Origin of the sequence: Thalassolituus maritimus, assembly GCF_900156675.1 — a bacterium.
In the GTDB taxonomy this organism is placed as follows: domain Bacteria; phylum Pseudomonadota; class Gammaproteobacteria; order Pseudomonadales; family Oceanobacteraceae; genus Thalassolituus; species Thalassolituus maritimus.
Map to the genome: position 1 here is coordinate 1 of NZ_FTOH01000011.1, position 57671 is coordinate 57671.

At 54.5% G+C, this 57671-nt stretch carries 53 protein-coding genes and 2 pseudogenes; 41 read left to right on the forward strand and 14 right to left on the reverse strand.

Annotated elements, in window-relative coordinates; genetic code table 11:
- Positions 1-146 precede the first annotated feature (146 nt).
- Positions 147-583: pseudogene (locus BW941_RS17765) on the forward strand (transposase); the annotation flags it as partial.
- Between the two features lie 63 nt (positions 584-646).
- On the opposite strand, the gene BW941_RS15155 reads toward BW941_RS17765, so the two are convergent.
- From BW941_RS15155 to trmA, 3 genes are all read right to left on the reverse strand, one after another.
- A complete protein-coding gene (locus tag BW941_RS15155) occupies positions 647-1981 on the reverse strand; it encodes an SLC13 family permease (RefSeq protein WP_076517481.1) in 1335 nt (444 codons plus the stop codon).
- Between the two features lie 63 nt (positions 1982-2044).
- The gene (dbpA, locus tag BW941_RS15160) at positions 2045-3421 is read right to left on the reverse strand and encodes an ATP-dependent RNA helicase DbpA (RefSeq protein ID WP_076517483.1); all 1377 of its coding nucleotides are present in this window, start codon (positions 3419-3421) and stop codon (positions 2045-2047) included.
- A complete protein-coding gene (gene trmA, locus BW941_RS15165; protein WP_076517485.1) occupies positions 3418-4524 on the reverse strand; it encodes a tRNA (uridine(54)-C5)-methyltransferase TrmA in 1107 nt (368 codons plus the stop codon). Before trmA ends, dbpA begins: the two co-directional genes overlap by 4 nt.
- 186 nt (positions 4525-4710) lie before the next feature.
- Between trmA and BW941_RS15170 the strand changes: the two genes are divergently transcribed.
- Together BW941_RS15170 and BW941_RS15175 are read left to right on the forward strand one after the other, a co-directional pair.
- Entirely contained in the window at positions 4711-5589 is an 879-nt protein-coding gene (locus BW941_RS15170; protein ID WP_076517487.1) for an acyl-CoA thioesterase, read from the forward strand.
- Complete coding sequence (locus BW941_RS15175; protein WP_076517489.1) at positions 5586-6185, forward strand: acyl-CoA thioesterase; 600 nt, start codon at positions 5586-5588, stop codon at positions 6183-6185. Before BW941_RS15170 ends, BW941_RS15175 begins: the two co-directional genes overlap by 4 nt.
- Here the strand turns inward: BW941_RS15175 and BW941_RS15180 are convergent.
- From BW941_RS15180 to xseA, 3 genes are read right to left on the reverse strand one after another with little or no spacing between them, the layout of a single operon-like run.
- Positions 6175-6405, reverse strand: a complete 231-nt coding sequence (locus BW941_RS15180; RefSeq protein ID WP_076517491.1) for a hypothetical protein — start codon at positions 6403-6405, stop codon at positions 6175-6177. The genes BW941_RS15175 and BW941_RS15180 overlap by 11 nt on opposite strands.
- Positions 6406-6418: 13 nt before the next feature.
- Positions 6419-7270: a peptidoglycan DD-metalloendopeptidase family protein gene (locus BW941_RS15185; protein WP_139325868.1), complete on the reverse strand. Its 852-nt coding sequence runs from the start codon at positions 7268-7270 to the stop codon at positions 6419-6421.
- Positions 7260-8663 carry an exodeoxyribonuclease VII large subunit gene (gene xseA, locus BW941_RS15190; RefSeq protein WP_076517494.1) on the reverse strand — a complete coding sequence of 468 codons (1404 nt, stop codon included), beginning with the start codon at positions 8661-8663 and terminating at the stop codon, positions 7260-7262. Before xseA ends, BW941_RS15185 begins: the two co-directional genes overlap by 11 nt.
- A 152-nt stretch (positions 8664-8815) precedes the next feature.
- Here xseA and BW941_RS15195 point away from each other — a divergent pair, with 152 nt between their 5' ends.
- The 8 genes from BW941_RS15195 (at position 8816) to BW941_RS15235 (ending at position 17919) form a co-directional block, all read left to right on the forward strand.
- Positions 8816-9289 carry a DUF3015 family protein gene (locus BW941_RS15195; protein WP_076517496.1) on the forward strand — a complete coding sequence of 158 codons (474 nt, stop codon included), beginning with the start codon at positions 8816-8818 and terminating at the stop codon, positions 9287-9289.
- A 66-nt stretch (positions 9290-9355) separates the two neighbouring features.
- Positions 9356-11272: an Lnb N-terminal periplasmic domain-containing protein gene (locus BW941_RS15200; RefSeq protein ID WP_076517498.1), complete on the forward strand. Its 1917-nt coding sequence runs from the start codon at positions 9356-9358 to the stop codon at positions 11270-11272.
- Positions 11256-12149 (forward strand): alpha/beta hydrolase, encoded by an 894-nt coding sequence (locus BW941_RS15205; RefSeq protein ID WP_076517500.1) that lies wholly within the window; start codon positions 11256-11258, stop codon positions 12147-12149. The genes BW941_RS15200 and BW941_RS15205 overlap by 17 nt, the downstream gene beginning before the upstream one ends.
- 73 nt (positions 12150-12222) lie before the next feature.
- On the forward strand, positions 12223-13707 hold the full coding sequence (gene guaB, locus BW941_RS15210; protein WP_076517511.1) for an IMP dehydrogenase: 1485 nt from the start codon (positions 12223-12225) through the stop codon (positions 13705-13707).
- 79 nt (positions 13708-13786) lie between these two features.
- Positions 13787-15364 (forward strand): glutamine-hydrolyzing GMP synthase, encoded by a 1578-nt coding sequence (guaA, locus tag BW941_RS15215; protein WP_076517513.1) that lies wholly within the window; start codon positions 13787-13789, stop codon positions 15362-15364.
- A 298-nt stretch (positions 15365-15662) separates the two neighbouring features.
- On the forward strand, positions 15663-16919 hold the full coding sequence (locus BW941_RS15220) for a tyrosine-type recombinase/integrase (RefSeq protein WP_076517515.1): 1257 nt from the start codon (positions 15663-15665) through the stop codon (positions 16917-16919).
- Positions 16920-17121: 202 nt separating this feature from the next.
- A complete protein-coding gene (locus tag BW941_RS15230; protein WP_076517519.1) occupies positions 17122-17391 on the forward strand; it encodes a hypothetical protein in 270 nt (89 codons plus the stop codon).
- Positions 17392-17394: 3 nt separating this feature from the next.
- Positions 17395-17919, forward strand: a complete 525-nt coding sequence (locus tag BW941_RS15235) for a helix-turn-helix transcriptional regulator (RefSeq protein WP_076517521.1) — start codon at positions 17395-17397, stop codon at positions 17917-17919.
- Between the two features lie 8 nt (positions 17920-17927).
- Here the strand turns inward: BW941_RS15235 and BW941_RS15240 are convergent, their stop codons facing one another.
- Both BW941_RS15240 and BW941_RS15245 read right to left on the reverse strand, forming a co-directional pair.
- Positions 17928-18275 carry a helix-turn-helix transcriptional regulator gene (locus BW941_RS15240; protein WP_076517523.1) on the reverse strand — a complete coding sequence of 116 codons (348 nt, stop codon included), beginning with the start codon at positions 18273-18275 and terminating at the stop codon, positions 17928-17930.
- Between the two features lie 126 nt (positions 18276-18401).
- Positions 18402-19214: a helix-turn-helix transcriptional regulator gene (locus BW941_RS15245; protein ID WP_076517525.1), complete on the reverse strand. Its 813-nt coding sequence runs from the start codon at positions 19212-19214 to the stop codon at positions 18402-18404.
- Between the two features lie 72 nt (positions 19215-19286).
- Here BW941_RS15245 and BW941_RS15250 point away from each other — a divergent pair, with 72 nt between their 5' ends.
- The 7 genes from BW941_RS15250 to BW941_RS15285 all read left to right on the forward strand — a co-directional run bounded on the left by BW941_RS15250 (position 19287) and on the right by BW941_RS15285 (position 31501).
- The gene (locus tag BW941_RS15250) at positions 19287-20774 is read left to right on the forward strand and encodes a Wadjet anti-phage system protein JetA family protein (protein ID WP_076517527.1); all 1488 of its coding nucleotides are present in this window, start codon (positions 19287-19289) and stop codon (positions 20772-20774) included.
- Entirely contained in the window at positions 20764-21399 is a 636-nt protein-coding gene (locus BW941_RS15255) for a DUF4194 domain-containing protein (RefSeq protein WP_076517529.1), read from the forward strand. The genes BW941_RS15250 and BW941_RS15255 overlap by 11 nt, the downstream gene beginning before the upstream one ends.
- On the forward strand, positions 21396-24824 hold the full coding sequence (locus BW941_RS17680; protein WP_084189046.1) for an SbcC/MukB-like Walker B domain-containing protein: 3429 nt from the start codon (positions 21396-21398) through the stop codon (positions 24822-24824). Before BW941_RS15255 ends, BW941_RS17680 begins: the two co-directional genes overlap by 4 nt.
- Positions 24817-26064: a Wadjet anti-phage system protein JetD domain-containing protein gene (locus tag BW941_RS15270; protein ID WP_076517531.1), complete on the forward strand. Its 1248-nt coding sequence runs from the start codon at positions 24817-24819 to the stop codon at positions 26062-26064. Before BW941_RS17680 ends, BW941_RS15270 begins: the two co-directional genes overlap by 8 nt.
- 455 nt (positions 26065-26519) lie before the next feature.
- Positions 26520-28715, forward strand: a complete 2196-nt coding sequence (locus BW941_RS15275) for an ATP-dependent nuclease (protein ID WP_076517533.1) — start codon at positions 26520-26522, stop codon at positions 28713-28715.
- Complete coding sequence (locus tag BW941_RS15280) at positions 28712-30595, forward strand: UvrD-helicase domain-containing protein (RefSeq protein ID WP_076517535.1); 1884 nt, start codon at positions 28712-28714, stop codon at positions 30593-30595. The genes BW941_RS15275 and BW941_RS15280 overlap by 4 nt, the downstream gene beginning before the upstream one ends.
- 399 nt (positions 30596-30994) lie before the next feature.
- A complete protein-coding gene (locus tag BW941_RS15285; protein ID WP_076517537.1) occupies positions 30995-31501 on the forward strand; it encodes a JAB domain-containing protein in 507 nt (168 codons plus the stop codon).
- A gap of 40 nt (positions 31502-31541) precedes the next feature.
- Here BW941_RS15285 and BW941_RS15290 read toward each other — a convergent pair whose 3' ends face one another.
- The gene (locus tag BW941_RS15290; protein WP_076517539.1) at positions 31542-32351 is read right to left on the reverse strand and encodes a hypothetical protein; all 810 of its coding nucleotides are present in this window, start codon (positions 32349-32351) and stop codon (positions 31542-31544) included.
- A gap of 364 nt (positions 32352-32715) precedes the next feature.
- On the opposite strand from BW941_RS15290, the gene BW941_RS15295 reads away from it, so the two are divergent.
- Both BW941_RS15295 and BW941_RS15300 read left to right on the forward strand, forming a co-directional pair.
- Positions 32716-33111 (forward strand): ATPase, encoded by a 396-nt coding sequence (locus tag BW941_RS15295; protein WP_076517541.1) that lies wholly within the window; start codon positions 32716-32718, stop codon positions 33109-33111.
- Positions 33112-34215: 1104 nt separating this feature from the next.
- Positions 34216-34524, forward strand: a complete 309-nt coding sequence (locus BW941_RS15300) for a DUF736 domain-containing protein (RefSeq protein ID WP_022960139.1) — start codon at positions 34216-34218, stop codon at positions 34522-34524.
- A 46-nt stretch (positions 34525-34570) separates the two neighbouring features.
- Here the strand turns inward: BW941_RS15300 and BW941_RS15305 are convergent, their stop codons facing one another.
- Entirely contained in the window at positions 34571-34861 is a 291-nt protein-coding gene (locus BW941_RS15305; RefSeq protein WP_076517543.1) for a helix-turn-helix domain-containing protein, read from the reverse strand.
- A 449-nt stretch (positions 34862-35310) separates the two neighbouring features.
- On the opposite strand from BW941_RS15305, the gene BW941_RS15310 reads away from it, so the two are divergent.
- The 10 genes from BW941_RS15310 to hxpB all read left to right on the forward strand — a co-directional run bounded on the left by BW941_RS15310 (position 35311) and on the right by hxpB (position 43432).
- On the forward strand, positions 35311-35658 hold the full coding sequence (locus tag BW941_RS15310; protein WP_076517544.1) for a DUF2958 domain-containing protein: 348 nt from the start codon (positions 35311-35313) through the stop codon (positions 35656-35658).
- Between the two features lie 370 nt (positions 35659-36028).
- Complete coding sequence (locus BW941_RS15315) at positions 36029-36799, forward strand: DUF7011 domain-containing protein (RefSeq protein ID WP_436286961.1); 771 nt, start codon at positions 36029-36031, stop codon at positions 36797-36799.
- Between the two features lie 83 nt (positions 36800-36882).
- Complete coding sequence (locus tag BW941_RS15320) at positions 36883-37173, forward strand: helix-turn-helix transcriptional regulator (RefSeq protein WP_076517549.1); 291 nt, start codon at positions 36883-36885, stop codon at positions 37171-37173.
- A 14-nt stretch (positions 37174-37187) separates the two neighbouring features.
- The gene (locus BW941_RS15325; protein WP_076517551.1) at positions 37188-38027 is read left to right on the forward strand and encodes a replication initiator protein A; all 840 of its coding nucleotides are present in this window, start codon (positions 37188-37190) and stop codon (positions 38025-38027) included.
- A gap of 247 nt (positions 38028-38274) precedes the next feature.
- Positions 38275-38913 carry a ParA family partition ATPase gene (gene parA / locus BW941_RS15330; RefSeq protein WP_076517553.1) on the forward strand — a complete coding sequence of 213 codons (639 nt, stop codon included), beginning with the start codon at positions 38275-38277 and terminating at the stop codon, positions 38911-38913.
- The gene (locus tag BW941_RS15335) at positions 38910-39161 is read left to right on the forward strand and encodes a chromosome partitioning protein ParB (RefSeq protein WP_076517555.1); all 252 of its coding nucleotides are present in this window, start codon (positions 38910-38912) and stop codon (positions 39159-39161) included. Before parA ends, BW941_RS15335 begins: the two co-directional genes overlap by 4 nt.
- Positions 39158-39691: a DUF2840 domain-containing protein gene (locus BW941_RS15340; RefSeq protein ID WP_139325869.1), complete on the forward strand. Its 534-nt coding sequence runs from the start codon at positions 39158-39160 to the stop codon at positions 39689-39691. The genes BW941_RS15335 and BW941_RS15340 overlap by 4 nt, the downstream gene beginning before the upstream one ends.
- Positions 39688-40242 carry a S26 family signal peptidase gene (locus tag BW941_RS15345; RefSeq protein WP_076517557.1) on the forward strand — a complete coding sequence of 185 codons (555 nt, stop codon included), beginning with the start codon at positions 39688-39690 and terminating at the stop codon, positions 40240-40242. Before BW941_RS15340 ends, BW941_RS15345 begins: the two co-directional genes overlap by 4 nt.
- 409 nt (positions 40243-40651) lie before the next feature.
- A complete protein-coding gene (locus tag BW941_RS15350) occupies positions 40652-42601 on the forward strand; it encodes a relaxase/mobilization nuclease and DUF3363 domain-containing protein (protein ID WP_076517559.1) in 1950 nt (649 codons plus the stop codon).
- Positions 42602-42781: 180 nt separating this feature from the next.
- Positions 42782-43432 carry a hexitol phosphatase HxpB gene (gene hxpB / locus BW941_RS15355; RefSeq protein WP_076517561.1) on the forward strand — a complete coding sequence of 217 codons (651 nt, stop codon included), beginning with the start codon at positions 42782-42784 and terminating at the stop codon, positions 43430-43432.
- A 458-nt stretch (positions 43433-43890) separates the two neighbouring features.
- Here hxpB and BW941_RS15360 read toward each other — a convergent pair whose 3' ends face one another.
- Positions 43891-45318, reverse strand: a complete 1428-nt coding sequence (locus tag BW941_RS15360; protein ID WP_076517563.1) for an aminotransferase-like domain-containing protein — start codon at positions 45316-45318, stop codon at positions 43891-43893.
- Positions 45319-45493: 175 nt separating this feature from the next.
- Here BW941_RS15360 and BW941_RS15365 point away from each other — a divergent pair, with 175 nt between their 5' ends.
- From BW941_RS15365 to BW941_RS15395, 7 genes are all read left to right on the forward strand, one after another.
- Positions 45494-46288: a PhzF family phenazine biosynthesis protein gene (locus tag BW941_RS15365; protein ID WP_076517565.1), complete on the forward strand. Its 795-nt coding sequence runs from the start codon at positions 45494-45496 to the stop codon at positions 46286-46288.
- Between the two features lie 42 nt (positions 46289-46330).
- Entirely contained in the window at positions 46331-46933 is a 603-nt protein-coding gene (locus tag BW941_RS15370) for a 2-hydroxychromene-2-carboxylate isomerase (protein ID WP_076517567.1), read from the forward strand.
- Between the two features lie 55 nt (positions 46934-46988).
- A complete protein-coding gene (panB, locus tag BW941_RS15375; protein ID WP_076517569.1) occupies positions 46989-47771 on the forward strand; it encodes a 3-methyl-2-oxobutanoate hydroxymethyltransferase in 783 nt (260 codons plus the stop codon).
- A gap of 90 nt (positions 47772-47861) precedes the next feature.
- Positions 47862-48041, forward strand: a complete 180-nt coding sequence (locus tag BW941_RS15380; protein WP_217693612.1) for an AAA family ATPase — start codon at positions 47862-47864, stop codon at positions 48039-48041.
- Positions 48042-48159: 118 nt separating this feature from the next.
- Positions 48160-49632 (forward strand): IS21 family transposase, encoded by a 1473-nt coding sequence (gene istA, locus BW941_RS15385; protein WP_076517570.1) that lies wholly within the window; start codon positions 48160-48162, stop codon positions 49630-49632.
- Positions 49629-50396, forward strand: a complete 768-nt coding sequence (istB, locus tag BW941_RS15390; protein WP_076517572.1) for an IS21-like element helper ATPase IstB — start codon at positions 49629-49631, stop codon at positions 50394-50396. Before istA ends, istB begins: the two co-directional genes overlap by 4 nt.
- A gap of 36 nt (positions 50397-50432) precedes the next feature.
- Positions 50433-50855: an AAA family ATPase gene (locus BW941_RS15395; protein WP_084189050.1), complete on the forward strand. Its 423-nt coding sequence runs from the start codon at positions 50433-50435 to the stop codon at positions 50853-50855.
- Positions 50856-50925: 70 nt separating this feature from the next.
- Here BW941_RS15395 and BW941_RS15400 read toward each other — a convergent pair whose 3' ends face one another.
- Positions 50926-51555: a LysE family translocator gene (locus BW941_RS15400; RefSeq protein ID WP_245820111.1), complete on the reverse strand. Its 630-nt coding sequence runs from the start codon at positions 51553-51555 to the stop codon at positions 50926-50928.
- A 150-nt stretch (positions 51556-51705) separates the two neighbouring features.
- Positions 51706-52215, reverse strand: coding sequence for a MarR family winged helix-turn-helix transcriptional regulator (locus BW941_RS15405; protein ID WP_076517574.1), 510 nt, complete (start codon positions 52213-52215; stop codon positions 51706-51708).
- A 171-nt stretch (positions 52216-52386) separates the two neighbouring features.
- Here BW941_RS15405 and BW941_RS15410 point away from each other — a divergent pair, with 171 nt between their 5' ends.
- A complete protein-coding gene (locus tag BW941_RS15410; protein ID WP_245820112.1) occupies positions 52387-53511 on the forward strand; it encodes an MFS transporter in 1125 nt (374 codons plus the stop codon).
- Complete coding sequence (locus BW941_RS15415; RefSeq protein ID WP_217693613.1) at positions 53508-54269, forward strand: EamA family transporter; 762 nt, start codon at positions 53508-53510, stop codon at positions 54267-54269. Before BW941_RS15410 ends, BW941_RS15415 begins: the two co-directional genes overlap by 4 nt.
- A gap of 413 nt (positions 54270-54682) precedes the next feature.
- Here BW941_RS15415 and BW941_RS15420 read toward each other — a convergent pair whose 3' ends face one another.
- Positions 54683-55582, reverse strand: a complete 900-nt coding sequence (locus BW941_RS15420) for a LysR family transcriptional regulator (RefSeq protein WP_245820114.1) — start codon at positions 55580-55582, stop codon at positions 54683-54685.
- Positions 55583-55690: 108 nt separating this feature from the next.
- Between BW941_RS15420 and BW941_RS15425 the strand changes: the two genes are divergently transcribed.
- The gene (locus BW941_RS15425; RefSeq protein WP_245820115.1) at positions 55691-56929 is read left to right on the forward strand and encodes an MFS transporter; all 1239 of its coding nucleotides are present in this window, start codon (positions 55691-55693) and stop codon (positions 56927-56929) included.
- Positions 56887-57602 (forward strand): annotated as a pseudogene (locus BW941_RS17685) (3-methyl-2-oxobutanoate hydroxymethyltransferase). Before BW941_RS15425 ends, BW941_RS17685 begins: the two are co-directional and overlap by 43 nt.
- The last annotated feature ends 69 nt before the right edge of the window (positions 57603-57671 follow it).

The following is a 57671-nucleotide window of genomic DNA, read 5'->3' on the forward strand; positions in this document are numbered from 1 at the left end:
AAACGTCGGCCGGAAGAAGGGCTGATGCTCCATACGGATCGCGGAGTTGAATATCGCGGATCAGAGTACCAGAAGGAACTCCATAAACAGGGAATTGATCTTGCCCCGATAAAACGGACACCAAAGTCAAACTGACGAGGTGTCCAATGCCAAAATATACTCAGCCAAGAAAGACCTGGCAGTATTCGAACGAGTTTAAAGTTAAAGCGGTTCAGCTAAGTCTGATAGAAGGAGTTCAGGTTCAGGAAGTAGCCAATACTCTCGACATCCATCCATTTATGCTGTCACGATGGCGAAAAGAATACCGTGAAGGCAAGATCGTGGCAGATAAACGTAAGAAGCTAACCGAGGCGACTAGCAAGCAAGAAAAGGAAATATCGAAGGTTAAGAAGCTGGAAGCAGAGAACAAGAAGCTGAAACAGGAGCTTGATCTGCTAAAAAAGTGGCAACGGTTTCTTGCGGAGGAACATCAGCAAGATATCGATTTATCGAGAAATTCGGACGAGAGCTAGGCATTAAGCGAACATGTGAATGGCTGGGAGTGTCGCGAAGTGGTTACTATGCTTGGCTTAATAGAGAACCATGATCTTTGTTCTGGTAAAACGGACACCAAAGTCAAACTAACCTAGCGTCCACTCATCGAATATCACCAAACCACCCATGCATACCCACTGATCACCGCAATACAGCTCAGGTTAATCCAGAATCCCGCACGCATCATATCCCGCTGCGCGACATAGCCACTGCCATACACAATGGCATTCGGTGGTGTGGCCACCGGCAGCATAAAGGCACAAGACGCGGACACGGCGATTAACGCGCTTAGGATTACTGCTGGAATTCCCAGGCTTTCGGCAATGGCGGCAAATACGGGTACTAGCAAAGCGGCGCTGGCGGTGTTACTGGCGAATTCGGTTAAGAAGACCACAAAGGTCACGATGGCCATAATCACCAGAATTAACGGCGCGCCCTGCAAGAAGCCACCAATATGATCGGCCAGAAAAACGCTGGTGCCGGTGGCTTTGAGTACGGCGCTCAGGCAGATACCGCCGCCAAACAACATCAGCACCCCCCAGTCGGTGGTTTTCTCGATCTGCTTCCAGGTGACGACGCGGCTGAGGCCCAGCGCCACGATGGCACTGATAGCGATCACTGTATCGAATTTAGGTAAGCCACCCAGTAGTTTGTTAATCGGTGAGCTGAATATCCAGAAGAGTACGGTTAATCCAAATATGCCCAGTGTCAGTAGTCGCGGTTGTGTCCATTCCAGTGGTTCATGCTCGGTGGAAAAGTGGTGATTCAGATTCGGACGTATGACCATAAAAAGAACCGCGAGCATGACGGGCAACAGAATCAGCGACAGTGGCCCGGCCAGGGTCAGCCAGTCCGCGAAGGTTATGTTGTTTTGTGCCGCAGCGATAGCATTGGGTGGGCTGCCTACTAAGGTGGCAATGCCTCCGATGTTTGCGCAGTAGGCGACACCAAGCAGTACGAAGATATAAGTAGGGCGCTGCTCTTCTTCATTAAGTTGATGTAAGACACCAAGTATCAAGGGCAGCATCATGGCGGTTGTTGCTGTGTTACTTATCCACATCGACAGGCCCGCGGATACCGCAAACAGCATAAACACGGCAACGTTAAACCGACCTCGTGCCAGGGTAAGTACTTTATTAGCAATCGCGGTATCTATCTTCTGAGCATGCAGGGCAGAGGCAAGTGCAAAGCCACCAATAAAGATAAAAATAATAGGGTTAGCGAAACTGGCGAGTGCTTTGGTGGTGTCGAGCACACCGAAAGCAACAGCGAGTATGGGGACTAAAAGGGCTGTAATGCTGACGTCGAGTGCTTCAGTTAACCAGAGCACTGCGATAAAGATCAGGATGCTCAGGCCGTCAACGATGGCTGGTTCAAATGGCAGCCAGAGTTGCATAGCTACGAAGAGTGCAGCATTGATCAGAACAATAAGGTTTGAGCCCGGCATACGTCATCCGTTGTTTTTTATTATCTATAGAGAGTAATGAAAAATAACGAACGAGGTAAGGTGTCAGATGCGCCGGACTTTGATCTGGCGCCCCTTAATCCGGCTTTTCCCCAGCAGGCGCAGTGCCTCATTGGCATACTCACGCTCTACGGCGGCGAAGGCGACAAAATCCAGTACGGTAATATTGCCAATCACTGTGCCCGGTATCTTACCTTTAGCGGTTATCGCTCCAACGATGTCACCGGGGCGCAGTTTGTTCTTACGGCCTTCCGCAAAGCAGATGGTCACATACGGCGGCTTAGCCGTGTCGTGCGAATCTGTCAGGTCACTCTGATGCATGGCCGGGATGTTGTGTTTGAGCAGGTCTTCAATCGCTTCGCGCTTGTATTGCTCGCGCTCAGTGAAGAGGCTCAGGGCCAGGCCTTCGCTACCAGCGCGGCCAGTACGGCCAATGCGATGTACATACACTTCCGGGTCGCGTGGCAGGTCGTAATTAATGACGGCTTGCAGTTCATCAACATCCAGACCGCGTGCCGCCACATCGGTGGCGACCAGGCAATGGGCGCTGCCTTGCTTAAATCGGATATAGGTCTGGTCACGATCCCGCTGGTCGAGGTCACCGTGCAGACCCAGCGATAAATAGCCGGCGTGGCGCAGCGCCTGGGAGACTTCATTTACGGTCTGCTTGGTGTTGCAGAAGATCACTGCCTGCTCAATGGCAAAGTGCTGCATGGCGGCTAACAGAGCATCTGTGCGGCTTGATTTATCGCAGCCAATTAATTGCTGGCGGATATGATCGGTTTTGTGAACGGCCTCGACTTTAATTGTCTCTGGCTCGTGCATCAGGTCTTTGCTCAGCGCTTTGATGTTGTCTGGGTAAGTGGCCGAAAACAGCAGCGTCTGACGGTTCTGTTTAGTATGTGAGGCAATATCGCGGATGTCGTCGGCGAAGCCCATTTCCAGCATGCGGTCGGCTTCATCGAGAACCAGTGTACTCACGTGTTCCAGCGACATGGTTTTTTTGCGTAGGTGGTCTTTAATGCGGCCCGGAGTACCGACAACAATGTGTGCGCCGCGCTCAAGCGAGCCGATTTGCGGCCCAATTGAGACGCCGCCCGATATAACTACGATTTTAATGTTCGGCGTAAAGCGGGCCAGTTTGCGTAATTCATCGGCGACCTGGGTTGCGAGTTCGCGGGTGGGGCAGAGCACCAAGCCCTGAATGCCAAAGAACTTAGGGTTCAGGTTCTGCAACAGCGGAATACCGAACGCTACGGTTTTACCGCTGCCGGTTTTTGCTTGAGCCAGTACGTCGTTGCCTGCAATGCTGATGGGCAGCGACTGTGCCTGGATGTCAGTCGCGTCGTTGAAACCCAGCTTTTGCAGGTTGTCCTGCATGGCTGGCGCGATGCCTTTTATATCTTTAAATGATGTACTCACGCGGTTGCCTTGCGTTTCAGAACGACGCCCGTTTCGATGTGGTGTGTATACGGGAACTGGTCGAACATAGCGAAACGCACGATGTCGTGGGTTTTACATAGTTCGGTCAGGTTCGCGTGAAGAGTGTCCGGGTTACAACTGATGTAAATGATGTTGTCGTAACCGGCGGTTTGTTTAACGGATTCGTCGTCCAGGCCTGCACGAGGCGGATCGACCAATACGGTACGGAAGTCGTAGCTGGTTAAATCAACGCCTTCTAAGCGGGTGAATTTGCGCTCGCCTCTTAAGGCCTGAACAAACTCTTCAGACGACAGGCGCGCAATAATCAGGTTGTCGATTTTGTTGTCGGCAATATTCACCTGCGCGGCATTCACTGATGTTTTAGAAATCTCAGTAGCAAGAACGCGGTCGAATTTTTCAGCCATTGCGACAGAGAAGTTGCCGTTGCCGCAGTACAGCTCAACGAGGTCACCACCAATGCCTTCAGAGGCAGAACGGGCCCAGCTGAGCATCTTCTGGTTCACTTCGCCATTGGGTTGGGTGAAGCCGCCTTCGATCTGGCGATAGCTGAACTCTTTACCATCGACCTTGAGCACTTCGGTCACGTAATCGCGCTCCAGCACCACCTTCTGCTTACGTGAGCGACCAATAATCGGGAAGCCAAGACGTTCCTGCAGTTCGCGCGCTTCGCCCTCCCAGGCGTCATCCAGCTTTTTGTGGTAGATCAGGGTAATCAGGGCGTCGCCGTTTAAAGTGGTCAGAAACTCGACCTGGAACAAGCGTCGACGTAACAGCTCACTGGTGTGAATTTCAGCCAGTAGCTTGTGCATCAGTTCGTTAATGAGCGGAGAGGCTATATTGAACTCACGGACTTCGTACGCTTTCTTGCGGTTACCTGGCTCGAACATGGCGTAGAAGCAGCGGTCTCCCTCGTGCCAGAGGCGGAATTCGGCGCGCAGGCGATAGTGAGACACAGCACTGTCGTGGACTTCCAGAGCGGGCGGTGCGAATTCTGCGAACAGACTGTTCAGGCGTGCCTTTTTCTCGGCAAGTTGGGTATCGTATTCCGCAGGATTGATAGGATCTGGAAAGATTTCTGACATGAGATAACCGGGGCTTAAGCGTAAGGGCCGGTATTATACGCGGCCCCGCAAAGAGTGCGAGTGTGGCGCATAATGTCATTTCGGCCAATGATTGGGTATTTCTATCGGGTATTGTTCCAATCATAGATGTAAATAATTGCTATAAATTATTCGTTGTAAATGTCTGACGAGAATAGAGAGGTGTGTATGAGTGACGTGTTACAGGGGTTAGTCGAGCTGCTGGAACCTACCGAGATCGGAGAAAACACCTTTCGTGGCGAGACCCAGGACTTGGGTTTCCGGGCTTTGTTCGGCGGCCAGGTGATGGCTCAGAGCCTTTCTTCGGCGCTTAAGACGCTGCCTGAAGGCGAGTGGCATGCGCACTCGTTCCATGTTTATTTTATGCTCGCAGGTACGGTGACCGATCATCTTGAGTTTGAGGTTGATCGATTACGTGATGGCCGTACCTTCTGTACCCGTCAGGTGAAGGCGATGCAGAATGGCCGCGCTATTCTGACCATGATCTGCTCATTCCAGCAGACCGAAGAGGGCTTTGAGCACCAGGCGGCGATGCCTGAGGTGAAAGGGCCGGATGGCATTCCTTCGCAGGTCGAGCTGGCGCGTATGTTCCGTGACTATTTCCCGGAGAAAGTACGCGATATCTATACCGCTGATAAGCCGATCGAAATGCGAGTGCTTGATCCGGTCAATATCTTTGCGCCGACTAAGAAAGATCCGGTGAAGTACCTCTGGATGAAAGCCGACGGTTCGCTGCCAGAGGATACTGATCTGCACGCTAAGCTTCTGGCGTACGCATCTGATTTCAATCTTCTGCCGACGTCGCTGCATCCACACGCGCGTTCCTACGGGCAGAAGGGGATGCAGATGGCGAGTCTTGATCACAGCGTATGGTTCCATCGTCCGTTCCGCATGGATGAGTGGCTGCTGTACGCCATTGATAGCCCGAACGCAGGCGGCGGCCGTGGATTCTGCCGTGGCCAGGTATTTAACCAGAAAGGTGAGCTGGTCGCTTCCGTCGCTCAGGAAGGCCTGATTCGTTACCGCGAGCCGGAAGAAAAATCATGATGTTGCTTCGTTTTATCTTTATTTTCTTCCGCCAGAAGTGGAATGACAATAAAGATCCTCTGGCCATGACGACCTATAAATTCCGGGTGATGCCCTGGGATATGGATCTTAACCTGCATCTGACCAATACACGGTATCCGGCTTTCATTGATGTGGGCCGGGTTCAGTGGTTTGCAGAAATTGGTTTACTGCCACTGATCATGAGCAATGGCTGGCGCACGGTCGTCGCCAGTCAGACCGTGACCTTTGTGCGTGAAATTAAGCCGTTCACTAAGGTGGATATCGAGAGTCGGGTTCTGTATTGGGACAGAAAGTACCTGTATTCAGAGCATCGTTTTCTGGTGGAAGGCAAGTTGCATTGCAAAGCGCTGGGGCGAATTGCTCTGGTTCGTGGTGGTCGTGTGCGCAGTTTCAGTTCGCTACTGCAATCCATTGATAAGTATCATGGCCGAGAGCCGGGGGAATACATCGCCCCTGAACCAACGCCTGAAATTCAGGCCAAAATTGATCTGCTGACCTTGAAGCGTGACGCTGAACTGGCGCGAGCCCAGGCCGAGGCTGAAAAAGATTCGGAAGAAAATAAGGTTATCCCTTAGTTTCATCTTCCGGTGTATTCTCTAGTTTTGTTTGGGCCTCAGATTGAGAATCATCCTTCTCATCTGAGGCCTGATCTTCGTGTTTGTCTTCCTGCAACAGCTCACTTGCTGCAGAGAAGTCGAAGCCTTCAGAATCTTCCATTTCATCAATGTTCGGGCGTATGCCGCATCCGCTGCCTTTAACGGGCATTAGTCCTGAGGTGCCGGGGGCTTTTTTCATGACAGTACCTTGTTCATTTAGGCTGGTCTTCCCTGAGCAGTAACTTAGGGTTTACGCGGGCGTTATTGAGGCTGACCGTCCAGTGCAGGTGAGGGCCGGTGGCTCTGCCGGTTTTACCGACGGCACCCAATAAGTCGCCTTGCTCGATGACATCGCCTTCTATTACGTCGACACGACTCATATGGCACATCATGCTGATAAGCCCCTGACCATGGTCGATAAAGACGCTGTTTCCGTTAAAGAAAAAATCACCCGTTAACACAACGGTGCCACCTGCGGGAGCAACGATGTCTTTGCCTTCGGGAGCGGCTATATCAATTCCGCTGTGCGGGTTGCGCGCCTGACCGTTAAAGAAACGCTTTAAGCCAAAGGCACTGCTGTATGGCCCTGTAGTTGGCAGGATCATCTGGTTCCAGTCGGGCGTTAATTCTGCAGAGAAGCTTTTATAGACCGGAGTCATCTGATTGTATTCGCGGCCAATGCGATCCATATCATTTTTCTGCGGATTAACTTTACGCTTATTCTTAATTTCGATGTGCTGTTCTTCGTACGCGAAGTCTTCAAGAATCTGAGATTGTTTTTTGCCATCAATCTTAAGTTGCAGGCTCTCCTCTGCCTTTAGCGGAACCCCAATAACGGCATAACGCTGGCCGTCTACCGTTGTTGTCAGAACGGGCTTGTCGTTCAAGGTTACTTTGCTGTTTTTATCTAACGGCATGGAGATGATACCGCCAGCGATTGGATGATTCGGCAGTGCTGATTCTGAGCTGTCTGATTTCTCAATAGTTTGGCTGGCAGTCGCATTGAAAATGAATGCTGAGAGCAATACAGGTGCGAGTACAAGGCCTGTCTTTTTAATCATCATTTCTTTTTGCTTCTTGTTTCATTTCTTGTTTCAGTTCTTGCTTTTGGGATACATCCTGAACGTCAGTCACGGTACTGGTGAGTGTGCCCGAGCGGATCAGTGTTTCTATTTCATCGCCGGCTTTCAGTTCTTTCGTATCTCGCACTACGGTGCCATCGGTTTTTCGGGTAATGGAATAACCACGGCTCAGGACTTCAAGCGGGCTGACGCTGTTAAGAAGTCGCATACCGGCACCAAGTTCCGTTTTCTTTTTCTGCAGTTGTTGCTGCATCGCGCGCTCGAGGCGCCCGCGTATCTGATTCAGGGTGTTCTGGCTCTGCGTCAGTCCACGTTGTGGATGCAGATGCGCTAATGATGTCTGGAGTCGTTGCAGGCGTTGTTGAGGTTCTTTCAGGCGCGACGTCATCGCACGTTGCAGGCGTATTTCCAGCTGATCAAGATGCTGGGCTCTGGATTGCAGTGCTTGTCTTGGGCCACGCAATCGTGACTGCAACTGAGTCAGAGAGCGCTGTGCATGCATAAAGCGCTCTCGTTGATTACGGATCAATCGTTGCTGAAGATCATTAACGTAGCGCAGTATCTGTTGACCATCCGGGCTGATCAGTTCAGCCGCTGCCGAGGGAGTCGGTGCCCGCATGTCGGCGACAAAATCTGCGATGGTAAAATCGACTTCGTGACCGACAGCACTGATAACAGGCAATTGAGAGTTGGCAATTTCGCGCGCCAGAACCTCATTGTTAAATGCCCAGAGATCTTCGAGTGAACCGCCGCCACGGCCAATAATAATAGCGTCGGCCATGTTGTCGCGGTTCGCACGATACAGCGCGTTGATTAATTGCTGTGGTGCTTCTTCTCCTTGAACAGCAGCAGGGTAGAGATCCACTTCGAGCATGGGCCAGCGCCGCTTCAGCACCGTCAGCATATCGTGGATGGCCGCACCGGTTGGCGAGGTAATAATTGCTACCCGTTTTACGGCGGGCAGGGGTCTTTTGCGCTCTTCAGCGAACAGACCTTCTGCGGTTAATTTGCGTTTGAGTTGTTCGAACGCGAGCAACAGGGCGCCTTCGCCGGCGGGCTTCATCGCATCGACAATCAGCTGATAGTCACCGCGGTTTTCGTAAAGGCTGACCTTGGCGCGGACTTCAACTTTATCGCCTTCTTTTGGTTGAAATTTAACCATGCCAGCGCGTGAGCGGAACATGGCACAACGCACCTGCGCGCCACTGTCCTTCAATGTGAAGTACCAATGGCCAGATGATGGGCGGGCAAGGTTGGAAATTTCACCTTCAACGCGCACAGATGCGAAGGAAACTTCGAGCATTTGTTTTGCGCGGCGGTTCAGATCCGAGACGGTAAATATACCGGGATCGCGAGGGTGGTCTGTCTGATACATAAACAATCTGCTGGTTAGATAGTCAAAGGCTGACATAAGGAGGTGTTTTTGGCCAGTTTTTGTCATGATGCTAGACAGCGGCGGAAAAGCGTTCTAGGTTAGTCGGGTCGTTTTTAAAACGACCTAATTTGATCAGAACAAGGAAATGATCCATGAAAAAACTGATTGCTGCTGCAGCACTGATTTCTGCGTCTTCTTTCGCAATGGCTGACAACGGTCCTGCGGGCTGTGGTCTGGGTACTGCGGTTGTCTTCCCAGATGCTAACGAATGGCACGAGCACGTACTGGCTGCGACCACCAATGGTACTTCTGGTAACCAGACTTTTGGTATGACTTCAGGCACCCTGGGTTGTGAATCAGCAAATGGCCCACTGAAAGCGGCTGAAGCTTTTATGAACGACAATATGGATCAGCTGGCTGCTGACAGTGCACGTGGTCAGGGTGAAACTCTGGATGCGCTCGCTCAGGTTATGGGTGTAGAAGCGGCGGACACTGCTGCTTTCCGCGCAACTGTTCAGTCTAACTTCGATAGCATGTTTACTACCGAAGCGACTGCTGGTGATGCGTTCCGTTCTCTGACTGAAGCAATGTCTCAGGACAAAGCTCTGCAGAAATACGTAGGCTGATACATCAGTCTGTCATACTCTGAGGCGCATTCTTTGCGTCTCAGTGTTGTTTGTTAAGGATTTTCCGTGGGTCATCAGTTAAAGCTGATTCTGATTGCCGCTTTGTTGGCAATGTTCTCCTCCTCATTTGTTCTCGCTGCTTCTGATACCAGTCAATTCAAAGCTGTTCCGGCTGATGAGCTTCGCGATCTGGCGTCGCATCAGCAATGGCTGCATCTGCTTCATTATCGACAACACCCCTATACGTTTCGCTTTATCAGCCAGAATGATTCACCCGAGTTTTTTCTTGCTGAGAAGGGGAAAACCAATGCTCACGAAGAGCTGGTAGCCGACCTCAGTGCCTTCTTGTTAACGGATCAGGCCGACAATGCGTCTGCACAGTGTCGTTTTCCGGCGCGGTACCATTGGCTAAAACACAGACTTCCGCAGGTTGGTTTTGTTGACCAGCCATGTTCAGAGTTTGATGAGTGGCGTGATGAATTAAACGCTCACCGTCTGACGTTGATTTTCCCTGCCTCTCATATCAATTCGCCGTCATCCATGTACGGCCATACGCTGGTGCGTATGGACAGAGAGGACCCTTCCAGCAGTAAGTTGCTCGCCTACAGTGTTAATTTTGCGGCCAATGCTGACCCTACCGACAATGAGCTGGTGTTCAGCTACAAGGGGCTGTCTGGTGGTTATCCTGGTGAAGTCTCGGTAATGCCGTATTACGTTAAAACCAATCAGTACCAGCATATGGAATACCGTGATACCTGGGAGTACGAACTGGACTTCGGTAGCGCGGAAGTGGATCAGTTCGTGCGGCATGTCTGGGAGTTGCAGGACACCGCGTTCGATTATTTCTTTTTTGATGAAAACTGTTCCTACCGCTTGCTGACGATGCTTGATGCGGCGTCTTCGCGATCAGATCTGGCGGCTGACTTTAAAATGAAGGCGGTGCCGGTCGACACCATTCGTGCTCTCTACAGCGCTGGTTTTGTCTCGCGAGAGGTGTACCGGCCTTCTGCTGCGTCTGTGATGGAGTCAAATGCGGCTCTGGCGTCAGAACAAGAGGCGGACCTTGCTCGTACTCTGGTCGAAAGTGATATCCCTATTGGCGACCTGCTGGCAGGGGTACCTGGAGAATCACAAACCCGTGTCCTTGAACTAGCCTACAGCTACGCACGTTATTTGTCGGTTAAGAAAAAGCAAGCGAACCCGGTGCTTCGTAAACGAACACTGCAGATTCTCTCTGCTCGCAGCAAGCTTCCAGCGGGCGATGTTTTTCCTGCACCAAGAAAGCCAGAGTTTCGTGATGATGAGGGGCACGGCACAGCACGTTTAAGTGTGGGTGGTGGTTATACCGGAGAGCAATGGCACGGTGATATTAACTGGCGCATTGCTTACCACGACGTACTTGATCCATCGAAGGGCTTTTCGCCCGGTGCGCAGATAGAGATGGGGGATTTTTATACGCGCGTCACAGAGGACGGCGATGTCCGTTTGCAGAAGCTGACTCTGGTGAATGTACTGTCACTCAGTCATAAAACGCGTTTTCAGAACCCGGTTGCATGGACGGTGAGTGCGGGTCTTGATCGGTTTAATCACGAGGGCAGTGAGCTCTATAGCCGTTTCAATCTTGGATTTGGTCGTGCGTGGCAGCTGCCACTTGGACTTCGTGATGGTAAGCGACTGAGCAGCGCTCGATTGTTTGCATTAGGCGATCTTACCGCGAGAGCGGATAATCAATTTGATGACGGTTATCAGATATCTGCGGGTGTGCGTGCCGGCTGGTTGTGGCAGGGACGCCTGAATCAGGAAATGATTCAGTTTCGCTGGCAACCCGCCGCTTTAGGGGATGATACTCCCCGGCGTGAGCTGACAGTAGAAGAGGCCTTTAATGGGTTTGACAATGTTCAGCTGCGTTTCGGCTTCAGTCGTCAGTGGGCGTCGTCTGAGGCGACCAACAGCTGGAAGCTGACTTATGCCTGGTATTTCTGAAGCGTTCAGGCTGGTTCGGATTTCCGTGATGCTTGCGGTGGCTGCAATGTTAAGCGGTTGCGCCTCGCTGACGACCCTGTATTTTCACCCGCAGGAAGTCTGGTTACAGACGCCGGACCGTTTTGATATCGATTATGAAGATGTCTGGCTGACTGCGGATGACGGCACAGAACTTCATGCCTGGTTACTCAAGCCTGAACCAACAATCGAGCAGGCTAAGGTGATTCTTTACTTGCACGGCAATGCTGAGAATATCTCGACGCATTCGCGTAGTGTTTTCTGGCTGGTTGAGAAGGGCTATACCGTATTGGCCCTTGATTACCGTGGTTTTGGCGCATCACAGGGGCGGCCTATTTTGCCGGACGTTCTTATGGATGCTAAAGCCGGCGCCAGCTGGCTGCGGGATGCTTACCAGGATCACTCTCTGGTTGTTCTGGGTCAGTCGATGGGTGCAGCGCTCGCGGTCAATTTCGTTGCAGACTATGGCCGTGACTATGACGTTTCTCAGCTCATACTCGAAGCGCCGTTTGCCGGATTTCGCAGTGTGGCCAGAGAGATGTTGCAGCGTACCGTGGTCGGTACCATTGTCTCACCTCTTGTTTACTTAATTCCGTCAGACTGGGACCCAAAGGATCGCGCCCCGAATATCCACATTCCGGTCATGCAGCTGCACAGTCGCATGGATGAGGTTGTGCCTGTGTCTGAAGGGCAGGCCTTGTATGACGCGCTGCCAGAGAGCATGCGGTGTTACGTCGCATCGCAGGGCCCTCATATCGCCAGTTTCCGATACAACAAGTTCCGGGAACAGGTCGCGGATTTTCTGGTCAGGGGAGTGTGTCCGCCTGTCGTGGCGGATACATCAAAACAGAATCCGTAGCGGGATTTACCGGCGAATGACCTTCCGGTATAATGCCCCGCCTTTCCTACAACCTCATTCGGAAGGCTCTTCTATGTTGCGAATCGCTCAAGATGCACTCACCTTTGATGACGTGCTGCTAGTGCCCGGTTATTCCGAGGTCCTGCCAAACCAGGTTAGTCTAAAGACACGCCTGACCAAAGGCATTGAGCTGAACGTTCCCCTTATTTCTGCCGCGATGGATACGGTTACTGAAGCGCGCCTGGCAATTGCGATTGCTCAGGAAGGTGGCTTAGGTATCGTCCATAAAAACCTGACCATCGAGGAACAGGCTGCTGAGGTTCGTAAGGTCAAGAAATACGAAAGCGGTGTGGTCAAAGATCCGATCACTGTGCCGAGTACGAGCACCATCCGCGAAATTCTCGAACTGACTCAACAGCACAGCATCTCTGGTATGCCTGTGGTTGATGGCGAAGAGCTGGTGGGTATCGTTACTAGCCGTGATGTTCGCTTCGAGAAAAACCTGGATGCGACGGTCGCCTCGGTGATGACGCCGAAAGAGCAGCTGGTTACCGTTAAAGAAGGCACCAGCCCCCAGGACGTTCAGGATCTTCTGCACGTTCATCGCATTGAGAAAATTCTGGTTCTTGATGACAACGAACAGCTCGTTGGCATGATGACCGTAAAAGACATCGAGAAGGCCAAAGCTTTCCCTAGTGCTGCAAAAGATGACCAGGGTCGTCTGCGCGTTGGCGCTGCCGTAGGCACAGGCGCTGGCACCGAAGAGCGCGTCGAAGCGCTGGTTAAAGCCGGTGTTGATGTGATCGTTGTTGATACCGCACACGGCCATACATCGAACCCGGGCGGCACTGGCGTTATCGACCGCGTGCGTTGGGTAAAAGAGAACTTCCCTGAGGTTCAGGTGATCGGCGGCAATATCGCAACTGCTGAAGCGGCGATTGCGCTTGCTGAAGCCGGTGCGGATGGCGTGAAGGTCGGTATCGGCCCTGGCTCTATCTGTACTACCCGTATCGTTGCTGGTGTGGGTGTGCCTCAGATCTCAGCGGTAGCTAACGTGGCTGAAGCCATGAAGAAATACGATGTGCCTGTGATTGCTGATGGCGGTATCCGTTTCTCTGGTGACATCTCTAAAGCCATCGTTGCTGGCGCAAGCGTCGTTATGGTTGGCTCGATGCTGGCGGGCACTGATGAGTCTCCGGGCGAAGTTGAACTGTTTCAGGGACGTGCTTACAAGGCATACCGTGGCATGGGTTCTCTTGGTGCAATGGGCCAGAGCCAGGGTTCGTCTGACCGTTACTTCCAGGACAAAAAAGCCGGTGTTGATAAGCTGGTTCCGGAAGGCATCGAAGGTCGTATCGCAGTGAAAGGTCCACTGACGAACATCGTTCACCAGCTGATGGGCGGTGTGCGTGCTTCCATGGGCTACACCGGTTGCGCGACGATCGACGAGATGCGTACCAAGCCTGAATTTGTGCGTATTACGGCGGCGGGCATGTCTGAATCACACGTTCACGACGTACAGATCACCAAAGAAGCGCCAAACTATCGCTTAGGCTGATCGCTGAAAAATGCTAAGACGTGGGGATGACGAGAGTCATCCCCGCTTTTGTTTTTAAATCTTTTATCTGGAAAGCCCAATGTCACAAGACATCCACGCTCAACGTATTCTGATTCTGGATTTCGGTTCACAGTACACTCAGCTGATCGCACGTCGCGTACGTGAAATCGGTGTGTTCTCTGAAATCCGCGCCTGGGACATGGACGAAGCGGAAATCCGCGAGTACAACCCGTCCGGTATTATTCTGGCAGGTGGCCCTGAGTCTGTGACAGAGGCGGGTTCTCCGCGCGCACCTCAGGTGGTGTTCGAGCTTGGTTTGCCAGTGCTTGGTATCTGCTACGGCATGCAGACAATGGCAGAGCAGTTGGGTGGCAGTGTGCAGGGCTCCAACATCCGTGAATTTGGCTATGCCCAGATTCAGGTTGAGACGAACAACGCACTGCTCAAAGACATCAAAGACCATGTCAGCGAAGACGGTAAAAGTCTTCTTGATGTGTGGATGAGCCACGGCGATAAAGTGGCAACCATGCCTGAAGGCTTTGAGCTGATGGCAACCACGCCGAGCTGCCCGATTGCAGGCATGTTCAATGCTGAGAAAAATTTCTTCGGTGTACAGTTTCACCCAGAAGTGACGCACACCCTGCAGGGGAAGCGCCTGCTGGAGCATTTCGTCATGGATATCTGTGGTTGTGAAGCACTGTGGACACCAGCGAAAATTATTGAAGATCAGATCGAACGTGTTCGTGAGCAGGTCGGTAATCAGAAAGTTCTGCTGGGCCTGTCCGGCGGTGTCGATTCATCGGTTGTGGCGGCGCTGTTGCACAAAGCCATCGGTGATCAGCTGACCTGTGTGTTTGTTGATAACGGCCTGCTGCGTAAGAACGAAGGCGATGCTGTGATGGACATGTTCGCTAAGAACATGGGCGTCAAAGTGATCCGTGCGGATGCTGAAGATCTGTTCCTTGGCAAGCTCGAGGGTGTGTCTGACCCTGAGCAGAAGCGTAAGATCATTGGTAATACCTTTATCGAAGTGTTCGATGAAGAAGCCAGCAAACTGAAAGATGTTCCATTCCTTGCGCAGGGTACTATTTATCCAGACGTGATCGAGTCTGCGGCGGCGAAAACTGGCAAAGCACATGTGATTAAGTCACACCACAATGTGGGTGGCCTGCCAGAAGACATGAAGATGGATCTGGTTGAACCACTGCGTGAGCTGTTCAAAGACGAAGTGCGTAAGATTGGTCTGGAACTCGGCCTCCCTTACGACATGGTTTATCGTCACCCATTCCCTGGGCCGGGTCTGGGCGTGCGCATCCTCGGTGAAGTGAAGAAAGAATACGCTGACGTACTGCGTGAAGCGGATGCTATCTTCATTGAAGAGCTGCATAACTTCGACTGGTACCACAAAACCTCTCAGGCGTTTGTGGTCTTCCTGCCAGTGAAATCCGTTGGTGTCGTGGGTGACCAGCGTCGTTATGAGTGGGTTGTATCGTTACGCGCTGTAGAAACCATCGACTTTATGACGGCTCGTTGGGCGCACCTGCCGTACGAACTACTGGAGAAAGTCTCGAACCGTATCATCAACGAGATTGAGCACATCTCTCGTGTGGCTTACGATGTATCAAGTAAGCCGCCAGCGACGATTGAGTGGGAGTGAAATAAGGTCTTTCAGGGACTATCGGTAGCAATCGGAAAAATGACGTAAGTTAATGATTTGTCTAAATTTATGTCTCATTGCCTATCGGTGGCTATCGACGGCAAGCAGAAACATTTGTCGGTAAAAGCGACGGTATCGCGAATTCCCCGGATTAAGACTCTCCCATTTACCGTCATGCCTTTTTTCGGCATGACGGTAAAACTACGCCCTGACTTCTTTTGATATCAAGAACTTAGGAACATCATCAGGGCTCCTGACCCTTGACGGTAACAAACCGCAAACACAGGAGAAACCTGATATGTTGACCGATACAGCACTTCGTAAACTCAAGCCCAATGGCGCCACCTACAAGGTCGCCGACCGCGACGGCATGTATGTGACCGTGTCGAAAACCGGTACCATCACCTTTCGTTACGATTACCGTCTCAATGGCCGGCGCGAAACCCTCACCCTGGGCCGATACGGGCCGGGCGGTATTTCCCTGGCCCTGGCGCGGGAGCGCCTGCTGGATGCCCGCAAGGCGGTGGCCGACGGACATTCTCCTGCGCAGGAGAAACAACGGGAAAAACGCCGCCTGTCCCGTGCCAGGAATTTCGCGGAATTCACTGAGGTGTGGATGGAAGCTTCCGGCATGGCTGACAGCACCAGGTCCATGCGCAAGCACATCATTGACCGCGATATCCTGCCAGCCTTCAAGAACCGTCTGCTGACTGAAATCTCACCCGACGACCTCCGGGCCCTGTGTATGAAGGTGAAAAAGCGCGGGGCACCGGCAACCGCGATCCACGTCCGCGATATCGTCAAGCAGGTCTACGCACACGCCATCATGCACGGCGAGAAAGTGGCCAATCCGGCCGATGAAGTGATGCCGTCATCCATTGCCACTTTTGCGCCCAAGGACCGCGCGCTGTCACCCGCCGAGATCCGGCTGATGGTCCACGAAATGGACACCATACCCACATCGCCGACCATTCGCCTGGGGCTGCGCATGATCCTGCTGACCCTGGTGAGAAAGGCCGAGTTGCTAAAGGCGACCTGGGATGAAGTGGATTTCGAGACCGGGGTATGGAGTATTCCGAAGGAACGGATGAAGCGGCGCTTCCCTCACAATGTTTATTTGTCCCGACAGGCGCTCGACATCCTGGTGGCGCTCAAGACCTGTGCCGGTGGATCCAAGTACCTGTTTCCGGCTCGCTATGATGGTGACCAGTGCATGTCCATGGGCACGCTGAACCGAGTGACCTTGAAGATATCAGAGCGGGCCCGGGAAAAGGGATTGCCGTTGGAACCGTTTACCGTCCACGACCTGCGCCGTACCGGTTCCACACTACTCAATGAAGTCGGTTTCAATCGCGACTGGATCGAAAAGGCCCTGGCCCACGAGGATGGCCGCTCCTCTCGGGCGGTGTACAACAAGGCGGAGTATGCCGAGCAGCGTCGGCACATGATGCAAGAGTGGGCCAATATGATTGATGCTTGGGCGGAAGGGGGTAGCTACATTCCAACCTTGATGCCGTCGACAATGTCGGTGCCTGTATTAAAGGCATCGGTATGAGTGCCGTGGTCATGGTGATTGTTGGTTGGCGGTCGTCTGGGTGGCGTATTGGTCATGACCAAGCGGTTTATGGGGAAGCCGAAAGACTTACTTTGAGTGAGTCCTTCGGCTGTTTGGTAAACTCCCCGGAGCAGGACGCTTTCTGTAACCCAGGGTTGTCACTTGACAACCCTGGGTGCCATCCCCATACTGGAGACAAGGAATGACTCGTTCATCACATCCGAAGAAGGAAATTGAAGCCGCGCTCAAGCATGCGGAAGAGGAGGGCTGGCGAGTCGAGGTGGGTGGTAGTCATGCCTGGGGCAAGATCTACTGCCCCTACAATGACGATGAATGCCGCTGTGGTGAGTTCTGTATCGCCAGTGTGTGGAGCACGCCGAGAAATCCCGGCAGTCACGCACGAGCGCTGCGCAGGGTGGTGGACAAGTGCTCCACTCACCAGCGCCGGGGTGATACGGAGTCGGAGGATTGAGCTATGGAATATATTTTTACGCTGAAATACCAATTGGCTGACCACGACAGCGATTTGGACGCTCTCGTCGAACGATTGGGCGCCGCTGGTTGTGATGACGCCCTCGTCGGTGTGGGTCAGCCAGGTCGCCTGGCGTTGGAATTCTCCCGCGAGGCAGACAGCGCCGAGGAAGCAGTTCGCACTGCCCTGGCCGATGTCAAAAGCGCCGTTCCTTCCGCGCGCCTGATCGAGGCTTCCCCGGACCTTGTCGGTTTGACGGACGTAGCCGATTTGGTGGGAGTTTCTCGTCAGGCAATGCGCAAGCTCATGCTTACTCATCGGGTAACATTCCCAATACCGGTTCACGAGGGTAGCGCCTCGATCTGGCATCTGGCGGAAGTACTGGATTGGTTGAAGGCGCGAGGGGGCTACCAGATTGATGTTGGCATACTGGAAATCGCTCAAGTGGCATTGGAAGTGAACATCACCAAGGAGGCAATCCGGCACCCGAGGAGCAGGCGGGACAACATGGAGTTGTTGACGGCATAGTCATGAACTCAGTTATTGCGAGAGCGCACAGGGCGGGCAATGCGTTGCCTCACATCCGGCCCAAGAGTGGGGGCAGCTTTTCCTGATCGGGATTGTCGCTTGCGCTCCTCGATCCAGGCTTCCACTTCAGCCAGGTCCCACACCACGCAGCGGGGCGTCAGATTGAAGCGGCGCGGGAAATCCCCGCGACGTTCCATCTCGTAGATGGTTGTTTCCGCCAAAGGCACGATTTGGTGCAGTTCATGCCGACGGATGGTTCTGCGAAAAGGGAGTGGGGGTTGCTCCACATATTGGGGTAGCTCCTCATATTCTTCTGTGCTTGGCAGTGGCAAAGATGATCGTTTCTGGAATTCCATATATAACTCCGGCGCTGTGGGGCAACTTTATAGCGATGGAGTTATGGTGGTTATTTAAGGCTGTTGAGCCAACTTGCTAGGGCAAGCCAGAGCGTAGCTGTAACCATAAAATGGGTGGCGGAATTTCTAGCCGAGAGAGGCCTTTTCCGAGTGTTCTTCAATCCTCAACAGGTACAACTGATATTCTGGTGGCTGTTGGGTATCGGGGTTTTCCGCAACTTCAAGATCTCTTAACACATACCTCACAAGCGCCCGCCGAGTCGTTACTTGTCGTCCCGCCGCGCCACTGAATAATTCATCCCGGATTAGCTTTTCTTGGGCAGAATTCAAGCTCGGATGTGGGCGCAGCTGTAAATTCACATATTCATCCCAATCAAAATCGAGGGGCGTTGGAGTGGTTTTTTCTACTGGCTCAGCTGCGTAAATGCGAGCCAAGTTGAAGTCGCGATGCTCCTCAGTGACCTCATCGAATGCCCGGAGGTGCCATCGTCTACCAGCAAAAACAAAGGCTCTGGGGTGTACGACTCGTTCAGTACCTTCAGGATTATTCATCGAACGATAAGTGATCTGAACGGCTCCGTTGACAGTGACGGCAGCATGCAGGATGCGGAAATATCCGGGATCAACGTGGGTGAAATCCTGTCGGACCTCCTCCATTTCAATGTTTATGCTGGTGTTAGCTACAGCACGAAAGTATCGATCAATACTGAGGGTTGCGATGGCAGGGGAAAAGCGGGAAGTAGGCATATAGCGTCCCCTACCTTCACCCTTGACCGGAGAAGTATTGCGCGGATAAGTATTACGATACGCAGCAATAATACGGGATGACTGAACACTGGAAATACCAAACGTCTCGCGCAGACGTTGATTTGTCAGTAGGCCCTCATAAGCCAACACCAACTCAATGAACTCAAACTGCTTGGAGGTGCGTGCATCCACGATCGTTGGTCTTCTGGGTTGCAATTTACATGTATGTTAATTTAACATTGATGTTAAAGGAAGGGAAGGCCTATGACTGAGTCGATCACCAATCTCTTTGATCGTGTTCCGGAGCGCGTCTTTCGCCCATTGGGGGCGGTTGATCACTCTCGGCGCAATTGGTTGTTGCTGTCCCATCTGTATAACGATTTTTTTGCTCCCGAGGCTGATCCCCCTGATGGTGAGGGCTGGACCCAAAAACGTGTGACTGCCTCCATCGAGCGTTTTCTACAGCGCTGGGACGATGAGCATGGGGCCGACCCCGAGGAGCTGGCGACACCGCTCAATGTCAGAGCGCATGGCGCACTAAAAATGCTGATTGAGAGTGAGTGGCTCAGTATTGACCGCGTGGGATTCACGCAATTCATCATCATGCGCCCCACTGTGCAGGGACTATTTGAACTGCTGAAGAGCTTTGCGGAGCAAGGACCAGAGTTCATCGGCGGTCGTGTCCAGTCCATTCGTAATAACCTGATGCAGGTACAAGCTGACCCCGGGGCGAATGCAGCCGTATTTCAGTTGGCAGCCAAGGAATGTTCGTCGCTGTTGCGCATGTTGAATACCACACGAATGCGCGTGCGGGAGGCTAGCGACTTACTCCGCCAACAAAATACGACGCATATTTTTTTGGAGCGATTTTTTGGCGAGTATATCTCCAGCCTGTATATCGGAGACTACTCCGATCTGTTCTCTAAAAACCACCCGTTGACGTCTCGATGGGAAATTATTGATTTGGTGTCTCAGATTTCGGAGGAGACAGAGAGTCGCGCAAAGCTACGGGGCTGGTATCGAAAGAATCTTCGTTGTCGGAATGACGAGGAGGCGGATTCGCTGATTGATGCAGATACCGCAAGGGTGTTGGCATTGCGCGAAGTCGACAGGTTGCTGACGCGATTGAAAGATGCTGTTACCCGCGCGAATGACCAAGCATTGGGGTATCTTGAGTATAAAGTGAGGTCACAGGGTAATTTCGACCTGTGGATCGATCAGACACTTGATGCACTTGTTCGTGCGGCTGATTCGCGGAAAGACGAAGATTTGAGGATAGCTATCGGATGGTCTCAAGGGCGGCTTCTCAGCGAAGAAGCGCTGAAACTACCAACTGTGAAACCACGAAAGCGTAAAGGTGCGGTGATTCAAAAGCGACAGCTCTCTCCCGAAGCTCAGGCTCGACGGTTGGTACGACAAATCATGAAAGGCAACCGCGAAGTGTCTGAGGCCAAAATACTTGCCTATGTTGACCGCCATTTGCCTAATGGAGGTGAAGTCGAAAGCGGGTCATTGGTGGTTGAGTCCATTAACGACTTATGCGTTTTGGCGGCTTTCAGTCGTTTGGGGCTTGTGGCGGAACGGGCGCTAAGAAATGAGCAAAAAGGGCTTGTGAGAGACAAACTCTACAGAGAGTTGGGTAAGCATATTGAAATTGAACTGACCGGTGAGCGCTTTGAAAACAAATATCTGGAAGCGCCGTCGGTAAAGATTCGTCGAATTCAAATCAGAGGACAGGGACATGTCGGTTAATTGGAACCGTATTGCCGAACGTCAGGAAACGTTCACGGTTAAAGATTTTCAACGGGCTGCGCTTCGTTTAATCGTTGACCAGGTTCTCTATCAGTCCAATGCAAAACAGCGTGTTGACTATGATCTTATTGCCGCCTACGAGAAGGAATTTACTGAGGTGCTGGATCTGCTAGGCTGCAATCTCGACCATAACGCAAGGGAGCGTTATGTCGCTGCAGTTCCGACACAACCGGATGTCAGTAAAATTCCGCTGATGCATACGCTCTTAGCCCTAGTGCTAAGAAAACTCTACGACCACCATATGAATCGAGGCTCCCTAAATATAGGCATAGCGGGTATCAGTCTGTCCGAATTGGAGACTGCTTTTAAGGAGTCGACCGGTCGCGACCTACCGATGAAGCCGCAAGCGGATCTGATGGTTATGCTGGAGGCGATGAAACGTTGGGGAATCGCTCGCCCCGTGAAAGCCGATAATGTGGGAGAGGTAACCTGGTATGTGGAAATACTGCCGGGTATTCAGAGTTTGATCAATGAGCGGTCACTGGCAATGTTGAAAGCCCATGCGGAAGTACTTTACGAGCCAGATGGGTCTGATCGCGAAGACACTGAAGGGGGCGAGGCATGAAACAGCTTCGGCGCGTTGTATTGGTTCAGTTCTACCTTCATGAAGCCTTTGATATTGAAATGGATGGGTCAACCGCTTTTCTTGGTCCAAATGGGTCCGGTAAATCGTCGACGCTGGATGCTATTCAAATTGCGATGCTGGGTGGCAACCAGCAATATGCGCGCTTTAACACCCAGTCCGTGTCGAGTAAGCAGCGACGTAGTTTGGCTGGATACTGTCTCGGCATGTTGCGTAACCCGGAAAAGGATAGTCAGGTTATTGGCCGAGCGCGCGATGAGGCTCGTACCTACATTATTTTAGTCTTTGGTGATGAGGAAGCCGGGGCAGACGTCCTTTCTGCAGGGATCTGTATTGAAGCTGATGTTGAGTCTCAACAGCATGAAGTGAAAGGCTTGTTTGTCCTTCCGGGGCAAAACCTGAGAGCCAAGGATTGTATCGTGTTTGACGGTCGTGACCGCCTTCCGATGCCATTTGCAGAGTTTCGGGAGACCGCAAGGGAGCGGGCCAAGACGATAGGGCGCACTGCCATTTTTACAGATAAGTCCAGTGAGTATGTGCAAGAGTTACTTTATGCCCTCAATGGACAGCGAATGCCTGATTCACGGCGCTTCATGTCTTCGTTCGTCAAGTCGATGACACTGAAGAATGTCGACTCTATCGATGAGTTTGTGCGCAACTATGTGGTCGAGCCTAATCCGGTCGATATTGCCGCGTTTCGGAAACAGGTAGAACAGTTTGAAGCGTTGCGTGACCTTATCCGAAAGACCAAAGCGCGTATTTCGCGATTAACCGGGATTCTGTCGGATTTTGAACGGGCCCGTTCGGCGGAGTCCAGAATTGCGTCACTTGAAGCGATTAAAGCTGTATTCCAGGTTGAGTGGCTGGGTGAGCGAATTGATGATCTGGACGAAAGGATCGAAACGCTAAGCGACCAACGAAGAACGGCACAGGAAAAGGCTCAACAGGCAAAAGTGGAGCGAGATGCTCAACAAACACAGGTCAATAAGTTAACGGTTCAGCTGGAATCCGATCAGGCGGAGCAGTCTCGCCTACGGTTAGAAAGCGAAATTCGCGCTAATCAACAATTGATTGAGGCCTACCAGCATCCAGAGCTTGCACGGGCTAATCGGTGGGTCAATGCATTGAGAGATGTGGTTGATGATGATGCGTTTAGAAGTATTAAGGGACTGGTAGTTTCCACCATCGAATCATTAGTCCAAGCGCGCAGCCAAGACGATGTCGGCTCGGCAGTTGCAAAAGCACTGGGCGAGTTGGGCAGCCAAATTGCCCCTGTGCGTACCACCGCTCAAACCGAGTTGTCTTCCGTCATAAAGCAACGCGATGCCTTGACTGAAGAGCGTGATGCGACCCGGCGCCGAATAGCTGCGGCCGGTAAAACAGGACGGTTGCTTAACGATGGTGCGGCACTGCTGCTGGAATTGCTGGAGCGTGCCGGGATGGCTGTCCAGCCGGTATCTGCTCTGGCTCGTATTCTGAGGGCGGAATGGGCACCCGCACTGGAAGCTTATCTAGGCGGTGATAGAGATGCACTGGTGGTGACGGAAGGCAACACCCAAGACGCCGTGAAAATCCTGCGGGAAGCACGGCGGCGTGGGCAACGGGTCGATGGGGCCGCTGTTATACAGCCTTATCATCTTCGTCAGGTCAACACTTCTCCTAAAGGTACAGAGTTTGCCGTAGGTTTGCTGGAAACTGATAACGACACCGCCCGCCGCTTTCTGTGGCAAAAATTTGGCAGCATGCGGCTGGTGGATACCGAAGCCGAGCTGGAAATGCATCCTCGGGCGATTACGCGTGATGGCATGCTTAGCCAAGGCGGGCTCACAAAGTCAATCAGGGTCGCTTCCGTCAGTGATCTTCGCGTTGGCAAAGACATGGCGGATACCTCTGAGTTATCCCGCCACGCGGCGGAGATTCAGGGGCACATGGAGGCTCTGGCTAAGCGACAAGCGCGCTTAGAAACGGTAGTGAGGGTCTTGTCGAGTCAAGATGCCGATGATGAGGATGGAATAGCTAAAAAACTGGCCGAAGCAGCCCAGGCTATGACCGCGGCAAAACAACAGTTGACGGCGCTGGATGTCTCTCACTTGGGGGAGATACGAGTAATGGTGGAACACGCTCAGGCTGAGTATCAACGCCTGGATAACGAGTACACGGAGAATGATCGTCTGGCTGTTGGACTGGATCAACAAATTGAGGGAAGAATTCGGGAGAAGACCGCGCTTGAAGATCAATTACCTGAGTGCCGCGAGATTGAACGATCTGCCTTGGCCGATCCACTGATCGTCGTTGAGACAATGGATACCTTGAAGGACGAAATTGAACGTGCCGAGAGTGCGTATCCCGCCCGCATTGCCGAGGTTGAGAAAAAGCTGAGTAATAACCAATCCCGCCAGAGATCAGCTGAAGAGCGGGCATCTTTGGACCTAGTAAGTTATGTGCAGGATGAGCGTCTGGATGTCCAAGTGTCGGATATGCATTGGCACGACCGCTTTTCTTGGGCAGCGGACGAAAAACACAAACTGGCTGACACCCAGCTACAGAACTACGAAGCTGAAGCCGAGCAGGCGCGCCTGGCATCGGAAGAAACCCTCCGCTCCGATATAGCAATGTCACTGCATGACCGATTTAAGGAGATGGACCTTGAACGCCGGGAGAGAAACAAGATTCTTGATGCCTGTCCGGCATTTACCGGAGGTGAGCGCTACCGTTTTACCAGCAGTGTCGTGCCACACTACGAGTCACTAGTGCGATATATCAATCAGATCGCACAGGATGAGCAAAGCCTATCGTTATTTGCCGATAACACAGACGACATCAACGAGACACTGCGCGAGCTTGTTGAAGCTGCTGCAGAGTCTGGCAATGCAAGTGCTGTGCTGGACTATCGCCAATTTTTCACTTTCGATCTCGATATTCTGGTAGACGGTAAACGTGTTGATCGCATGAGTAACCGGCAAGGAGCCGGCTCTAACGGAGAGCACATTGCCCCCATGTATGTCGCTGCTGGTGCCGCTTTGGCCAAGGCCTATCGCCTCCATAACCGGAAGGGACAACAAAGTGGCAGCGGACTGATATGCCTTGACGAAGCGTTTCATGGGATGGACACCACAAACGCGGTGGCGACAGCTCGGTTCCTCCAAAGCATTGGTTTACAGTTAATCATGGCAGGGCCGGAGTTGGAACGGACAAAGCTCGCGCCGATTACGCAAACGATCTATGACCTGGACCGGGAAGGGCTGGATCTGTTGATGGAGCGAACCAAATTCAAGGAGGCAGCGAATGCGCTGATGGTCAGCGATATGCCGGGGGAAAATCCTGAAGTGTTGGCCAGCGCTTATCAACAGTTAGGACTGACACCTTCTCAAATGGAGTCTGTAGAAGCTGATGCCGACAATGGCTAGCAAAGGTGCCGAAGCTTGTAACAAAACCATACATCGGCTACTTCAACGTGTGGCTCGCCGTGTGTTTACGGATGGCAATTTGTCGCCTACCGCTGATCAGCGTTCCGTGAGCTTTCCTGCCACGTCATCGAGTCTTTCCGAGTATTTCCAGCTCGAACGTTTTGCTGATAGAGAAGATTATCATGCCAGGTTGCAGTCTTTTGCCAGAATAGGAGCTGTGCAGGCAGATTGGGATCGACGCTCAAGTGAGCAAGGTCAACTAGACAGGGTGACATTGAACGATCCTACGAAAGCTGCGGAATTGCTTGGCATCGATTTGCCGTGGGTTGTTGCCGCCACAGCGATTCAACACCTTGAACAGGTTGCCGGAGATTCTGAACTAACGATTGCCCCTATTGTTGATGCTTGGAAACACGGTAGAGCACCGGGAGGCGTTACGGCAAACAAGGCCAGTCAGTTTATCGATAGCATTCGCGTTATTGAGGCTGCACGTCGGTTGGGGGCTTCCGATCAAGACCTGTTGCTTCGGAGAGTGAGCACACAGCTATTTGGGGACAGTAAGCGGATAGAATCGTTGGTGCGGCCTATCGCGTATCTTCTTTGCGACGATAGCGACGATGAGGATATTTTTTCTCACCTTGGGCTGGTAAAGCACCCCCAACCAATGCTCGTGAGTGGAGGCGCCGACTGTCGTGTGTATGTGGGGGAGGGCTCAATCCCTTTGCTAAAGCCTTATATTGGTCTTCGCCCTGATAGAATAGATGGGCTGTCTGTCGATAGTGGTCGAATCCAACACTTGCTAACGATAGAGAATCTCGCCAGCTTCAATGAGGCGGCAGAGTACAGTGACAATCCCGATGATTTGCTTATCGTGTATGTGGCAGGGAATCCTACGCCATCCTGGTTAGCTGCCTACAAAAGGCTTCTGAAGTCCGCCAAGCCCTCGACGGTGATGCACTGGGGGGATATCGATGTAGGTGGGTTTCGGATTGCTGGGAGAATAGCTGAGAGCGCTATTGCGGTAGGTTATTCACTTGATCTCTGGCGGATGAACGCCGCTGAGATGAGAGCCAACGCGCATAACAACGCGCCTGGCAAAGAGCAGATAACACAAATTGCGCAGATCTGTGAAAAGTATGGTTGGAATCAGGAATTAGCTGGGCTCAAAGAGAACCCCGTTTTTCAAGAACAAGAGTTTATTGAGTGGACTCCGTTGACCTCATGGTTTAAGTGTTTATAAAGACCCAAGACTTTACGCGGCGGGATGTCAGTTTGAAGCCCGGTAATTCTTCGTAGCGCTCCATATCGCAGATGTTTTTGTGATAGGGATAGGTGAATTGCGCGTCGCCGGATGGTTCTGAGAAAGGGGTGCGGAGGCGTTTCCACGTACTGCGGCATATCTTCGTATTCAGGTGTCCCCGGCTTGGGCAGAGATTGGGGTGATTGGGATTTCGTGCATAACTCCAATATTGTGCATCAAGACGATGTTTGGCCGTGGAGATATGGTGGCTATCGAGAACAATTGAGCCAACCCGCTTGGGCAAGTTAGAGCGTATTTACAGTAATTGATTGTGTGAGTAGGGCGTAGGTGGCCTTGATGCTCAGCAAAATTTCTGGTCGTAGCCTAAAGAGCCTGCTGTTTGTGCTGTCGGAAAAATAACAATTGAGTTATGAGATTGTGGGGATAGGGAAGAAATGTATTTAAGCAACATCAAACTTAAAAATTACCGTCGCCTGTCGGATGTGACCGTTGATCTGGCTGACGATATTTCTATCTTTGTGGGTTCGAATAATAGCGGAAAGACATCTGTTGCACATGCGATGCACTTTTTTGTCAGTGGTTCCAGAGATCGATTTAGTTTTCATGACATCAGTGCATGTCGCTGGGGTGATATTGACAGTTTTGAAGCAGGGAGGGACGGTGCTTCGCTTCCTGTCTTGTCGATTGACCTTTGGTTTGGGGTTGAGCAGGCAGACCTTCACCGTGTCATTGATCTGCTTCCTAATCTTGATTGGCTGGGAGCCAAGGTGGGTGTCCGTATTGCGTTCGCGCCCCGTAATGAAGATGAAACACTGGTACGTTTTCGTGAACGGCATTCACAGGCGCAAGAAGCTGCCGGTGTTACAGATACTTCCGAGGGAGAAGATAGCTATGTAGCCCCTCCGAGATCGTTGCGTGAGTTTCTCGAAGGTGAGATCCAGAAAGAATATGAGTTTAAATACTTTGTTCTCGACGAAACTCAATTCGACGATGCGTTGGAACCAAGTGCAGGATATGAGCCACAAGAACTGCTGCGCGATCAAGGTCGAACGGGGAAAGATATCGTCAGCTCGCTGATTAAGACTAACTTCTTGCATGCCCAGCGTCATCTTTCGGACAGTGAAGGAGGTAGCCGCTCGGAAGAGCTGTCTCGGCATCTAAGCCGCTACTACCAACGCAATCTGCAGCGCCATGGCGAGGATCACAATGCGCTTAAGGCACTCGCAGATTCGGAGATTTTGCTCAACCAGCATCTGGAGCAAGTGTTTGCTGATACTCTTCAGCGTCTAGGGCAACTGGGATATCCAGGGCTTTCCAATCCGCGCTTGATTATCAAGTCTGCGCTTAATCCAGCTACAGTAATGAATAGTCAGGATGGTGCCCATGTCCACTATGCCCTGAATGATGACGGGCTGACACTTCCCGATAAATATAATGGCCTCGGATTCAAGAACCTAATCTATATGGTGGTCGAGCTGCTCGACCTTCATGCGCAATGGCTTGCTACGGAGGAAAACCGACCACCATTGCATCTGGTTTTTGTTGAAGAGCCAGAGGCTCATTTACACGCACAGTTACAACAAGTATTCGTCAACAAAATTTTAGAGATATTGGCGGCCGAAGATGATGAGCCTAATGGTTTCCACACGCAGCTTGTGCTGACGACCCACTCGCCACATATTCTCTACGAGCGCGGCTTCCAGCCCATCCGCTACTTTCGGCGAGAGGGAATCGGCATAGAGCAATCGTCCAAAGTTCTGAATCTTTCCGAGTTTTATCGGACGACGGAAAATCCGAGTCGAGATTTTCTGGAACGGTACTTAAAACTCACGCACTGCGACATATTCTTCGCCGATGCGGCAGTACTCGTTGAGGGAAATGTCGAGCGGATAGTCATGCCTCAGATGATTCAGAAAGCAGCTCCGGGTTTACGATCCTGCTACCTTTGCGTACTCGAAATAGGTGGTGCATATGCCCACCTGTTCCGTACGCTCATTGAATTTCTAGGGATTACAACGCTCGTCGTTACTGATCTGGACAGTGTGAGCGGGCCTGCCAGTGAGAATGATGGCGTCGAGCCTATGGAAGATGGTGATGACGATGAGGGCCCAATCACTTCCGGAAGCACTTGCACGCCGGACACTCCGGACGCGGTTACCTCTAACCAGATGCTTGCACAGTGGCTTCCCGGCAAGAAAAAGATTGACGAACTTTTGAATGCCGATGCTGAAGAAAAGACTATAGCCGCTAATGCATTTGGGCTGGGCGCCATCAGAGTTACATATCCCTGTGCTGTCAATATAGAACGTAACGGTGAGCAGATAGAGTGTGCCGGCCGTACGCTTGAGGTCGCCTTTGCATTCGATAATCTGGATTGGACACAAGATGCCGCCAATAAAGAACTAAGACTTCGGGTACGTGCACCGCAGGATCTGGGCGATTTGGTTCAGAGAATTCATGACAAAGTGCACAGCCCAAGCTACAAGAAAACCGATTTTGCACTCGCTTTGTTGTCCAAGGACCCAGGAGCTTGGAATGTCCCTAGGTACATAGCTGAAGGCTTGGAATGGCTTGAAGCCACGTTAGGGGTGGGGGAACAGGATCGCCGTCGGCAGGATGGTGAATCATGACAAGCAGAATCGGCAAGCCCGATACAGAAAGCGACACGATACTTCACGAGCGGCTCGCAGGTGACGGTATTCGGCATTTTGTTATGGTTGCAGGCGCAGGCTCCGGGAAGACCACTTCCTTAGTCAAAGCCTTGGCGCAGATAGAGCGCACTCAAGGCCTCACACTGCGAAGAAACGCCCAGCAAGTCGCCTGCATAACCTATACCGAAGTGGCCGTCGAGGAAATTCGCGGCGATGTCGGAAATGACGAACTTTTCCATGTCTCCACGATTCACAGTTTTCTCTGGACACTCATCAAGCCATTTCAAAACAATCTTCGGGAATGGGTTATTAATCGTTTGCGCGAAAAAATTGCCGAAGAACAAGAGAAAATCGATAAACCCCGAACGAGAGAGGCTACGAAAGTTCATGCCGCGGAGCTCATAGAGCGCTATGGCCGCCAGCTCACAGAGATCGGTCCAGTAAAGAGCTTCCGCTATGGCACAGGCAGCGACTATTCAAACGGTGTTCTCGGCCACAGTGACATTCTGAAGATTGGCCCCGAGTTTATTGCAGGTCATGTACTAATGCAGAACGTCTTGGCTCGTCGCTTTCCTGTCGTCTTTGTTGATGAAAGCCAAGACACTGACCCGGCTTTTGTAGATGCCTTGCGTCAAGTGGCAGACGCCGTTCCAGTTGATTTTTGCCTTGGCTTTTTCGGCGATCCAGTGCAGAAAATCTATATGCAAGGAGCGGGTCCTATTCTGGCCGAAGAAGGGTGGAGAACGTTGGAGAAGCCAGAGAACTTCCGATGTCCGCAAGCGGTACTTCGCGTTATCAATCGGATCAGGGCCGAAGACGATGGACTTCAACAAACACGGGGTCGTCAGATGGTCGTAGACGGCGAGGAGGTTCCTGTCGAAGGGACTGCCAGGATGCTGATTCTTCCTGCCGATGATCGCCGACAGGCGCGCTTGGAAGAAGCATGTCGTTGGTTGGCCGATCAAGATGGTGACGAAGGTTGGATGAATGCGGAAGACGAAGAGGCTCTGCGACTCTTAGTGCTAGTCCACAGGATGGCGGCGGCCAGGTTAGGGTTTCCCAATCTTTATAGTGCGCTCAATGATAAGTCACCAGAGGAACTCGGCAGCGGTTTGGTAGACGGTACGGCTTGGGTGGTCCGCCCCTTCTTATCCTTCATTCTGCCATTGGTACTTGCGAGGCGCGAAGGACGAGACTTCGAGATGATGCGCCTTCTTCGTAAATATTGTCCTCGTTTACGACCCGATGCACTTGCCACGGCCGATACAGCAGGCTTTCTGGATAGTCTAAAAGAACATGTTGAAGAATTGGTGACACTGTTGGAAGCTGGTGACGGTGCGAGCATCGGTGACGTTATGTGTTTTGTCAGGGATAGCGGCTTAGTGGCGTTAGATGAACGTTATATTGAGTTGATCAATACCTACACTGAAACCGCTGAACCGATTGTCGATCCGGCAACTGAAAACGCGACTCTCCGCTTCATGCAATGTGAAGCAGAAGAACTTTGGGGGTACCGTAAGTACATCGAGAAAATGTCTCCCTTTGCTACCCAGCAAGGCATAAAAGGGGCTGAGTTTAATAAGGTCATTGTGGTCGTTGATGATCAAGAAGGGCGAACGAATACGTTTTCCTACGGCAAGTATTTCGGTGTGACAGAGTTGTCGGATACCGACCGTGCAAATATTGAAGCCGGAAAGGACTCTACAATTGACCGAACTCGGCGTCTGTTCTACGTGTGTTGTTCACGGGCGCTTACTGATCTTGTTGTGGTGGTGTTCGCCGAGGACACGAATCAGATGCGTGACGTATTACTGCAGAAAGCATACTTTGATCCGGAATGTATTCATGTTCTCGACTAGCTTCATTGAAAGGTATGGAAATATTTAACTAGATGAGCTGAAGTAAGTTGTGACTGTTGTCGTGTCAAAGTTCATTGTTTTTTACGTCCCGGCATACCGCCGTCGGGCTCGCGGGCTACGCCCCGCGCTTCTTGTCGAATCGCGGCCATTCGGCTTTGATCCCTGACGCCTCCGGCCCGTGAGGGCCTGCGCGCTCCGCTTGCCAGTCCGAGAGAGGTGGCTGGCGGGGAGGGGCGGTCTTGCTGTTTCCCTTCACCGTACCACGGCGTTCTCGCTGTCAAGGGCTGCGCGTGCTCCGCGCGCTTGCGTCCTGCGGCCGTTGGTCACCCCTGACGGCTTGCGCTGCGCCGTGATGGCGCCGGTTCCGGGCAATTTCGCCCGAGCAACCGGAGCACGATCATGACTCAATTCTCTCTCATTTCCGATTCCTCGCTGCTGGTTCGTGACGACCAGGGGCGCTACCTTCCGGCTACTGCCGACCAGATCCTGACGGCTGCGCGCCAGGTGATCGACCAGAAGATCCAGCGTGGCGCCTCGTTCACGTCACCGGCCGTCGTCAAGGAGTTCTTGTGTGCCAAGCTGGCAGGGTTCGACCACGAGGTGTTCGCGTGCCTGTTTCTGGATTCGCAGCACCGCTTGATCGAGTATGCCGAGCTGTTTCGCGGCACTATCGACGGGGCGGCGGTCTACCCGCGGGAAGTGGTGAAGATGGCACTTCAGGTCAACGCTGCCGCGGTGATCTTCTCGCATAACCATCCGAGCGGAAATCCCGAGCCGAGCCAAGCGGACCGGACGATTACCCAGCGGCTGAAAGAGGCACTCGCACTGGTGGACGTGCGTACCCTGGATCATATCGTTGTCGGCGGTGAACAGACATCGTCATTCGCCGAGCGGGGGCTGTTGTAGCACAGGGGCTTCGGCCCCTTTTTTGCTGTGCCGTGTTTTGCTACTTGGGTCCGTTTCGTTCGCGCTGACGGAAGCGCTTGATATATGCATCATCGAACAAATCGTCGGGACCGAGATCCAGGGCGCAGTTGCCTAAGGAGGCTAGCGCCCGGTCGGTTAGCTTGAAGCCCCTTGGCAGTTGGCCGTAATTTCCGGCACTGTTCTCGTCGATAGCGGCGAACAGCGCCTTGAAGAAGTCTGCTCTGGATGGACGCACCGCCGCTGTGGCGGCAGCGGTCAAGGGGTCCGTTGCCGACATGACGGCGCTCTCAGCATCCATTGCCAGTACCTCTATGAACTCGCTCAGCGAAGGCCAGTATTTCAGGTCATATTGTCCTCTCAACGCAGCCAGTCGATCTTGTACGTAAGACCGAAATAAATAGTTGTGTTGTGAAGCCGCTTCGATCACGGAGCAGCAGTGATATTGAGTATCACTGCTGAAGCCAGACGTGTTGTGCAACCCTGAGCGCCGCTCCAGCAGTGTTGCTAGTTCGGCCGCCTTCCGTGCGATCTGGCGATTCGTATTGGCCAGATCGTCTCGCGCGGTTCTTGCCTCCTGAATTTTCTCCGGGTTCCAGAACGCCGCCGCGCTCAACACAAGGCCGAGAAAACACTGGAGCGCTGGCGGGTGCATATGGAGTTTTCCGTACAGTTCCTCATACACAGGCTTCATTTCAATGCTGCGGTGTAACAGTCGATCCGCGACAGTGCTTTCGCTGGGCAGGATGCGGTGTTCGCTGTTGTAGCGCTTCTCCTCCCGAAGAAGGTCTTCGCAGATTTGCTGTGGATTCACTGTTTGCACCGAACTCATGGTCTGTCCTCACTATTGTCGTGTTTCACAGTTTATTGAGTCAGGGTGAAGTTGTCGGTACCTCAATAAACATTGTCGAATCGGCTTTGAGGTACCTGTATACCCCTCATTAATACCTGTGAATGACTCCGATCCGACTTCTTCAATCCGATACTGGGCGTTTCGCTTGCCAATCCGAGAGGGTGCGCTGGGGTGGGCGGTCTTGCTGTACCCCTTCACCGTATCACGGCGCTCTCGCCGTCAAGGGCTTCGCGCGCTCCGCACGCTGGCGGGCGTAGCCGTCTGTGACCCTGTGACTGCTTGCGCTGCGCCGTGCTGACGCCGGTTCCGGGCAATTCCGCCCGAGCAACTGGAGATCGTCATCATGAACGACAAATCACATGTGTCGCTGGAACGTCACGTCTGCCTGGTCTGCGGCACCGCCTTCGATACCGGTAACATTCTGCTCGACAAGCGCCTGCGCGCGAGCCTGGAACGCCACACATCGACAGGCTGGGGTCTGTGCGACGAACATCGGAGGCTGTTCGATGAGGGTTTTGTCGCCCTGGTCGAATGCGATCCAGAGCGTAGCGGCAAGCCGACAGACTCCGATTGCTTGAAGCCGGAAGCGGCGTATCGCACTGGGCGTCTGGTGCACCTGAAACGCGAGGCCTTCACAGGCGTATTCAACGTGCCGCTCGCACCCGATCAGCCTTGCGTCTTCGTCGAACCCGGCGTCATCGAACAGCTTCAGGGAATGGTGGCACCGGCATCGGATTGATCGCTCGACCAAGCATCGAAAGCGTCGTTCCTGTTGACCGGGGCGGCGCTTTTTTTCTGCTGCGCCCCGTGTCGATGTCTCCGGCCCTGTGGGACTGCTCGTTGTGCTTGCACTCCAGGGGAACGGCTTGCAGCCGATCCCCGCCGCGCGTTGCTTGGCGCCCCTGAAAAACTGCCGAACAGGTTGCACCTGATCGGCCTTCGCGCCTGCAGCGCTGTGTGTGAACGGTACACAGTAAAGACCATAATCTGTCCATCCGTCCCCCTTATTTCATCACCTTGTCCGCGACTGTAGCCCACGGTCGTGTGCCGTCAAGGCGCGCCGGGCGTGTCCTCGCCTGTGCCTGTCAGCTGAAGTTACCCGGCGCTGGTTTCCTGGACGGCACCCGTCCGCGCGCTCTCCGCCGTCGCGGGCGATGAACTCGGGAAAGACGGTGACAACACGGTCGCCAGACATATGGGCCGATAATTGGGCTTGTTTATGGGGTGACAAGGCGGGTGGGCTCCGAATCAGGGAATCCGGTGGCATCGGAGCGATCCGCCGTCAAATGCACAGGAAGGGCAACGGTGCATGCCAAAACATGCTGAACCTTGCCGTGACGGGTTCTGTGGTGCCCGGTAGCTTTCGATGCTGGTGGTGGGGCATAAAGCGTGAGCGGGTGTGTATTACCAATGCGGGGAGGCTTGCCTGGCGTTACTGTCCGGTCCGAGCTGCAACATCGGTTGCGAAAGATGGAGGACGTTCCTCGCATGTCCTGGGCCATGGACTGACGTGAACGGGTGACAACGGATACCGGTATCGCTGTGCCGCGGAATACCGGGTAGGCCATTACCCCTTTTGGGTCAGGTCGGCCCAATACGTCCTTGGTTCGTTGTGAATCCTGGCGAAGGTGCGGCTGCGCCTCGGGCTCAATTGCCGCAACCCTTCGGCGCAAAGAATATTCCCCGGCGCTGTGCGCCTTCCTCGCGCGGCAAATTCTTTGCGCCTTCAGGTCCTCCACGCTGTTGCGGCCGCTGCGCGGTGCGGCCCGCCCGACCCACGCCGACCGGATCACAACAAGGACGCGATGGGCGCGACCTTGGCAACCCGAAAGGAGTACACATCATGGCCAACATCGGCACCTTCACCGCAGAGAAAGACGGTTTCACCGGCACCCTGCGCACCCTGGCGCTCAACGTCAAACTCAAGTTCGTTCCCAACGACAAGGGCAGCGAGAACGCTCCCGATTACCGCCTCCTGGCAGCCAACGGCCTGGAAGTAGGCGCGGCCTGGCAGAAAGTCAGCCAGGCGGAGCGTCCCTACCTGTCGGTGACCCTCGACGATCCGTCATTTCCCGCGACTGTCTACGCCCGTCTCATCGAGGGTGATGACGGCAAGCACAACCTGCTGTGGTCTCGGAACAAGGGCGAGTGATCGTCACGGCTTGCGCCCCGCCCATCGTGGCGGGGCTTTCTGTGCGTCAGGATTCGGGATTCGCCAGGCGTCGCTCGGTGTCCGCCATCAGTTCGGCGGAGCTGCATTCCAGCGCCCGTGCGATCTTGAGAATCAGGGCCAGCGTCGGCATGTGCTCGCCGCGTTCGACTTTCCCCAGGTGAGAGCGTTCCACGTCCGCCAGATGGGCGAGGGTTTCCTGAGCCACGCCCCGTTCCGTGCGCAGGGCGCGCACGGCTTCGCCAAAAGCCCGTGCGGGCTCCGCTTCATAGGTGGTGGCGCCGGTTGGGCGGCCGCGTTGGATTGGACGCTTCTTCATACATGAGAGCGTCGTCTCGCGGCATAATAAAAACCACGTTAAAGATAACTCATTTGCTGTTTTCGACCTATGCTGGAAGGGGTTTAGTAACAGGGCCTTTTTTTATGCGTACAGACGTAAATTGTGGAAAGCCGCTTTGGTGGGGATGCCGGATTACGATTTGCCGGATTCGTGGTTTTGCTGATTTCCGTAGATCCGGCTTTGTATCTTTGGGCAAAACCCCGTTTGCGCATTCGTGCCTTGTGGTAAAGGCGCAAGTCCGGTTTCGTGCATTTCAGGATCGCCTTCTTGGTTCATTCCACAGCGAACAGTGCGCGAGTCTGGCGCTCGCCGCTTGCCGTCAACCCCGGCCCGCACCGGACCGTGTTGGGGTATGACGGCCGCGCGGCCTGTCCGCGCCTGGTGTCGCTTCGCTCCGCCGTGGAGCGAACCTAACAGAGGAAGCGACCATGAAAACACTCATCACCGAACAACAACGCACCCAACTGCTGGCGAACGGCCAGGCCCACGCCGAGGGTCGGGACATCGATCCGCCGCCAGTGGTCAAGCTGTTCACGCCGGATGCCCAGGCCACCTGGCTGCTGACGGAACTCGATCCCGAGGACGGCGATACCGCCTTCGGCCTGTGCGACCTGGGGCTGGGCATGCCGGAGCTGGGCAGTGTGCGTCTCTCCGAATTGTCCACCATCCGCGGTCCGCTGGGCTTGCCGGTGGAACGCGACCTGTATTTCATATCCAGGCGCACGCTCTCCGAGTACGCGGCGCTGGCCCGCGACAACGGGTCGATCCTGGATTGATCGGCCCTGCCAGCTCGCCATCGCGGGCTGGCAACAGCACTGCCTTGATGGATTTTTTGTGACTTTTTCGGTCTGACGCCAGACCTCAGGCGCAACACTTCATATTGTTGCTCCAGCAGAGTGCAGCCAAGACGAAAAGAGTCAGGATGTTTGTGGCGAGATGGGGCAGGGTATCCGGTGCTGCGCGGAAAAGGGTTTCGCGCAGCCGTCGCATTCGAACGATCCGCTCAATTCCTCGGAGCCAATCGGACTTGACGCGCGCCCTTAGCGAAGCAGGCAAGATGATACGCCGATAACGCCGTAGCTCCCACCGACTGAACCGCCGACTTCGCGCGACGTGTCCCGCTGAATGACAGGGAGGAGCCGCGTCGTGGCCAAGTCCGGCGAGCACTGGCACCCTGGTGCCGCCTATCTCTACGTCCTGCATCTTGATGGGCCGGCACTGGCCTGGGAGTACCTGCGCCGTCACCCCGACTACCGACGCGACTGGTCGGGCCGCCACCATCATGCCGATGCGGCGGCACATTGGGGGCTGCGCCTGTTGGAAGATCCTGCCTTGGATGCGCGGGACGCACAGCCTGTATGGTGTCCCGATCACGCCGGTATGATCCAGCTCCATCCCGATCTTGATTCCCCGCCCGGCGCCGAGGGCTTCGGTCTGTGGCGGCTTCCCGGGCGCAAGCGCCTGGTCCACGACGGGCGTCGATTGTGGTTGGCTTCACGCTGGGCCGGCAGTTGTCTGCGCCTGGCTATTGCACCCGGCCTGCGGGAGGGCATGGCCTACGTTTGCGCGACGCGCGCCTCGGCATGCCGCACCCTGGCCAACGAAGCCGAAAAATTGGTGGCCGGAGCGGTGACGAACGCGGTGGCCTGTGCACGTCCCTCGGCGACCGAACTGCTGGAGCTTCACACCCTGCAGGCCCTGGACGGTGTTCTGGCAGGCGCGTCCCTACGCGCCGTGGCCGCTGTACTTTTTGGTGCGGCCACCGTTGCCCGTGAATGGCATGCTGACAGTGCCCTCCGTGCCCGGGTGCGCCGGCTGGTGCGTCGCGGCCGTGGCCTGATGCGGGGCGGCTACCGCAAGCTGGTATCGCCTTCCCTTGAAGGGGGACGTTCCGGTTTACCCACAGATCGTCCCTGAGCAGGGAATCCCGCTTTCCCCAGACTGTCTCTATCCGGCCACAACAACGTGGCCATCGACCAAGACCGATGGAGAACCCTGTCGTGAGACCCACGCCACTGCGGCCTTCCGCCGCTCCCGCTGCCACGCAACAAGCCGTTCCTCCTTCCCGCTATCTCACCAACGATGAGGCGGCGGACTATCTTCGCCTGTCACCACGGACGCTGGAAAAACAGCGCGTCATTGGCGGCGGCCCGCGATTTCGCAAATTCGGCCGTCGGGTCATGTACGCGGTGAATGACCTGGATGCCTGGGCCGACGCCCGCAGCTACGAGGCGACCTGTGATCCCGAGTATATCGAACGCCACGCCGGCGACAGCCGCCATGAACGCTGAAGGTACGTCCACCCATGGTTCTCTCCAAAAGCCCGGGCAATGGGCGGGAACAGCTCGATCTGTTCCGTGCCCTGCCGGGAGAGATGGCGGTCCGCGACACCCAGGACCTGATGGCCTATCCGTTCTTTTCGCTGGCCAAGTCGCGGCGCACAGTGCCCATCGATTTTCAATCCGGGCCGGTTACCGTGCGGGTGGAGGGCACAGGAGCGCACGGTATCGCCACCATCTGGGATGCCGATATCCTGATCTGGGCGGCCAGCCAGATTGTCGAGGCCTGCGATGCAGGTATCCGGCCATCGCGACGAATGCGCGCCACACCCTACGAGATCCTGCGCTTTATCGGACGGGGTACATCGCGGCGCGACTACCAACGCCTCAGGGCCGCCCTGGATCGCCTGCAATCCACCACGGTGGCCACCTCCATCCGCGAGACCACCGGGCGGCGCCTGCACCGCTTCTCGTGGATCAACGAATGGAAGGAGTGCGCGGATGTCCAAGGGCGACCGCTTGGCATCGAACTGATCCTGGCGGACTGGTTCTTCGCCGGGGTGCTGGACGAGGCCCTGGTGCTCACTATCGACCCGGCGTATTTCCGGCTGACCGGCGGTATCGAGCGCTGGCTGTACCGCCTGGTGCGCAAGCACGGCGGCCGGCAACCCGAGGGGTGGCGATTCGATTTCCCGTACCTCCACCGCAAGTCGGGCAGCCTGGCCCGACCCAGCGACTTCGCCTGCGACCTGCGCGCCCTGGTGGCCCGGCAGTCGCTGCCGGGGTACGTGCTGTCCATCGAACGCCGACCCGGTTCGCCGGACATCTTGGTGTTTCGGCCCGTGCCGCGCATGACACGTTGGTAACTGCGGGACAAGCTGTGAATGGGCTCGTGCTATCGGGCGCAGTGGCCTTCGTGCTATCAGGCGCAAGCGACTCGTGCCATCAGGCGTACGCATTCGCCGTCAGCTCAATGACCACGCGGCGTGCGCTTCTCTCTAACGTATTACCTAACAATCAATATCTTTATTTAACATTTACTTACCCCTTGGGGCGGTGGATAAGTCGAACGGGGTTCTTCAAACGATGTGATGCATCGGGGACGGTCGCACCATGATCATCGCCCTGCTCAACCAAAAGGGCGGTGTCGGTAAGACCACGCTCGCCACCCATATCGCCGGGGAGCTCGCCTTGCGCGGTCAACAGGTCATCTTGCTGGATGCCGACCCCCAAGGCTCCGCCCTGGACTGGACGCAGCGGCGCAGCCAGCAAGGACTGCCCCGTTTATTCAGCGCGGTGGGGCTCCCCCGGGAAACCCTGCACCAGGAGGCGCCGGAGCTTGCCCGGCGTTGCGATCACATCGTTATCGATGGCCCGCCCCGCATTGCCGCCATTGCCCGTTCCGCGCTGATGGCGGCAGAGCAGGTGCTGATCCCGGTGCAACCCAGTCCCTACGATCTGTGGGCCAGTGGTGAGATGGTGGCACTGATCCGTGAGGCGCAGGTGTTCCGGCCACACTTGTCCGCGGCCTTTGTGATCAACCGGCGCGTGGTTCGTACGGTGATAGGCCGCGAAGCCCGTGGCACTTTGGGTGAACAACCTTTCCCCGCACTGGCCTCCGAGGTGTGCCAGCGTATTGTCTTTGCCGACAGTGTGGCGGCAGGTCGCCTGGCCCGCGAGACCGCACCGGACAGTATGGCGGCGCGCGAGATTGGTGCTCTGGCCGATGAACTGCTGCGGAGGGTGCCATGAGTGGAAAATGCGGCAAACGCGTTGCCATCGGCGCACGTCCTCCGACCGATCCCAATGCCGAAGCCTGGATACGCCAGGGCGATGCCAACGCCGTGCAAAAGGGAGAGCTCTACACCGCCCGGCTGACACTGGATGTGACGCCGGCGATGCGCGCCCGTATCAAGGTGTCGGCCTTCACCCGGAACACCACGGTGGCGGAATTGCTGCGCGCATTGCTGGAGCGCGAGTTTCCAGAGGAGGGCGCATGATGTTGGACGAATTACCAACGAACAGCTTGCCGTTGATGCCGCCTCCGGCATTCACCGCGCCAAATGACGACGCACCCATGACCCGTGTCTCGCTGCTCTACATCGAGCAACGTATCAACTTGTACCTGCGCTTTGGTTGCCCGCTGCGGGTGTACCAGATCGACCGCTGGCGACGCTGCGCGGTGTTTCCCCCGGCGCAACTGTTTTGTCGCATTCGTTGGGAGTCGAACGATTACGGCACCACACGTTGGCAACTGATGGTCCTGCAAAGCGGTCGACCGGAAGAGGGTATGCAGCGGGTGCGCGGTGTGCGTCCCGGTGCCCACATCCTGTTGAACGTCGAGGGTGAGCGAAATGTGCGTGTCGTCTTGTCACAGATCGATGCCATTGAGGCGCAGAGTATTGAGCCTGCTGATGTCTCTCCGACGTATTGGCGCTTGTTGAGTAATCGCCTCGCCGCACGAGAGCCGCTACCCGATTACGACGCCGACCGCCATGCAGCCTGGTTGGCGGGGAGGGTGCTGCAATGACACTGAGAACTACGGTGTACTCCCGTTCACGTCGCTTGGCGTGTGTCACTGTTCCGGTACTAATGGCAGCCGGTTTGGTCGCACTGGTCTGGGCGGCATTCACGCCGTTAAAAGCGCGGGTTGTCTACAACGCCTCTGACAGTGTGCCGATCGGCTGGTATCACATAACACCGCTTGGTACGGACGTAAATACGATACCGGTGGACAGCATTGTGTTGGTAAATTTACCTGATGACATTGCGGCCTTGGCAGATCAACGTGGGTACTTGCCTCTGGATGTCCCGCTGCTGAAACGTGTCGGTGCGGTAGCACCACAAAATGTCTGCATTGAGGGTGGCCGCGCGCGCATAGATGGCGTAACGGTGGCCCATGTGTTGCTCATTGATGCACAGACACGTCCACTGCCTTCCTGGACGCAATGCCGTCAGCTTGTTGAAGGCGAACTGTTCCTGCTCAGCACCACCAATCCGGCCTCCTTCGATAGCCGCTATTTTGGTCCGATCGATAGGGCAAACGTGATCGGTGTGGCGCAACGGTTGGACTTGGAGTGATTGTTGTGAATGTTCACAGGGTTCAGTTAATCACCGTGCACGTTTCGTGTTCCTGCCGTTGCCGTACCGGTGCATTGGTACCGTACGGAATGCGGCAGTCCCCTGTGCAGATATCTTGCCCCGAGCGTCCTCCACCGTTGGTGGGGCCGACGCTCGCCGGCGACCGGCTGTCACACATTGCAGCGTCGCCGGGGTATCGCATTCCCGAGCTTTCAGGGCGGGGAAAGATGCAGGGCAAGATAAAAGTTCGCGGCACCTTGGCTCGCGAAAAGGCAGTCTGCACATGGGGTGGGCGCGGCACGCGCCTGGAGTGTGTAGCGTGCCGTGAAAAGCGCCGATGCCGCGTCCGCACTGATATAGCCGCGTGTCATTTGCGCCCCCTATTGCTGGAGTTCGCTGGAGGTTCCCCATGAGCCGACGCCGCAATGACGAGGGCGAGAAGTTCAAGGTCAGGCCCGGCGCACCGAAAAATCGCGGCCAAACCTTTATCAACTCGGTCATTAGGCAAGCCAATAAGGCGGGATCCCGAGCCCGCAAGGCAGGAGGCCGTCCCGGGGCGCGACTGGGCCGTGGCCATGTTGCCGCCCGCTTTGCCGGCCAGTCCCTGGCGCCCAATGCCCGGCGCGTCACCATCAAGACCCGGCTGGTGAACCTCTCCAAAGCGGGGAAGCGTTCCACCATCACTCATCTGCGCTATATCGAGCGTGAAGGCGTGGGCCGTGACGGGCAACAGGGCAGAGCCTACAGTGCCCTGAGTGACGATACCGACCTCGCCGACTTCGAGCAGCGCGGCCGCAGGGATCGCCATCAGTTCCGCTTTATTGTTTCACCCGAGGATGCGGCGGAGCTGGAAGACCTGCACCGCTATACCCGCGACCTGATGCAACGCATGGAGCAGGATCTGGGTACGCAACTGGACTGGGTGGCGGTGGATCACTGGAACACTGACAACCCCCATACACATATCGTTTTAAGGGGGCTGGATGATGAGGGCAAAGACCTGATTATCTCGCGTGACTATATTGCCCACGGAATGCGACGACGCGCCTGTGAACTGGCCACCGATTGGCTGGGGCCGCGCACCGAGCTGGAGATCCAGCACAGTCTCCAACAGGAGGTCGAACAGGAACGCTGGACCGGCCTGGATCGCACCCTGAAGCGCGAGGCAGAGGACGGCCTGCTCGATATGCAAAAGCTTGCTGAGCCACACCTGAAACGTCAGCGCCTTTTATTGATTGGTCGCCTGCAGCGTTTGCAGCGCATGGGGCTGGCGAGCGAACGGCAGCCCGGTGGCTGGAGGCTCCATCCAGAAGCGGAGCGGACACTGCGAACCATGGGGGAGAGGGGCGATATCATCAGCACCATGCAGCGAGCCATGAGCGGAAGGCAACGCGAACTGGACGTGTTCGAACCGGGTGAGAATGAAAGACCCATTATCGGTCGTGTCGCGGCCAAGGGCCTCGCCGACGAATTGAATGACCGTGGCTATCTTGTGCTCGATGGCGTCGACGGCAAGGCCCATTACGTGGCGTTGCCTGCCAAGGTGGAACTGGGAGAGTTCCCTATGGATGCCGTGGTTGAAGCAACAGGTGTCGGCAAAGTCCGCGCCGCGGATCGAGATATTGCCGTACTGGCCGAGGAGGGTTTGTACCGTCTGGACACTCACCGGATTCAGCGAAGTGGAACCATGAATAGTGGCGATACTGAAGAGGTTGTGACCTCCCATCGCCGCCGGCTGGAAGCCTTGCGCCGCGCTGGCATTGTGGAGCGCCTGGGCGACGACGTCTGGCGCGTACCGGCCGATCTACTGGAGCAGGGTCGCCAATATGATCGACAGCGCAGTGGTGGGATTGCCGTGACCCTGAAATCCCACATTTCCATCGAGCGCCAAGCCCGGGCGATAGGTGCCACCTGGTTGGACCAGCAACTGATAGACGGGAGGAATGTCGGTGGTGGCCAGGGCTTCGCTGCCGAGGTCGGAAGCGCCCTACAACAGCGAGCTGATTTCCTGGTCGAAGAGGGCCTGGCGGAGAGGCGAGGCCGTCGTGTCATCCTTGCCCGCAACCTGCTGGCCACACTGCGCAACAAGGAATTGGCGAAAGTAGCGGAAGGCATCACGGCGGAAACCGGCCTGGAATTTCGACCGCCCGCCGATGGCGAACGAGTAAGCGGTATCTATCGCCGCAGCCTGATGCTCACCAGTGGCCGCTTCGCCATGCTGGACGATGGCATGGGATTCAGCCTGGTGCCCTGGAAACCGGTGATCGAACAGCGGCTGGGGCATCAGGTCGCCGCGACGGTAAGTGGTGGTAGAGCTTCATGGGAAATTGGGTGGAAACGTGGATTATCTATAGGTTAGCTGATCGGCAACTCGTAAAGGTTAGACAAAACGAGCAAGGGTAGACAATTTCATCAGTGTTCACTGAAAATAGCTTCCCGGCCAAAGTTTGTACAAAGCCACCCTCGGTTTCAAAGCCATTGTAACGTCAGAGTGGTGACCATGTAGGTTGCCGATTTAAGGAATAAGTGGGTTGTGAATATGAATGCCGTAATTTTTGACATGGATGGTCTGTTGATCGATTCCGAGCCATTTTGGACTAAAGCCGAGAGAATGGTGTTTTCCTCGGTGGGCGTAGATTTATCAGATTCGCTTTGTGAAAAAACTGCATCCATGACGACTAGAGAGGTAACTGAATTTTGGTATGAACTGTTTCCATGGAAGCAAAAATCCATTGAAGCTGTTGAAAATGATGTCATTGACTGTGTTGACGAACTGATCAAAAAAGATGGTCGGCCGATGGCTGGTGTCATGGAGTTACTAGACGATTTCCATAAAAAACAGTACAGGATTGGCCTATCCACGAACTCGCCTTTTCGATTGATTGCATCCGTGATGGAAAAGCTAGATATAGGGCATTATTTTCACAGCATCTCATCTTCTGAGCATGTCGAAAGTGGCAAGCCTGATCCGGCGGTATATCTGTCGACACTGACTAAGTTACAGGTCGATGCCAGTAAGTGCATTGCCTTTGAAGATTCGGTTTCCGGTGTGTTGGCGGCTAAGTCAGCAGGCATAAAGGCGGTTGTCGTGCCGCCGAGGCACGATTTTGATAATCCGAAATATGAGGTGGCGGATATAAAGCTACGAAGTCTTTCGGAGTTCAACCTTAATTGTTTGACGATGGCTTGATGTTTCTGAAATAACTTCCAGAGAATTGCTGTTCGCAAGTATTGCCATGCTCAATACACTAAGTTGCTAGAAGCAAACCCCCGCTCCTTAACTTTTCGTAGTCAATGGATATACCACCACCAAGGGTGCTTGGGTGGCGTTGTGTCAGTCGCATCTTGGATAAAGAGAGTGGCGAATAATATGAAAGCAGTCAGCAACAATAAGCCTTTAAGCCATGTTGGCAAGCGTTGTTTAGTCTGCGATTTTTGGGGATTCTCGTTATGCATCGTTCTTTCCCTGCGATGGATTAGCAGGCAAAGTCTGGTTGCATTTGGCCCTGTGGTATAGGAGCAGTTAGCGCATATTGTGCCAGTACACAGTGGTAAATAAATTTACTGTTATGCATAACAGATTGGGGCATTTCTGATGAAGGATAGTGCCTGCTGTACCGATGCAGCAGTGCACAACGTCGCCTTTGGCTAGATGCTATTAACGTCTTTTCGCGTCACTAACACCGCAAGGGTGGACAGGGCCTTCATCGCTGTTTCATCCCAGCGGCAGGCACAGGAAAGACGAACAAAATTTTGGTATTTCCGGTTTGCTGAGAAGATGGGGCCCGGCGCGATACTGATCCCACGGGCCATGGCTTGTTGGGCCAGTTCGAGGCTGTTGACGTCTTTGGGAAGCTCCACCCAGATGACAAACCCGCCCTCGGGTCGTGTAATGCGGGTGCCTTCGGGGAACAGCGCCATGACGGTGCCGGACATACGGGAAACGGCGAGGGCATAGTCGTTTTTCACCTTGCGCAAATGGCGTTCGTACTGGCCGCCCTCCAGCAGTGAGGCGACAGCGAGCTGGGGCATCGTGGGTGTGGCAAGGTTCAACACATATTTCATGTACTCCACCTGTTGCTGGTGACGTCCTGGTGCGATCCAGCCGATACGCAATCCTGGCGCCAGCGTTTTGGAAAACGAGCCGCAATACAGCACATCCCCGGTTGGCGATAGCCCCTTGCAGATGGACGGTCTCCCGGTACTGAACCCGAGGTCGCCATAGACATCATCTTCCACCAGGGGAATGTTATGGCTCGCCAGCAACTCCACCAACCTGGCCTTGTGGTCGTCCGGCATGCAGCTTCCCAGGGGGTTGCTGAAGTTGGGTGTCACCGCGCAGGCCTTGATGGGCCACTGTTCCAAGGCAAGCTCAAGGGCCTCCAGGGAAATACCGGTACGTGGATGGGTGGGAATTTCCAGGGCTTTCAGGCCGAGGTTGTCGATGACCTGAAGCAGCCCGTAGAAGGTCGGTGATTCAACGGCCACCACGTCGCCGGGCTTGGTGACCGCCCGCAGCGCCAGAGAGAGGGCTTCCTGGCAGCCATTGGTGATGACGATCTCGTCGGGGTGGACGGGGCAGCCCGCCTCCACCATGCGCCGGGCAATCTGTCGGCGCAAGGCGGGCAGGCCGGGAGGAAATTCGTAGGCGGCAACATTGTCCCGGTGGAACCTGGCGGCCTGGGTGATGGCCCGTTCAATGGCGCGAACCGGCAGGAACGAGGCGTCGGGTACCGCAGCTCCCAGCTGTATCACCGACGGGTCATGGGATGCCTTGCCCATATTGAGCACCAAGGCCTGCCCGTTGACAGGCACAGGCTTGTTGGGTGGTCTGGATGTCAACGGCTCCGGGGCCAGTGGCTGGGATTTTTCCCGCAGGTAATACCCGGAGCGGTTGCGCGCTTCGATCAGGCCGGCATCCTCCAAGTGACGGTAGGCGGTGATGACCGTCGCGATGCTGACGTTACGTTGCTTGCTGAGGGTGCGCACCCCCGGGAGTTTGTCGCCCGGTTGGTAGACGCCCCGCTCAATACCTGCCTTTAGCTCATCGGCGACCTGTTGATACAGTGTTTCCATTTGTGGGCTTTCCAATAGAGTTTAACCTGTACAGTTTGAACCTGTTTTTATCGGTACAGATTTTTTAAAAGTGAATCTGTAACGGATCAATATAATTGTTTTGAAACTGTACCGAAAAGTAAGGGGTGTTTACAGTGACTTTTAAGAATTTCCCGACGGTTTCACTGGAGTTCATATGCCCTGTCCCCTTTACATTGTCGATGCGTTTACTAGTGGCCCGTTCACGGGCAATCCTGCCGCTGTTTGCATTCTGACCGGCAGGGAGTCTCCCCAGTGGATGCAAAATGTGGCCGCCGAGATGAATCTATCTGAAACGGCATTTACCTGGCATTTGCAAACCAATGAATGGGTGCTGCGCTGGTTTACGCCCGGTTGCGAAGTCAATCTTTGTGGGCATGCGACCCTGGCCACTGCCCATGTGCTTTGGCAGCGTGGGGTTGGCCGTGACATGATTGATTTTCGTACCCGCAGTGGTCTGCTCTCGGCTACTCGCAAGGAGCATGTCATCAGGTTGGAACTGCCTGCGGATTTACCCGTGGAGCTTCCCCCGCACATGCAGGACAGCATCGCAGGCCTTCTGGGTGTTCAAGCGGAATGGATTGGCCGGGGTGGTGAAGATGTGCTTGTCGTGTTCAAGCAGGCTAATGATGTGCGGGAGCTGCAGCCTGACTTGGTCTTACTGAAAACATTACCTTTTCGGGGCCTGATTGTCACGGCGCCGGGGGATGAGGATGGCGTGGATTGCGTTTCCCGGTTCTTTGCCCCCGCCGCCGGCATCCCGGAAGACCCGGTAACAGGATCGGCCCACTGCCTGCTGGCAGTGTATTGGGGGCAGCGTCTCGGGCGTACTATATTACGGGGTTACCAGGCATCGACCCGCACCGGAATCGTGGTTATGGAACTGTCGGGTTCCAGGGTGATATTGAGCGGCTTGGCGAAGACAGTATTGACGGGCGAATTCAATGGTTGATTGGCGCAACGTTTGTTCATTTTCAAGGAGGTTTAGGTAATCATGGCAAAGACTATTCAGGTCTGGTTTGATTTTGCCAGCACCTACAGCTATCCGGCGGCGCTGCGGGCCACGCAATTGGCAACGGCAAACCACATTTCGCTGCACTGGCGGCCCTTTATGCTGGGCGTGATTCTCAAGCAACAGGGCTGGAACGACTCGCCTTTCAATCTCTACCCCCCGAAAGGGCGATACATGTGGCGGGATATGGAAAGGTTGTGCGCAGCACAGGGCATCCCCTTTCATAAGCCCACGCAGTTCCCCCGTAACGGCTTGTTGGCAGGCCGCATAGCCTGCCTTAAACAGACCGCCCCATGGATAACCGCGTTTATCCAAGCGGTTTGCCGGGCCAACTTCGTTCATGATCAGGATATCGCGGATACCACAGTCATCGGTGAAATCCTCCACCAACTGAATGTGGATAGCGAGGGCGTTATTGCTCATGCTCTTTCGGAGGAGAGTAAGCAAAAGTTCAGGGACCAGACTGGTCAGGCTGTGGAGCTGGGCATTTTCGGGTCACCCACCTTTATGATCGGCGATGAAATGTTCTGGGGTGGCGACCGACTGGCGGAGGCCATCGACTTTGCCATGCGACGATACCCCTGATTATGATCTTTGCGGTGTAATACCCGATAACGTTTCTTGATGGGAGTGAGCACCGATGAAACTGTCTGCAACTGATTTTGTGCAAATGAAAGGTTCGAGGCCAATTACCATGCTGACGGCCTATACCTGCCCGGTGGCGAGGGAGCTTGAGGCGGCAGGCATCCCCATTATTTTGGTGGGTGATACCGTGGGCATGGTGGAAATGGGGTTTGACAGTACCCGCGAGGTGACCGTGGAGCATATGATTTACCACATAGGTGCTGTGCGCCGGGGTGCACCCAATACTCATATTATTGGCGATCTGCCCTTCGAGTCGGACAAAACACCTGAGCTGGCATTGGCTAACGCGAAACGACTGCTGGCTGCTGGTGCGGACAGCATCAAGTTGGAAGGCCCCAAGACCGACATTATTTCGTATCTGGTGGAGGAGGGTATTGCGGTGGTGGGACATACCGGCCTGTTGCCACAAACCGCCAATAGCTTTGCCAAAGTGGGGCGAAACGCCGAGGAAGCGCTACGGATTCAAAAGGAAGCGGCTGCGATTCAGCAAGCCGGCGCCTTTATGTTGGTGGTCGAACATATTCCCCACGACCTGGCTAACAGTATTACCCAGACATTAACCATCCCGACCATCGGTATTGGCGCCGGACCGGATTGCGATGGGCAGGTGCTGGTCATAAACGATGCCTTGGGTCTTGGAAACTACTGGCCGCCTTTCTCAAAGCAATACGCTCATGTTGGCCGGGAAATCCAGAAAGTGGCCCAGCAGTTTTCCCGGGAGGTGGAATCCAGAGAATTCCCCAATAACATTATCCAGTTCGCCGGATCAATGAAGTAACTGCGGAGCCGGTTTACCGGAACCTCTTAGAAATTGAGGAATTCAAATTATCTAATTGATGTATGACTGTTACCAGAATGAGTTCTACCCGTGATTAACAAAAAGAGCTCCCTGACATTGCTCGAAATGCGTTTCGTTATCACCGGTGGTCCCGGAGCGGGAAAAAGTACCTTGCTTGAAGCACTTGCAGCCATGGGCATAATGCATATGCCAGAAGCCGGACGAGCCATTATTCAGCATCAAGTGGCCATCGTGTTCGGCGACAATTAGGATGACCGGTTGACGACAACTATCTTGGCCGGTTGGGTGTAACGTTCGGTACTTTGATTTTCCCTTGGAGAACAGCGTGCCGGGATTACATATCACCCAACGACAAGAGGAGCTGTACATGCAGCATCGACAACGTGGTATCACCCAAGAAACTGCAGCCGCGAAGGCAAATATTTCCGTCCGTTCAGGCCGTAGAATCGAGAAAGACCCAATCCACCATCCACCTGAGCGCCATTGGCGCACCCGCGAAGATCCGCTGGAGGCGGTCTGGGAGCGTGAGCTTGTGGTGTTACTCGAACGCGAGCCGAGCCTTACTGGACTGACGCTGTTGGAGTATTTGCAAGAGCACTACCCCGAGCACTACGATCAACGTGTATTGAGAACGTTGCAGCGACGGGTAAAGCAATGGCGTGCGCTGTCCGGCCCCGACAAAGAGGTGATGTTTCGCCAGCAAGCGGTGATAGGGCAGCAAGGGTTTTCCGATTTCACCCACCCCGATGACGCGGTTACCCTTGCGGGTCAGGCCTTTCCCCACTTGCTCTATCAGTTTCGTCTTGCTTATAGCGGCTGGCGCTCAGTCACAATTGTACAAGGCGGCGAAAGCTACGCAGCGTTAGCCTGTGGTTTACAGCGCGCACTGCAACAAGCAGGCGGCAGCCCGGTTGAGCATCGCACCGACAGCCTCAGTGCAGCACGCAACAATACCCAGAATATATGGACAGATGCATACCGCGATTTGTGTGATCATTATCGTATGCAGCCCACCCGCAATAACCCTGGCCAGTCGCATGAAAACGGTGTTGTAGAATGCGCCAACGGTTCGTTGAAACATCGCTTGTCACAACAGTTTAAGCTGCGTGGCAGTCACGATTTCGAGTGCATTGCGGCGTACCAATACTGGATCGACAAAACTGTAGCCAAGCTCAATCAGCGGGTTCGTTCGCGGTTTGCCGATGAACAAGCTGCACTGAGTCCACTGCCAGATCAACCTTCTGTTGACTATCAAGTTTTGTCAGTTCGGGTCACTCGCTCTGCTACGATTGAGGTTCGGCGGGTGGTTTACTCAGTACCCTCACGACTCGTCGGCGAGCGTCTGCAACTACGCTTGCACCACGACAAGCTCATGCTCTATGTCGGACAAACCTACGCGCTCACTTTGCCGCGTGTTTATCCAAAACCGGGCGAGCAGCGTGCACGCCGCATTGATTACAAACATGTGATTCGGGCTTTAGCATCCAAGCCTCAAGCCTTCCGCTACTCAAGCTTACGAGACGATTTGCTGCCTAACGAGGCATACCGGCAGTTGTGGCGATGTGCGGATCAACACTTGGAAAAACGCGAAGCGTGTAAATGGATGGTAACCGTTTTGCGCCTAGCCTTTGAATACGATTGTGAAACTGATTTGGGTGAGGGTTTACTGGCCGGTGCCTTGCTTGGCGAGTTCCCATCAATCCTCGCGATGCAAGATCGGTTCCTGAGTCACCAGACACGAGAGACTGAGACGAGGCAACCGGTACAGCATTCACTGAAGGCATACGATGAGCTGCTGTGGACCAACCCCCGCAATACGTTTGAGGCGGTGTGCTCATGAGTGACGCCGTACTGTTATTGCTTAAAGAATTGCGCCTACCGGGCTTCGCCCGGCATTACAAAACGCTGTGGCAAACGGCAGCGGATAGCGGCTGGTCTCACGCTGATTACCTGCTCGCGCTGTGCGAATATGAAATGGCGGATCGGCTCCAACGCCGTATACAAAAGTGGCGTCGAGAATCGCAGTTAACGACGACAAAAACGTTTGCCACGCTCGATAGAAAACCGTTTAGCGGTCAAAATCAGCGCAGCATCGCTAAGCTTGAGCAAGACGTAGAGTGGGCGCGCCGCAGTGACAACGTACTTTTGATTGGCCCGAGCGGCACAGGTAAAACACACCTTGCCAGCGCCTTGGGGCACGCACTAATCGAACAGGGCATTCGCTGTAAGTGCTTCCCAGCAATCGCCCTGGTACAGCATCTCCAGCAAGCCAAGCGCGATCTTGACCTCATGACCGCGATGACGCGACTGGATAAATACGCGGTCATTATCATTGACGATATTGGCTACGTGAAAAAGACGGATGCAGAAACAAATGTGCTGTTTGAATTTATCGCGCACCGATACGAAAGCGGTACGTTAATTGTGACGGCCAACCAACCCTTTAGCGCTTGGGACAGTATATTCACAGACGGAATGATGACCGTTGCCGCCATTGACCGCTTGATTCATCATGCCACCATCATTGAACTTGAGGGCGAAAGTTATCGTAAGCAACAATATGTTGAAAAGACTAAATCAGAAGTGAAAAGAGAAACCACCTAACCGGCCATCATAGTTGTCGCCGATCGGCCAAGATAGTTGACGCCAGACACCATCGGTGGCGATGCATTGCCTTGGCTGAATAAAGAAGCCTTCGCTGAGTTAATGCTAAGCTGGGAGCTACGCTCTTGGAATGAAGCGATCGGAATTACTGGGCCGGTATTGTTCGATAGAGGCATACCCGATGTGATCGGCTATAGGCGAGTTGCCGGGCTCTCGGTGCCAAACCACCTATGGCGTGCCGCCGAGCAATTTCCGTATGAGCCGACAGTATTTGTGGCGCCGCCGTGGGGAGCTATCTTCACTGGTGACAGCGAACGCAAACAGACTTTTGCCGAGGCGTCCGCCACCTGGGAAACAATGGTTTCCACCTATAACGAATTAGGTTATACCCTTATCGAGTTACCTTGTGGCAGCATTGCTGAACGTGTAGATTTCGTGCGCAAAAACTTGGGTTACTGAGTTTAGGCACAGAACGGGAAAATGCCGCGCACCTATAGGATGCTTAATTGGGAGAGAAACCAGTGAGCTTTCAAGTTTTCACGAGAAGATAGCCCCCCGTGGCTATCATCATGGCGCCTGCTACCGCTTTTGCTTTGGTTTGAAAACGCAATCTGCCGGATAGATTCACCATCTTGCTGGCGGAAAATGCGTACAGAATCTTGACGCCACCAACAGCCAATAGGGTTATGCCAAAGATGGCGGCAATATCCACGCTACGCAGTGTAATGGGGTCAATGAACGCGGGAAAGAGACTGGCGTAGAAAAAGACCGCCTTGATATCACTCAGCGTTAATAACAATCCCGACAGGAAGCTTGCTGATGTGGTTCGCGCCACCTTTGGCGGAATGCTCGACTTCCCCTGGGGAACCCTGTGGGTGTGGTTCCTGATCAAGTTAAGGCCAAACCAAATCAGATAGCCCGCTGCCAGGTAGCGGATCACCACAAACAAAGCTCCCAACTGCTCCGACAATGCGGTCAAGCCGAGTAGTGCCATCGCCACAAAAACGAGGTCGCCGACAACGACGCCCAGGGAGGTGATAACACCCTGTTTGACACCCATCGTGGAGGCGCGTATCACCACCAGTGCGACACTGCTACTGGGAATGGCGGCGAGCAGGGTCATGATCGTTGCCAGGGTGATAATGTTATAGAAACTCACAAAGTACCTCTGCGGCTGGTCTGACTGGATTGTTTTTCCAAACGTGCAAATTGCACTTCACCTGCTGCCTGGATTTGATGTGTAGTCCTGATCATGACACCCGCCCGTGAAGTGGGTGGAAGCTACACCCACAAAATCGCCAATGACCCTTTAACCATCAGACGAAGGCTTCTTATGTAAGCCTGCAACGAGCTTGACCAGTAACTCATTTAACAACTTTTGCTCCTTCGAAGTCAGCGTTGCCAATGCTTGCTGCTCATTGGCCACATGCAGTGGCAGAATCCTGTCAATGAGTGCCAACCCGGCAGGCGTAAGTTTCACGAGGATACTGCGCCGGTCGTTAGGTGCAGGCGACCGCTCAATTAGCCCTTTGCGTTCGAGTCGGTCAAGTCGGCTGGTCATGGCGCCTGATGACAGCATCAGGCCCTCGTGCAATTCCGTGGGTGTCAAAGAATAAGGGTTGCCTGAACGTCGTAGGGTAGCAATAACATCGAATTCCCCTTGGTGCAGTTCGAACTGTGCTGCAAGTGGGAAGATCCAGTCCCGCTCCAAAAGATGGGTTGCTTCCAGCAAGCGACCTGCCAGTGCCATAACGCTTGCGTTGATGTCTGGCCGCTCCCGTTCCCACTCTTCTTCCGCACGTCTTGCTCGGTCTTTCATAATTAGCTCTGTATCAAGTTACTTGGGATGTCATCAATGATAACTCCTTGCTAATCATCAATTCATTCAATATAGTTTGATATGAAGATACTTTATGTGGAGATAGGTGTGACAAATATTCGCCAGCATCATTTGCTAGTTATCACTGCCATCGTATGCGTAGCGCTAAACTTGCGTCCTGCGCTAGCCGCTATCGGGCCACTATTGGACATGATCGAAGCGGCGACGGGGTCGTCTTACACCCAAGTCAGCCTACTGACCACATTACCGGTTCTTGTAATGGGTATTTGTGCATTGGGTGGGCGCCAAATCAACGATTGGTTAAGTGAGCGTAGAGGCATCGGTTTAGGGGTCGCACTGATACTCACAGCATGCGCGGCTCGATCCGTCTTCGTGGGAACCGGCGGCCTGCTGCTCACGGCTACTATGGCTGGCATAGGTATCGGGTTGGTTCAGACCTTGATCCCAGCGTTCGTCAAGCGTCGTTTCGCCGCGAATGCAGGGCGCGTCTTCGCTTTATACACGACCGGCATTATGGGTGGGGCGGCTATAGCCGCGGCTTCGTCAGGAGGGTTAGCCGAGCTGCTGGGATGGTCTTCGGCATTAGTTCTCTGGGCTGCACCGGCATTGATTGCCTTGCCATTATGGCTGCATGCCACGCGAAAGGGGGCGTCCCCTGAGGCTGCTGTTGCTGACACCATACGGCCCGCAAGCCGCGCCTTCTGGCGCAATTTGCGTGCATGGGAGTTGATGACCTTTTTCGGTATAGGCACAGGAGCCTATACGTTGGTGCTGGCATGGTTGCCACCGTTTTATACAAGCCTCGGCTGGCAACCGTCAAAGGCCGGCCTTCTGTTGGGCTGGCTGACACTGACCGAGGTCCTGGCAGGACTCGCCATCTCGGCCTGGGTTGGTAGGTTTTCTGATCGGCGCATACTTCTGGTTGTTGTTCTTGTCACCCTGATCGTCGGGCTGGCATGTCTGATTATTGCGCCGCTCTCTCTGGCGCTGCTTGCCAGTGTGCTATTGGGCGCGGGTATCGGTGCCCTGTTTCCGCTGTCCCTGATCCTGACATTGGATCATATCGACGAGCCGACTCAAGCAGGAATGCTGCTCGCCTTCGTCCAGGGGGGCGGGTACATCATCGCCAGCTTCATGCCACTGCTTGCCGGTGTACTGCGCGATCAGTTTGCAAACGTTGCTCATGCCTGGATCGCCATGCTCATCGGAGCCATGTTCTTGTTGCTGCTCTGCCTGCGTTTTTCGCCTGCTTCGTATGGAAAGATTAACGGATGAAAGCTGATGCACACTGGCATGTAGTGGTGCTTATCGCACTTGCTCCGGTAATCTGGGGATCGACCTATTTGGTGACTTCGCAATGGCTTCCGCCAGACCGGCCATTCACCGCGGCGCTACTGCGCGTGCTGCCAGCTGGAATACTGTTGCTTTTGCTTAGCTGGCACCGGCCTGGGCCAGCTGATCGCTGGCGTCTACTCATTCTTGGCGCGTTGAACATCGGTGTTTTCCAGGCGCTGTTATTTGTGGCTGCATATAGACTGCCGGGTGGACTGGCGGCGGTGTTGGGTGCCATACAACCGTTGTTGATTATGTTGTTGGCGTGGCTAGTAGATCGTCAGCGGCCGTTGCCGATAATGTTGATTGCCTGTGTGCTTGGCGTAGTGGGGGTGGCAATCCTGTTGCTGTCACCGCAAATGGTCTGGGAGCCGACGGGCATCGCCGCGGCTCTGATCGGTGCAGCCTGTATGGCGACTGGCACCTGGCTGGGTCGGCGCTGGCAAATGAACATGTCAGTGTTGGCCTTGACGGGCTGGCAATTGCTACTAGGAGGCCTAATGCTCGCTCCGATAGCTTGGCTGGCTGACGCACCACTCCCTAAACTGACGGTCTTGCAGGTGGCTGCTTACGCCTATCTATCACTCGCAGGTGTGCTGCTGGCTTATGCTCTGTGGTTCCGTGGCGTGTCACGGCTGCCCTCTGTGGCCGTGGCTTCTTTGGGTTTGCTCAGTCCGCTTGCTTGGCTGGATAGTGCTTAAACAGGCCATAACAGGTATGACGTTGGTCGGGATGATAGTCGTGTTGGTCTGTGTGCTGGCGGTACAGTGGTTTGCCAATACCTCCCCCGATAAACGGATCGATAGGTCATAGTGACGGCTCCGGCGATGAAGCGTCGATATCTGTGTTGTTTCAGGACCGTGGCCGAAGAACTTCACTCCGTCCGCGCTGCCGAATGTTTGCATATCGAGCCATAGCCTCTGTCACGCACTCTTAAAGGAGCTGGAGGAAAATCTAGGCGAAGTTGTTTGTGTGCCAGCGCAGCACGTAACTGATGCGTGCGGGTATCTGAGACCGGTCTCCAGCAGGAAATGAAACTATGAAACTGATCATCCATTGTGACAATGGGTGCAGTGTTGACTGGCTGGGGCCCATCGTAAACATCGGGATAGTTTCAGTGCTTGAACAGTGTATCGACCATGAAGTCGATAAAGACACGCAGCTTCGGTGCCAGATGTTTGCTCGACGGCCAGAGTAGCCGGAATGAGCCCTGGTGTTCGACATGCCCATCCAGCACCGAAACCAACTCTCCCCGCTCAATGGCCTTCCGCACCATAAAGTCTGGCAGGCACGCAATGCCAAGACCCGCCAAGGCCACGTCCATCAAGGCGGCAGACGTGTTGCACGTCATGCTGGCCGGCACCTCCCATTCCGGCGCTCCCTCGGCGCGCTTCAACGGCCACGGCTCTAGCTTTCCCGTGGAGGGAAACTTGTGCTGCACGCAGGCGTGATCGGCGAGATCTTCAGGAACCTTGGGCGTTCCGTTGTCTGCCAGGTAGCCGGGGGAGACGACCAGTTGTAGCCGATAGCTGCCGACCTGACGGGCCATCAAACGCGAGTCGGTGGGTTCTCCGGTGCGCATCACCACATCGAAGCCCTCCTCGATCACGTTCACCAAGCGATCCGAGAAATCCACGTCCAGTTCGATGTCCGGATAACGTCGCATAAAGGCGGTCAGCGCGGGCATGACCAGCATGCCGACCAGAGGCAGGCTGATACGCAGACGACCACGTGGCGCGTGCTGGGTTTCGGACAGTTCCAGCTCAGCCGCTTCAATTTCACACAGGATGCGTCGACAGCGCTCCAGAAACAGTGCGCCTTCGTTGGTAAGGGTAATACTGCGCGTGCTGCGATGGAGTAGGCGCACCCCCAGTCGCTCCTCCAACCGGGACACGCTCTTGCCCACTGCCGACGAGGACACGCCGAGGAGACGCCCAGCCTGGGAGAAGCTACGGGTTTCCGCCGCTTGCACGAAGAACGCGATGCTGTTGAGTGATTCCATCGTCGAACCCATTTAAGATTATTTGTCCGTTATGTTTAGAATAATAGCATTATTGTCCTGTATTGGAAGCGTCTTTAACATGGCGGACTAAATTCAATTCGTGCCGATTCCGCGCCATTTGTGAACGTGATTGGTACTCGAAAGGGCAAAATTATGACAAGTTCGACAACAACGGCGCTTGGCGGTGGCACAGATCAACGTGTAGCACGCCTTCCTATCGCATCGCTACTAGCACTAGCGCTAGCGGGTTTCGTCACCATCCTCACTGAAGCCTTACCGGCGGGTTTGCTGCCGCAAATCAGCGCTGGCCTGGGAATTGCTGAGGCGTTGGCCGGGCAGTTTGTCACCCTCTATGCCATCGGCTCACTGATGGCCGCGATTCCTTTAACGGCCGCCACGCAGGGTTTTCGCCGCCGACCGCTGTTGCTGGCAGCTCTTGCCGGCTTTGTCATCGCCAACACTGTCACGACATTTTCCAGCAGCTATGCCCTAACCTTGGTCGCTCGCTTCCTGGCGGGTGTGTCGGCCGGACTACTTTGGGCACTGCTGGCAGGCTATGCCGCACGTATGGTGCCCGAACACCAAAAAGGCCGGGCCATCGCGATTGCTATGGTGGGGACACCGTTGGCGCTGTCGCTCGGCGTTCCGGCGGGTACATTTCTTGGCAATCTGGTGGGCTGGCGGATGTGCTTTGGCATCATGAGCCTACTGGCGCTAGTGCTCATGATCTGGGTGCGAATCAAGGTGCCAGACTTCGCAGGGCAGGCGACGGATAAGCGGCTGTCGCTGGGGCATGTGTTCACCATGCCAGGGGTGCGCCCGGTGTTGCTTGTGGTGCTGGCCTTTGTCTTGTCGCACAACATCCTTTATACCTACATCGCGCCATTCTTGGCGACGGCTGGCATGGCCGAACGGACGCACTTAGTGCTGCTGGTATTCGGCGTCACGTCTCTGCTGGGAATCTGGGTCATCGGTGTTCTGATTGATCGCCATCTGCGTGTACTGACGCTTGCCAGCGTGACCTTGTTCGGGATATCTGCGTTGGCGCTCGGCATGAAGGGCGATGTGCCGTCCGTGGTGTATGCAGCGATTGCGGCTTGGGGTCTGGCCTTCGGCGGTGCGGCGACGTTGCTCCAGACCGCCATCTCCAAGACGGCAGGGGATGAGGCCGATGTCGCGCAGTCGATGCTGGTCACTGCCTGGAATATGGCAATTGCTGGCGGTGGCATCATCGGCGGAGTCCTGCTGGATCGGATCGGTGTCGGTGCGTTCTCTCCGGCGCTGTTGGTGTTGCTGATCGCAACCCTGATTATTGTATGGGATGCCAAGCACCACGGTTTTCCAGTTGTACGGAAATAAGGCACGATGGGACTTCGCCATTTGCGTTGTTTCTTGGCTGTCGCCGAAGGTCCTCACTTCGCCCGCATAGAAGAGCGCCCGATACCCATATAATTGGCGATCTGCCCTTCGAGTCGGACCGGACTCCTGAGCAGACATTGGCTAACGCGAGACGACTTCTGGGCACGGATGCGGATGGCATCGAGCTGGAAGGGACCAAGACCGATGTTATTGCGCATCTGGTGAAGAAAGGTCTTGCTGTGGTGGGCATTCCGGCCTGTTGCCACAAACCCCCAATAGCTTTGCCAAGGTTGGGCACAATGCTGGGGAGGTGCTTCGGATTCAAAAGCAAGCAGCTGCGATTCAGGAAGCCGACGCCTTTATGTTGGTGATCGAACATGTTCCCCACGACTTGGCTAACAGTATTACCCCGACATTGACCATCCCGACCATCGGCATTGGCGTCGGACCTGATTGTGACGGCCAGGTGCTGGTTATAAACGATGCCTTGGGTCTTGGAGGTTACTGGCCGCCATTCGCAAAACAATACGCTCATATTGGGCGGGAAATCCAGAAGGTGGCCCAGCGGTTTTCACGGGAGGTGGAATCCAGGGGATTCCCCAACAATATTATCCAATTCGCTGGATCAAAAAATAATTGCAGAGTCGGATCAGCAGAACTGCTTCGGAACTGAAGCAGGCCCTAGCACACCAAGGAAATTTCCAATGGGAGTTGAAATGACCTTGTTGTACTAGGGTCATAG

Bases quoted from the DNA above. Each gene is read 5' to 3' on its own strand.
- BW941_RS15360 (WP_076517563.1), bottom strand. From the start codon at position 45,318: ATGGAAACACTGTATCAACAGGTCGCCGATGAGCTAAAGGCAGGTATT.
- BW941_RS15285 (WP_076517537.1), top strand. From the start codon at position 30,995: ATGACTCAATTCTCTCTCATTTCCGATTCCTCGCTGCTGGTTCGTGAC.
- BW941_RS15300 (WP_022960139.1), top strand. From the start codon at position 34,216: ATGGCCAACATCGGCACCTTCACCGCAGAGAAAGACGGTTTCACCGGC.
- BW941_RS15235 (WP_076517521.1), top strand. From the start codon at position 17,395: ATGGAATATATTTTTACGCTGAAATACCAATTGGCTGACCACGACAGC.
- BW941_RS15240 (WP_076517523.1), bottom strand. From the start codon at position 18,275: ATGGAATTCCAGAAACGATCATCTTTGCCACTGCCAAGCACAGAAGAA.
- BW941_RS15350 (WP_076517559.1), top strand. From the start codon at position 40,652: ATGAGCCGACGCCGCAATGACGAGGGCGAGAAGTTCAAGGTCAGGCCC.
- panB (WP_076517569.1), top strand. From the start codon at position 46,989: ATGAAACTGTCTGCAACTGATTTTGTGCAAATGAAAGGTTCGAGGCCA.
- BW941_RS15155 (WP_076517481.1), bottom strand. From the start codon at position 1,981: ATGCCGGGCTCAAACCTTATTGTTCTGATCAATGCTGCACTCTTCGTA.
- istB (WP_076517572.1), top strand. From the start codon at position 49,629: ATGAGTGACGCCGTACTGTTATTGCTTAAAGAATTGCGCCTACCGGGC.
- guaB (WP_076517511.1), top strand. From the start codon at position 12,223: ATGTTGCGAATCGCTCAAGATGCACTCACCTTTGATGACGTGCTGCTA.
- BW941_RS15370 (WP_076517567.1), top strand. From the start codon at position 46,331: ATGGCAAAGACTATTCAGGTCTGGTTTGATTTTGCCAGCACCTACAGC.
- istA (WP_076517570.1), top strand. From the start codon at position 48,160: ATGCAGCATCGACAACGTGGTATCACCCAAGAAACTGCAGCCGCGAAG.
- BW941_RS15290 (WP_076517539.1), bottom strand. From the start codon at position 32,351: ATGAGTTCGGTGCAAACAGTGAATCCACAGCAAATCTGCGAAGACCTT.
- BW941_RS15170 (WP_076517487.1), top strand. From the start codon at position 4,711: ATGAGTGACGTGTTACAGGGGTTAGTCGAGCTGCTGGAACCTACCGAG.
- BW941_RS15185 (WP_139325868.1), bottom strand. From the start codon at position 7,270: ATGATGATTAAAAAGACAGGCCTTGTACTCGCACCTGTATTGCTCTCA.
- BW941_RS15325 (WP_076517551.1), top strand. From the start codon at position 37,188: ATGGTTCTCTCCAAAAGCCCGGGCAATGGGCGGGAACAGCTCGATCTG.
- BW941_RS15275 (WP_076517533.1), top strand. From the start codon at position 26,520: ATGTATTTAAGCAACATCAAACTTAAAAATTACCGTCGCCTGTCGGAT.
- BW941_RS15255 (WP_076517529.1), top strand. From the start codon at position 20,764: ATGTCGGTTAATTGGAACCGTATTGCCGAACGTCAGGAAACGTTCACG.
- BW941_RS15340 (WP_139325869.1), top strand. From the start codon at position 39,158: ATGATGTTGGACGAATTACCAACGAACAGCTTGCCGTTGATGCCGCCT.
- BW941_RS15405 (WP_076517574.1), bottom strand. From the start codon at position 52,215: ATGAAAGACCGAGCAAGACGTGCGGAAGAAGAGTGGGAACGGGAGCGG.
- BW941_RS15310 (WP_076517544.1), top strand. From the start codon at position 35,311: ATGAAAACACTCATCACCGAACAACAACGCACCCAACTGCTGGCGAAC.
- BW941_RS15345 (WP_076517557.1), top strand. From the start codon at position 39,688: ATGACACTGAGAACTACGGTGTACTCCCGTTCACGTCGCTTGGCGTGT.
- BW941_RS15205 (WP_076517500.1), top strand. From the start codon at position 11,256: ATGCCTGGTATTTCTGAAGCGTTCAGGCTGGTTCGGATTTCCGTGATG.
- BW941_RS15180 (WP_076517491.1), bottom strand. From the start codon at position 6,405: ATGAAAAAAGCCCCCGGCACCTCAGGACTAATGCCCGTTAAAGGCAGC.
- BW941_RS17680 (WP_084189046.1), top strand. From the start codon at position 21,396: ATGAAACAGCTTCGGCGCGTTGTATTGGTTCAGTTCTACCTTCATGAA.
- xseA (WP_076517494.1), bottom strand. From the start codon at position 8,663: ATGTATCAGACAGACCACCCTCGCGATCCCGGTATATTTACCGTCTCG.
- BW941_RS15295 (WP_076517541.1), top strand. From the start codon at position 32,716: ATGAACGACAAATCACATGTGTCGCTGGAACGTCACGTCTGCCTGGTC.
- trmA (WP_076517485.1), bottom strand. From the start codon at position 4,524: ATGTCAGAAATCTTTCCAGATCCTATCAATCCTGCGGAATACGATACC.
- BW941_RS15175 (WP_076517489.1), top strand. From the start codon at position 5,586: ATGATGTTGCTTCGTTTTATCTTTATTTTCTTCCGCCAGAAGTGGAAT.
- BW941_RS15415 (WP_217693613.1), top strand. From the start codon at position 53,508: ATGAAAGCTGATGCACACTGGCATGTAGTGGTGCTTATCGCACTTGCT.
- BW941_RS15250 (WP_076517527.1), top strand. From the start codon at position 19,287: ATGACTGAGTCGATCACCAATCTCTTTGATCGTGTTCCGGAGCGCGTC.
- BW941_RS15335 (WP_076517555.1), top strand. From the start codon at position 38,910: ATGAGTGGAAAATGCGGCAAACGCGTTGCCATCGGCGCACGTCCTCCG.
- guaA (WP_076517513.1), top strand. From the start codon at position 13,787: ATGTCACAAGACATCCACGCTCAACGTATTCTGATTCTGGATTTCGGT.
- BW941_RS15305 (WP_076517543.1), bottom strand. From the start codon at position 34,861: ATGAAGAAGCGTCCAATCCAACGCGGCCGCCCAACCGGCGCCACCACC.
- BW941_RS15195 (WP_076517496.1), top strand. From the start codon at position 8,816: ATGAAAAAACTGATTGCTGCTGCAGCACTGATTTCTGCGTCTTCTTTC.
- parA (WP_076517553.1), top strand. From the start codon at position 38,275: ATGATCATCGCCCTGCTCAACCAAAAGGGCGGTGTCGGTAAGACCACG.
- BW941_RS15220 (WP_076517515.1), top strand. From the start codon at position 15,663: ATGTTGACCGATACAGCACTTCGTAAACTCAAGCCCAATGGCGCCACC.
- BW941_RS15270 (WP_076517531.1), top strand. From the start codon at position 24,817: ATGGCTAGCAAAGGTGCCGAAGCTTGTAACAAAACCATACATCGGCTA.
- BW941_RS15230 (WP_076517519.1), top strand. From the start codon at position 17,122: ATGACTCGTTCATCACATCCGAAGAAGGAAATTGAAGCCGCGCTCAAG.
- BW941_RS15280 (WP_076517535.1), top strand. From the start codon at position 28,712: ATGACAAGCAGAATCGGCAAGCCCGATACAGAAAGCGACACGATACTT.
- BW941_RS15365 (WP_076517565.1), top strand. From the start codon at position 45,494: ATGCCCTGTCCCCTTTACATTGTCGATGCGTTTACTAGTGGCCCGTTC.
- hxpB (WP_076517561.1), top strand. From the start codon at position 42,782: ATGAATGCCGTAATTTTTGACATGGATGGTCTGTTGATCGATTCCGAG.
- BW941_RS15420 (WP_245820114.1), bottom strand. From the start codon at position 55,582: ATGGGTTCGACGATGGAATCACTCAACAGCATCGCGTTCTTCGTGCAA.